Source organism: Streptococcus sp. ELY_137 (genome assembly GCF_058314515.1).
Genome location: NZ_JBZFUL010000003.1, coordinates 115,344 through 173,014 on the forward strand (window position 1 = coordinate 115,344; position 57,671 = coordinate 173,014).

The following is a 57,671-nucleotide window of genomic DNA, read 5'->3' on the forward strand; positions in this document are numbered from 1 at the left end:
TTGTGTACCTGTAATAGCACCAAAGGTAGCGATAGCCCCAACAACACCCCCGCGGTGTTCGTAAATATTTTTACCACCTGTAAATCCAATCAAAGTTGGAATTAGATACACCAACATAGGGCTGACGATTAGATTGAGCTGTGGATTTGGCAAATAGCCATCCGGAATAAACAAGGCTGTCAAAACACCCCAAGCAATTAAGGCTGGAATGTTTGGCATAACCATATTAGAAAGTGCAGTCCCTAACTTTTGGATTCTGACCTTCAAAGAATTACCTTCATTCATGGATAAATCCTCCTTTTTCTATAAGTCTATTATAAGAAAATTTTTTTTGCCATAACACTCAAATTTTGGCAAAAAAAAATTGTCAAAAATCCACAAAAAAGACCTAGCCCTCACAGAAAGGGCCAGATCCTTAAATAGTAACTTGCCTTTATTCCACCGTTACAGCTTTAGCAAGATTACGCGGTTTATCAACATCAAGACCGCGTTGCAAAGACGCATAGTAGGCAATCAGCTGCGTTGGGATAACCATAGAAATGCTAGCGAGATAAGGATGAACCTTATTGACAATGATATCATCGGTATCTGTATCTAATCCCTCTTCAACGATAGTCAAGACACTAGCTCCGCGTGCTGCAACCTCTTGAATGTTACCGCGCGTATGAGCTGCAATTTTTTCGTTAGAAGACATCAAGGCTAAGACTGGAACACCATCTTCGATCAAAGAAATCGTACCGTGTTTCAGCTCACCAGCTGCAAATCCTTCGCACTGGATATAGGAAATTTCCTTAAGTTTTAAAGAGGCTTCCATAGCCACATAGTAATCATTACCGCGGCCAATATAGAAAGCATTGCGGCTTGTTGGCAAAAGTTTAGAAACTTTTTCTGAAATCATATCTTTTTCAGACAAAGTTGACTCAATAGACTGAGCTACGATAGATAATTCGTGTACCAAATCAAATTCCAGAGCTTCCTTTTTGCCATTTGCTTCACCGACAGCTTTGGCTAAGAAAGCAAGTGCTGCGATTTGGGCTGTGTAAGCCTTGGTAGAGGCAACCGCAATCTCAGGCCCTGCATGAAGAAGCATAGTATACGTGGCTTCACGCGATAAAGTGGAGCCCGGTACATTTGTTATGGTTAGACTTGGGATACCAGCTGCATTAGCCTTAACCAAAACCTGACGGCTATCAGCTGTTTCACCTGACTGACTGAGCAAAACAAACATTGGTTTCTTACTCAGGAGCGGCATATTGTAACCCCATTCTGATGCGACACCTAGCTCTACGGGTGTATCTGTCAACTGTTCGAACATAGATTTAGCTGCAAAACCGGCATTGTAAGATGTTCCCGCTGCTAAAATATAGATGCGGTCAGCTTCTTGGACAGACTTAACAATCGCTGGATTAACCGTCATATTGCCATCAGCATCGGCATAAGTATTGATGAGCTTACGCATAACCGTAGGCTGCTCATCGATTTCCTTAAGCATGTAGAAAGGATAGGTCCCTTTACCAATATCTGACAAGTCTAACTCTGCTGTATAGCTAGCACGTTCCTGTACTTTGCCATCGTAATCTTGCACCTGAACACTGTCAGCTTTAACAATAACCAATTCCTTATCATGAATTTCCATGAATTGGTTAGTTTCACGAATCATAGCCATAGCATCGGAGCAGACCATATTGTAACCATCACCAAGGCCGATCAAAAGCGGTGATTTATTTTTAGCCACGTAGATTGTACCTGCATCTTGAGCATCCATAAGGGCGAAAGCATAAGATCCTTCAATGATAGAGAGAGCTTTTTTAAAAGCAGAAAGAAGGTCGAGGTCATCTTCCTCAACAAATTTTCCAATCAGGTGCACAGCAATTTCGGTGTCCGTCTGTCCCTTAAAATCATGATCAGCTAAATAAGTATTTTTAATCTCTAAATAGTTTTCAATCACACCGTTATGCACCAAAGTGAAACGTCCTGTTTGTGATTGATGAGGGTGAGCATTGACTTCGCTCGCAGGTCCATGGGTCGCCCAGCGAGTATGGCCAATACCGGCTCTACCAAGGGTATCACCGACCTTATCAGCTAATTCTGCAATACGGCCGACAGCCTTGATTAGATGGTTAGTCTGCCCATCTGTGACATAAACACCTGCCGAATCATATCCACGGTATTCTAATTTTTCCAGACCTTGAATTAAAATATCTGTCGCCTGACTATTTCCGACAACACCGACAATTCCACACATACACATCAGTCGGCAGCCAACGGGCTGCCTCTCCTTTTCTTATTTCGTTTTAAATTGGTATAGTTTACTCTTTGCTACCAACGACGATAAACACAGTATATTCAAATATTTTCGTTTTGTCAAGAGAAAAATTGGTATAGTTCAATTGTAAAAACCATAAAAAAAGCAGCCTGCTAGGCTACTCAACAGTCACAAAACCAAAATCACTTAGAGGCCAGACTCTAAAGGAAACTACCCCCTTAATTTGCTCTTTCTTGATAAAACCAAATTTGCGGCTGTCATTTTTATTTTGACGGTTATCATTCAAGATTAAATAAGCATCTTTAGGAATCTTAGTTACACTGGCCTTATGGCTAATAGTCTGGGTAGTAAAGTCATCAGTAAAATACTGACCAGGCTGTGCCTGTTTTACAAAAGCCGTTTTCTCATCCTTTAAATAGCTTTCATGATTAATCTTATGATTTATATAAAGGACATCGTCCATAGAGGTGACCTCTTGACCCGACTTAGCAACAATTCGACCTAAATATTCCTTGCCCTTGACCTTATAAACGACAAAATCCTTAACAAGAGGAGTTCTCCGTGTCGCAACTGTTACCAAATCTCCCTTTTTAAGATAGCTATTATCTGTCTCGCTTGTGATCTTAAAGGTCGAAAATACAAAGACACGTAGGAGAATAACAACTAAAATAGCTAATAATAGGATAATGATATTTCTAATCAGATCTCGTCTAACCATAGAAACTCCTTTCAATCCTTTACATTATACCATGTCTTATCTAAATAAGAAAGGTCAGCCGCCTAACAATTATATGTGGACAGGCACAAGACGATGACAATTTAAAAACATAAGTATTCCAAACTTTAATTTTATCTAGTAAAAATTATCCAAGTTAATGATTGATTTCTAAGCAGCTACAAAAATTAGATATCTCCATCCTCGTTTCAAATTATAATAAAAAGAGATAAGCCAGAGCTCACCTCTTAATTACTTTTTGCTACCTTATTTAACAGTGCGAACACGCATCGTGTTAGTACCACCTGTTCCAACAGGAACACCTGCAACAATGACGATGTCATCGCCCGACTCAACAAGACCAGACTTCACTGCTTCGCGCTCAGCAACTTCAAACATGTCATCAGTAGATGAAGGTTTATCTGTCACAACTGGAATGACACCCCAGTTAAGCATCAATGATTTTTGTGTTTTCTCATCAAAGGTCACCGCCAAAATATCAGCTTCTGGACGGTATTTGGAGATCAAACGAGCTGTGTTACCTGATTCTGTCAAAGCAACAACTAGTTTAATATTCATTGAGCTTGTTGCATCTTTAACAGCTGAAGCAACAACTTCTGTCTTAGTAGAGCGTTCAAACTTAGATGAATCCAGACGGCCGTACTCACTAAGAAGCGTTTGAGCATTCTTATCAATCGTAGCCATGGTACGAACAGATTCACGTGGATATTTACCGTTAGCTGACTCACCAGAAAGCATTGTCGCATCTGTACCATCAATAACAGCATTGAAAACGTCAGATACTTCTGAGCGAGTCGCACGTGGCTTATCAGTCATTGTTTCCAGCATATTTGTTGCTGTAACAACAATCTTACCAGCGGTATTGACCTTAGTGATGATCATCTTTTGGTAAACTGGAACCATTTCAAATGGGACTTCAATACCCATGTCACCACGCGCAATCATGATACCATCAGCAGCATCGATGATTTCATCGATATTGTCGATACCTTGTTGGTTTTCAATTTTCGCTAACAATTTCACGTTTCCATTTCCTGTTTCCTCACAGATGGCACGTACTTCGTTAACATCTTTCGCAGTACGTACAAATGAAATCGCGATAAAGTTAAGGCCTTGTTCCAAGCCAAAGCGAATGTCAGCGTTGTCACGCTCAGCAAGCGCTGGGAAAGGAATCTTAGTGTAAGGAATATTTACACCTTTTTGCTTAGCGATGATACCATCGTTTTCAACCTCAACCTCAAATTCACGAGTAGCAGCATCTTTACCCACGACACGAAGACCAAGTTTACCATCGTCAACAAGAATTTGCTTACCGACCTCAACATCATCAAAAATATCAAGGGCACCAGCAACATTCAAGGCAATAACATCTTTAGTCGATTGAATGCCCTGTTTAGTTGCGACACGAAGTTTATCACCTGTTTTATAAGAGTATTCTTTTGCGTCATCTGCAAACAATTCTGTACGGATTTCAGGTCCTTTCGTATCAAGCAGGAAACCAACCTTTTGACCAGCGATTTCTTCTGCTTTACGAACGACTTCCATACGTTCCCCTTGCTCTGCGTGGTCACCGTGCGAGAAGTTGAAGCGGAAAACATTAGCACCTTCATTGATCAGGTTAGCAATGTTTTGTGCTGAGGCTTCATGATCAAGGCTTTCACCCCAATAGCCATCATCACCGAATTTTTTACCACCACGGATCTCTACCGCAGGACCAAGTGTTGCAACGATTTTTACGCGTTTATTCATGATAAGTATGAACTCCCTCTATTTTTTATCCCTTTTGGGATAGGATTAACTAGGTTTAAAATAATAAATTAATAAGTCAGGTTACGAGCTAAATCAGCAAAGTCAAGACGTGCCTTATGCGGATTGTTAACAATAATATCTCCGTTATCAGCTAGACTGAATAAAGCTCCTTCTTCTGCTGTACCTAGAATTGGACTTTCAACCAATTCTTCATTGTGGATACCAACAGCCAGTCCACCTCGACCCGCTTTAAGCAAATCAACCGCATGGGCACCCATCCAAGAAGCAAGAACACGGTCACGAGCAGTTGGAGAACCACCGCGAACAATGTGTCCGAGATTAGTAGCACGCAAGTCGCTGATATCACCAGCTTCTTTCATCTTATCAGCAAACTCTTCAGCGCTCATAACACCTTCGGCTAAGACAATAATATGACGTCTCTTGCCTTTATTTTCATAACCGTCTTTGACCTTGGCTACGACCTCTTTGATATCGTACTTCTCTTCAGGAACGATAATTTGATCGGCACCGGCAGCAATTCCTGACCAGAGAGCGATATCACCGGCATTACGTCCCATAACCTCAACAACAAAGGTACGACCGTGGCTGTAGGATGTATCTCGGAGCTTGTCCAAAGCCTCAGTCGCAGTCGCAACTGCTGTGTCAAACCCAATTGTATAATCAGTGCCGACGATATCGTTATCAATAGTCCCTGGTAGACCAACTGCTGGAAAACCATGTTCTGTCAAGCGCATAGCGCCATGATAAGAACCGTCACCACCAACAACGACGACACCTTCGATACCATGTTTTTTTAATTGCTCAATTCCTTTTAACTGCCCTTCAAGAGTGGCAAATTCAGGGTAACGAGCTGACTGAAGAAAGGTCCCACCACGATTAATAATATTGGTAACACCGTGAACATCAAATTGGAAGATGTCACCTTCGACCATGCCAGCATAGCCGCGGTTGATTCCGAAGACTTCCATGCCTTCAGCAATTGCTTTACGAACAACTGCACGGACAGCAGCGTTCATACCAGGTGCGTCACCGCCACTGGTTAAAACAGCAATACGTTTCATTCTACCTGATACTCCTTTTTTATTTTTAACTCCCTAATTATAGCACATTCGATTTTAAAATGCTTCTATTTCAGAAGTTTTTTAATGATAAATCGTTTTCATAACAAAGCTTGTAAGCTCTTCTTGTAATTTTTCTGATTTGGCTACAAAGAGCTTTTGGCTCTGTAATGTCTGATTACTATCTTGATAATGCAGGACAACAGGAATCTGTCCTGGGTACGCTCGAAGAGTCTCTGCGACTTGTTGATCATGGTCATGGTTAGCCAACTGAATCCAAAATTTCTCAGCTACAGCTGGTGCTAGACTCTGTAAAATTAGCTGCAGGCGATTATCCCGTTCCTGTACTTTACCAGTCATGTAAAGGATGTCCCCTTCTTTGAGGTAAGTCTGCCATTGGGTAAAGCTCTCTGGAAAAACAGTCACATCCAACTTCTGCTTTGTATCTGTTAAGGTAACAAAAGCCATTTGCTCCCCCTTGGACTTAGTGCGAATAATTCGCACAGCCTCTATCTGTCCTAAAACCCGAGCCTGTGTATTGACAATCAATTCCTCAAACGGAATGAAGGTTCCTTGTAGTTCTTGGGCAAGAGTTATCAAAGGGTGGGGACTGATACCTACTCCCAGCCATTGCATCTCCATATTATATTTTTGACTCGCGCTATAGTCCTCAATATCGCTCCAGTTGTAGGAAGAATCAGCAAAAAGACTGCCGAGTTCGTTAACAAAGGTAAAGAGATGTTCTAAATTTTCCTCGATTTTACGGCGGTTGGGTTCAAATTGATCAAACAGTCCAATCTGAACTAAGGGAGCTATGAGATCTATTTTCTGGTAATTTTTTGGCAGCTTGGTTAGGAAATCTTCTACAGATACAAATGGGCGATTATCAATAATCCAATACCCTAAATCTCTCGGGAAACCTTTGAGATTTTTGAGTCCCATATAAATAGCACCATTTGAAATTTTATCGGTATAGGGAACTGTATTAATTGATAGCTTACCAACCTTAAAATCAGCCTGTAGCGCATCGGTTATATAGTCACTGCTGGAGTAATTGAGCATAACATCGTAAAAAATCGATGGATAATGCGCTTTGAAATAAGCCAATTGAAAGGCTAAAGCAGAATAGGCAAAAGCATGACTGCGATTGAAACCGTACCCTGCAAACTTGGCCATGCGTTCAAAAAGCTCTTTAGCTGTTTCACGGCTGCGACCTAGAGCTTTAGCCCCTTGCATAAAATCTACTTGCATTTTCTGCATCTCAGCAGCATTTTTCTTAGACATGGCTCGACGCAGCAAATCTGCTTTTCCCAGCGTAAATCCTGCGAAAATCTGAGCAATCTGCATAACCTGCTCTTGATAAAGCATGATACCGTAAGTGCCTTCTAAAATTGGAGCTACTAGTGGATCGATAAGATCAACCTCTTCTTGACCATATTTACGTTTGATAAAATTTTCGGTATAGTCGCTAGCCCCCGGACGATTAAGACTAGTCGTCGCTACTATTTCCTCAAACTTTGTCGGTTTAATTCGACGCAATAGGTTGATAGCCCCAGCTTGTTCAAACTGGAAAATGCCCTTGGTGCGCCCAGCAGCAAAGAGAGCTAGCGTTTGGGGATCCTCTAAGTCAATATTTTGGATACGGATGTGAATATCCTTTTCCTCAGCTAATTTCTCAGCCATACGCTGGACAAAAGTTAGGTTGCGTAGGCCCAGAAAATCCATCTTTAGGAGCCCGTTAGCTTCAACACTTCCAGCATCATATTGGGTGATCATCATATCCTCTCCAGCCTTTAAGGGAATATGTTCTGTCAGATCGTCGTCACTCATTACAATCCCTGCCGCGTGAATTGAGGTTTGACGGGGCTGACCTTCTATCCTCTTGGCAATGGCAAAAGCCTTCTGGTACTCCACCTTACTGTTAATAATCTGCCGGAAAGACATATTTTTTTCATAAACTGACGTGAGGTTGTCCCGAAATCCTATCTTACGCGTGATATTGGTCAATTCAAATTCTGCGGCACCAAAACGCTTAAAAACATCGCGAATAGCTTGCTTGGCTCCAAAGGTTGAAAAGGTAACAATCTGGGCTGAGTGACGGCTGCCATATCGATCACGGACATAGTGGAGGAATTCGCTGCGGTAGATATCCGGTAGATCAATATCAATATCGGGCATACTGTAACGTTCCTCATTTAGAAAGCGTTCAAAAAGGAGATTGTTTTTGACGGGGTCAATCCCTGTAATATCTAAAGCAAAGGCAACGAGACTGCCAGCCGCTGAACCGCGCCCCATTCCCATATAATAATGACGACTGCGTCCAAAGCGCAGCAAGTCCCAGACAATCAAGAAATAGTCATCGAAGCCCATCTTATGGATAATTCCTAATTCCTTATCCAGACGTTCTTGATAAACTGGAGCAGTTAGATTCTTGTCTTTTAAGCCTTGTTCGGAACGTTCGCGCAACTCCTCTGACGCTTTCTGGTTACGATTAAATCGAGGAAGCTTGAGTTCATGGTCAAAATGGTAACTGACGCCTGCTAAGAGCTCATCCAGATTTGTTAAACTTTCAGGAAAGCGCTCTTGAAACAATTCTTCCATGGTTTCACGAGGATAGAGTTGCTGTTGGGCTGCTGGCGGTGCCACATCTTTCAAGGGTAGATTATCGCGAATAGCATGCAAAACCTGCAAGGTTTCTCGATCGTCATCAGAAAAATAACGAACCGTGTGTAAGGGTAATAGCTTTTTGCCATAGGAACGCTTAGGGGTATCAAAGCTTACACCGATGTAATAGTCAAAGGGCAATTCTAATTGCTCCAGATCTTCTCTGTAAGGCAGTAATACAGCGAGGCCCGATAGGTAAGAAGAAAGATCTTCTACCTGCAGGCCATCACTCATTTTTAAAGTCGAGAGTTTTAATAAATTTTTATAGCCTTCAGTATCTAAAGCAAGCAGCTGTATACTCAGAGATTTTTCATCGCCTCTAGGAAAAAGTAATTCTAAACCAATAACTGCCTGCAGCCCCTGTTTTTGGGCTTCTATCGCAAAATGGTAGGCGCCATAAAGGTTATCTTGATCCATAATACCGAGGTGACTATATCCCATTTCCTTTGCCGTTTGAATATAGGTCTGTAAATCAACTAGACTGTCCATAAAACTATAAACTGTTTTAGTATCTAGGGGTGCAAACATGGAGCAATCCTTTCTTTGAAATAAACTTACTACTATTATACTATGAATAAAAGCTTTTTTCTTCCTCAAGCTTTAAATGGGGACTATACAAGTCTAGGTCATCATTACGACTTGAAATTTATCTCAAAATACTGTATCATTTATCTATCACAACTATAATATTGGGAAGGGAGAATTTGATGGCTTGGACATTTGATGAGAAATCACCTATCTATTTACAAATTGCAAAAATCATCAAAATCAAGATTATTAGTCAAGAAATCAAGCAAGGCGAACAACTGCCAACGGTTCGTGACTATGCTGAAGAAGCCGGTGTTAATCCAAACACTATGCAGCGGGCCTTCACGGAACTAGAACGCGAAGGAATGGTTTTTTCACGACGAACAGCAGGACGCTTTGTCACTGAAGATACTGCACTGATCGAAGAAAAGCGTTTGGAGTTAGCCAAAGACGAAATCGCCAATTTCGTTTCTAATATGGAAAACATTGGTTTTTCTGGTAAACAAATCTTAGATGAGACAGCTGACTATATGGCAAATAGTACGAAACAGTAAAGAATTAGAGGTTAGGCTGTTGTTGGCCTGCCTTTCACAGTGTTAAATGGATTAAAGATCTTAAAATAGGACATAGGCATATTTGCTTAGCAATGGAGACAAATAATGGAAAAATTATTACAACTACACCATGTCTCAAAATCTTACGGCAATCATCAGGCACTGAGGGATGTGAATTTAACCATCTCCAGCGGTAAAATCGTAGGACTTTTGGGACCAAACGGCAGCGGCAAGACGACCCTGATCAAACTGATCAACGGTTTATTGAAGCAATCCAGTGGCGATATCGTCATAGATGGTTTTCGTCCATCAGTGGAAACCAAAAAAATTATTGCTTACCTACCTGATACTAGCTATCTCAACGAAAATATGACAGTCAGTCAGGCATTAGACTTCTTTCAAGATTTTTATCGAGATTTTAATCGCGAAAAAGCCGAACATCTCTTGGTTGATCTTAATATTGAAGCCAGAGAAAAGCTCAAAAATCTCTCAAAAGGGAATAAAGAGAAGGTTCAGCTGATTCTAGTCATGAGTCGACAGGCTAAACTTTATATTCTAGACGAACCCATCGGCGGGGTAGACCCAGCAGCACGGGATTATATCCTGCGTACTATCATTAATAACTATTCGGAAGACGCATCTGTTATTATCTCCACCCACTTGATCGCCGATGTCGAACAGGTTTTAGATGATATTATCTTCCTTAAAGAAGGGCAAGTCATTCTTGATGGCAACAGTGATGACATTCGTTTTGAACACGGTAAATCTATCGATGCCCTCTTTAGAGACATGTTCCATAATTAGGAGGTTTTCATGTTTGGAAAATTAGTAAAATATGAATTTAAAGCTATTGGAAACTGGTATCTTGGTTTAAATGCCCTCATCCTCTTAGCAAGTCTGATCTTTGCACCTTACATTGCCTTTCTTGAGAGACATCAGGATATTGTAAAGGATAGCAACGTGCTTTTCATTTTATTTATATTTTTGAGCATGGCTCTTGTTATTATGATTATCACTCAGTCAATTGCTACTCTGATCTTAATTATCCGCCGCTTTTATTCAAATATGTTTGGCCGCGAAGGCTATCTGACTTTAACTCTACCAGTCAGTCAACACCAGCTTATTTCATCAAAATTGTTGGTTGCGATAGCTTTGACTTTAGGCAATTACATTGTCATTGCCCTAGGTGCTGGGATTTTGTGGCTATTTAATCAGCATGAGGTTGGCATTATTGTTAAGAGCATTTTAGCTGAACTGTCACAATCGGAAATAACAAATGGCGGTCTCTGGGTACTTTCGACCTTTATCAACCTCGTCACTAGTACTTTACTTATTTTTGCCTCTATTGCTATTGGACAGCTATTTCGCAATCACCGAATCCTAATGGCCTTTGTCAGCTATTTCGGTATCGAATTTAGTTTAAGCATCATAGGTACTTTGATCCGGACAGGTGTGGGAGTGCAAAATACATTTGAAAATTTCCGCACAACGATAGTGATTGGTATGATTGCTAATATTTTCTTAGCTATACTCTGGTACCTACTCACCCATTATATTACCACCCATAAACTTGATATCCAATAATTTTACCGATAAAAATATGTTTCTCTTAAAAGAGTTGGTTTGTTTTCTAGCTTATGTCTGAGCTCGTGAAAAAACGCTCCACCGGAGCTGACTCGCTTTCCTTATTTTTAAGCTCGTGAAAAAACGCTCCACCGGAGCTGACTCGCTTTCCTTATTTTTAAGCTCGTGAAAAAACGCTCCACCGGAGCTGACTCGCTTTCCTTATTTTTAGGCTCGTGAAAAAACGCTCCACCGGAGCTGACTCGCTTTCCTTATTTTTAGGCTCGTGAAAAAACGCTCCACCGGAGCGTTTTTTTCATCTAAGTTTGTCTGTAAATAGTATAAAAGCTTTTGAGATTAGATATAGGAAGGAAAATAAGCCTTCCCACACTTCTGCTATTCGGTTGAACCTAGTCCCGATTGTTCTTTTTCTGTTAATTTACCATTGGTAAAGTTAATAATCATCTGGCCTTGCTTCTGTCCTTTAGCCAATTTGAGATTGCTAGACCAAACAGCTTGAAGTTCTGTTTGATCCGATGAAGCAGCCTCAGACAAGCTGTCAGGTGCACCGTATTTTGCGACCATATCGGCATAAGCTAAACCATCTTTTAAATTATTATAGTCCTTAGCTGAAAAATTGGTTTCACGTTTATAGGAATAACCCTTAATAGAACGTACCAAGGCACTATCGTTGAAGAGTTTCACTTCAACGCTGACATCATCAAAAGTCCAAGTGTAGACCTCCAAGGTAATATTACCTGAGCTTGGTTTTTCCTGCTTGTGACTGGTCGGTTCGCCAAAATACTTTTTGAGCTGGGATAAATTAGTTCCTCCAGCAAAATCATTATCAGCCTTGCCAAGGCTTACCTTATCAAAATTTTTACGCACATTATCATGATTGTCACTGCTTTGTAAAGTACTAGAGGAAAGTGATAAAGACGATGAACTAGTCGTTTTCTTATCGTTGTCCTTGTGACAAGCCACCAATAAAATGGCTGCTAATAAGGCCATCAATCCTACTGCTACTTTTTTCATTATCAACACCCTTTCTCTTTCCCAACCAGTTTGATATGGAGCCGGTGGGAGTCGAACCCACGTCCAAACATCCGCCAACATATTTGTCTACAACCATAGGTTATGTCTTGATTTGACCAAGAGACGACACATAACTCAAGTCCTCACTTAGCGAGCCTATAGATCTCCTTTTAATCAGCTAGGCTATGATTAAACGTAGCTTGCTGCTAATGAAACCTTCTGACGAACACAAGCAATCCGCTAGAAGATTACGCGAGCTGGTGTTTAGGCAGCTACTGCGTAAGAATTTGTATTTTTTGCAGTTATATTTAACTGAGCGTTAACGGCGCCACCCGAGTTGCAAAATATATCGCACAATGCCTGTCGAATCCGTAACGACCCCTAAAAACATCACTTTGGCAATTATAACAAATCCGCTAAAAAATAGCAAAAATATATATTTTGGGGTATAATCAGACTATGTATAAGTTTGCCAAAAAGGCCATAGAGTGGCTGGGGATTGCTATCCTAATTATCAGTGCTATTTTAGTCATTTGGTTGTTTAAAGATGGGACGCTGAGTGATTTCGATGCATTTAAAAACTGGGTCTCTCAGTACAAGGTTCTCTCCCCACTGATTTTTATTTTAATTCAGATTATACAAGTAGTGCTCCCGATCATTCCCGGCGGGGTTACTACTATCGTTGGATTTGCTGTATTTGGTTTTTGGCAGGGACTCCTTTATAATTCTATAGGTATCATCATTGGCAGTATCATTCTTTTTTCTCTCGTCCAACACTTCGGTCGTAAATTTATCTTACTCTTCACTAAAGAAGAAACTTTTAAACGATACGAAGCCAAGCTGGAAAGTCCAGGTTATGAACGCCTTTTTATCCTATGTATGCTTTCGCCCGTTTCACCAGCGGATCTGATGGTCATGGTAACTGGCTTGACCAATATGTCTCTAAAAAAATTTTCTATTATCATGCTTATAACGAAGCCTATTTCTGTTATCGGCTATAATCTCATTTGGGAACTAGGAGGCAAATGGGCTTACTACCTCTTTGGCTTTACTAAAAAATAAAAGAATCGTGACCTTAGTTAACACGATTCTTTTATAATGGTCATTTATTTAGGCCATGGAGCGAACATAAGTATCCACAGCAAGCAAAGCATCAGCCACATTGGTAGCTGTAATAGTAAATGGCATCTGATGGATAGTTTCTGTATCAATTGTTGCTTGTTGGCCAACTCTAAGCAGATCCTCATAGGAGGCTTGTCCTAAATGCATCTCTTCTAGGGTTGTTGGCATGCCAATAGCTTGGTAAAAATGAATATATTTATTAATTTCTTCTTCCGATCGATTTTCCAAGAAAAGCTGTGTTAATGTTCCATAGGCAACTTTTTCCCCGTGAGTAAGATGATGAATATCACCTTCTAAAGCTGTAAAACCATTATGAATAGCATGCGCAGCAGCTAATCCACCGCTTTCAAATCCAAGTCCGCTAAGTAAAGTATTTGCCTCAACCACATTTTCAAGGGCCTTTGTGACCACTTGGGCCTCACAGCTCGCCAGTGCTTTAAGTCCGTCTGCAAATAATGTTTCCTCGCAAGCCTGAGCAATGGCTAGCCCAGCCAAAGTTTGACTTGCACCCGCCATGGTTTCACCATTTTTTTGCATGACTGCTCGCGCCTCTACCCAAGTAGCTAGCCCATCTGCAATCCCCGAAGCAAGCAACCTGACAGGCGATCTGCTGATTACTCTGGTATCTACTAGGACCAAGTCTGGATTTTTTGAGTAGAAAATATATTTTTCAAAGGCCCCTTCGTCTGTATAAATAACCGATAGCGCCGAAGTCGGAGCATCTGTGGAGGCAACCGTAGGAGCAATAATAACTGGTAAATCTAATAGATCTGCAATGGCCTTGGCGCTATCTATTGTCTTACCACCACCTAGACCAATGATTAGATTGCTCTGATCCTCTTTTGCAATAGCAACGACACGATTAATTTCATTTTCAGATGCTTCGCCATTAAAACTAACCCGAGTAGTCAAAATACCGCAGCCTCGCAAGTGAGACTCCCACTCCTCCCCAATAATTTCATAAACACGGTCATCACAGAGCAAAATTGGCCTATTTCCTAGTTCTAAAATGATTTTATCGTTCTCAAACAAAGCTTTTTCACCTTGAATATAACGAGATGGACTTGCAAAAATTTTCATAATGCCCTCCTTTTTTCTATTCTAAATATAGTTACGCCCTTGTGTTTCCTTCCAATCAGCTGTAAAATCATCAACCGCTTTTTGGATTGATGGGTTCTCCAAACCAGATTCATATACTGCTCCACTAGCTGTTACAGCGTGAGCACCGGCTGTTAATGCCTTATTCATCTGGGCAACATTTTTGAAACTAGCAGCCAAAATCTTAGTTGAGCTACCTTTATTTTGAATAGCTTGTGCCAGTTGGGTAATCACTATTTCAGAATCCGTATTAAGGTTCTCCATTCTATTATAATAAGGTGCCAGATAATCAGCGTCGGCTTCAATTGCTAAAAGTCCTTGAAAAAGGCTATAAATAGCTGTTGCTGTGATATTGAATCCCTGTTTTTTAAGCTCTTTCATCGCTGCTAATCCTGCAGCAGAGACAGGAATTTTAATATAAAGATTACCCCCCAACTCATTTCTGAGCTTATGAGCATCCTTAATAATGCCCTTGACATCAGCTGCTACAACCTGTGCATGAAAACTAGATTTTTCACCGATAATTTCACGAATTTTTCGAGCCTGTTCAAAGAAGTCAATATTGCCTTCTTTTTTGACAATTGAAGGATTTGACGTTACGCCAGCTAGAGGTAAAATAGCTGCCCATTTTTCAATTTCTTCTAAATTTACAGTATCAAGCATAAATTCCATTGAAATTCTCCTTTAAACGGTAGCCATAATATTAAATCATGTATCTTCGATAAGACCTTATAAAGCTAACTGATTTTGCAGCACATAAAAGGATAACAACCACCAATGAAGTGATACTGAAAGCGCCAAAAATTTGAAAAGCTAAAAAATATCTTACCCATAGACAGATTGCTACAGTCTCAAATAAAGCTATCCTAATCAAGGGTACCATAACACATAACTATTACAGTTTATTTGAGTTAGTATTTCAATTACATTTCGATGTTAAATCGCTTAGCAAGTTATCGCAATCGCTAACTATTCTTGATAATTATTAAGATAATTATGGATCTCTCCACTAACAAATTGATACCTAAAGAAAATCAAATACAGGGCTGCTTAATGGGCTAAAATAGTCTGGAATAAGCCCTGTTTTAGGTCACCACCTCTAGAAAACAACCAGAGAAGTGCTGGGGACCAAAATTAAAAATTATTGGGCTGGTTCCCACTCCCATCATAAGTACCACAACATATCATGAGATTTTCAAAGAGCGTAAATCTCATAAGAGGTTAAAAATTGCTTTATGAGGATATAAAAAACCCCCAGCTGTTAGCTGAAGGTTTTATCCATCCTGAGGGAATCGAACCCCCATCTCAAGAACCGGAATCTTACGTGATATCCATTACACTAAGGATGGCGACGCTTAATATTATACCACGACAAGACAAAAGTTGCCATAGGAAAATAACAATCCGATGGAAAACAATCGCGAACTCTCTAATTCCTGAAATCAGGGGATCTTAAGTTAACAAGTGAGGAAAAGAGAAATCAGTAGACAGAGTCCTGATTTTCCTCGTTTTTATAGTAAGTCAATAATCAATTTTAAATTCAAAACAGTCAGCAAGCTTGCAATCAAATAAGCCGTTATCATATTCCATCTAGCGTTGCTGTAGCCTCCCATCAGCTTTCGACTAGATGTGAAATAAATCAGAGGAAAGATCGAAAAAGGCAGAGCAAGAGACAAAAAAACTTGAGAGTAAACAATCAGCTGATCCAGCACCTTCTCTTGACCACCCCAAATCAGCGTTGCTAGCATTACAGGTAAAAGAGCCAATAAACGTGTCAATAACCTAATAGCCCACTGCGGTAGGCGAAGATTTAAAAAACCTTCCATAACAATTTGTCCGGTTAGAGTTCCTGTAATCGTTGAATTTTGCCCGCTCGCTAGGAGAGCTACGGCAAAAAGGGTGGACAAGAAACCACTGGCAACACTGCCAGCAATAGTTGGATCCGCAAGCGCATTGTACATCTGCGTAAAGGCACTAATCTTGCTGGCATGACCATAAAATAGGGAAGCCCCCAAAACCAAAAGTAAGGAATTAACAACAAAAGCTAAGCTCAGCTGAATATTAGAATCCCAAGTCATAAAGCGAATTGCCCGACGAATAGACATTGGATTATCATAATCAACCCGCCTTGTCTGCGAAATAGATGAGTGGAGATAGAGGTTGTGCGGCATTACTGTCGCCCCGATAATCCCTAAGGCCAAGGTCAGCTTGGTATGAGCACCGACCTGATGAACGTCAAAAATTGAAGGACTGGGGACAAAGCCTTTAAATATACCAGTGATGCTTGGATGCGAAATAAGCGTTAAATAAGCAAAAATAAGTAGAATGGTCAAAATCAAAGTCGATACAATCGCTTCGATCTTACGAAAACCCAGCTTCATCAATGACAGAAGCAAAAAGACATCCAAAATCGTTGCAAAAACGGCGACCATCAAGGGCCAGCCAAATAAAAGATGCAGGGCAATCCCAGAACCGATGACTTCTGCTAAATCAGTCGCCATTAGAGCTAACTCAATGATAACAAAAAGACCATAACGCAGCCATTTGGGCAGATAGGCCGCTGTCGCCTGAGCCAAGTCCTGACGTGTCACAATACCTAACTTTCCGGCCATCTGCTGCAACTGCATGGCCATCAAGGACGAAATCAAAACAATAGATAGAAGCAAATACTTATAGCTGGCTCCACCCACAACACTTGTGATCCAATTGCCAGGATCCATATAGCCGACTGCCACTAGAGCACCCGGACCAATGAAAGCACGTAAGCTTTGCCAAAAAGAAGCGCCTTCAGGAACATCGACACTTTGGTTAACCTCATCGAGTGAGCGTTTTTCCGCTGAGTTTGGACTATGATGCGTTTTCAAAAGAGAACCTCTTTTCTAACTATATTCAACTAGATTCATTATAGCACATATCAGCACAGCCAGCGATTTGGACAAATATCCCCTCCCATAAGAAAAACACAATAATTTGTAGGTATTAAAAAGAGCCTGAGACAAAGGTCCCAGTACCCTTTATAGCAATCGTTTTTTGCCATTTCACTCTTCGTTTCGTTAGCTGCACATAGTGTTAGACAGCAGCTCCGTCAGCTCCGAAGTAATACCAACGGCCATCTACTCTGACATAACGATTTTTAACACGTTCACCAGAAACTGCATCATAGTAGTATCTACGACCATTAATCGTAACCATAATACCCTTGGCTTGCTGACCTGTAGTTGGATCAAAATACAATTCTTGATTATTGATCTTCTGTTCTCCCTTAACAGCTACACCATTAGCATCATAATAGTACCATTGATTTGAGTTAGCGGCAGCTTCAGCAAAAGTATTTGTGACTAAAGATCCTGAGTCAGCATCATAGTGACGACGGCTGCCATCAGCAGCTACAACGCTGATTCCCTTAGCTTGTTTACCAGTCGCTTCATCAAAATAGAGCCTTTGACCATTGATACTTTGTACTCCTTTGACGACATGGCCATCAGCATCAGCATAGTACCAAGCATTGTCACCTGTCGTGAAGAACTCAGCAGTCTTTCGATCACCTGAATTAGCATCATAGTAAGCAATTTGACCGTCCTGATCCGTCACAAAATCACCCTTAACCTGGATGCCTGAATCTGGATGGAAGTAAAGTGTCTGACCATTAACAGCCACTTGCCCTTTGGCCTGTTTGCCAGTCGCTTCATCAAAGTAATACCAGTTACCATCCATATTGCGGAAGCCCTTGACAACATAGCCATTAGCATCAGCATAGTACCAGTCATCACCGATTGAGAAGAAGTCTTTGACTAATTTAGCACCTGAGTTAAGATCATAATAACGCTGTCTGCCATTAGCATCTGTAAGGAAGCCCTTAGTTTGAGCTCCTGTTGTCTCATCGAAATGAAGCACAGCGCCATTGATGGTCACTTCACCCTTAGCAGCTATACCATGCTCATCGAAATAATACCAGTTATTGTCAACCTTAGCAAAATCATTCTTAATCATATTACCAGAATTTTCTGCGAAATAGCGAATGTTACCATTTTCATCAGTGATCATCTTGCCCTTAGCTTGGTAACCGTCTTGATCGAAGTAATAGGTAGCACCCTCAATCGTTTTAAGACCTGTGGCCATCACATTGTTTGCATCGATGTAGCGATAAACTAGGTTGTTGGGATCTGCTGGATCTACAGATGAGTACCAATTTGGTCCAGTAAATAGCATACCTGTCTTACCGTAGTAATGACGATCGCCTTTCTCATCTTGATAGATCGTGTCACGCAACTGAACACCATTTGACAGGAAGAAGTAAGTCTTGCCATTATCTGCTTTATAAGCTCCTGTTACCATATAGCCATCTTTATCAAAGTAATAGTAATGACCGCCCTCATAAACGAAGGAGGATACCGCCTTATTGCCAGATGTAGAGCGGTAAGTCATACCTGTACCATCAAAGTAGAAACCAGTTTGTGCACTCGTATCTCCTGTCAGAGCGGCTGGCAAGAAGTCACCCTTGTCATTAACAGTAAAGTATTTGCCAGTTGCATCATCACTGAGGACATATCCAGCACCCTTTTTAAGAATGTTAGTTCCATTGAAATACTTAGCTTCCCAAGTCTTAATTTTTGTTGACGTATCAAGTTTTTGTCCATTAGAAATCATCGGAACTTCGAACATGCTTGGGTATTTAGCCTTGAGCTCATCTAAGAATTCACCACCGTACTGTGCTTGGTAATCCTTACCACTACTCTTAGTATTAGCGGCATATAATGAGTGATCAATCTCAGCGTCAACAACTTCTTTACCGTAACTATCAATACGTGTAGCTGTCACAATTTCTTCACCTGGTAATGAATAAACTTGGTCCGGTACCCAATCGGCAATTGCTTGGATCCCTGCAGCATGGAGAGCCTTAAGCGCATTGGCCAAATCTTCCTTAGAACCATATTTATTATTTTGGCTCATAGCTAGGTCATAGCGGTCATCAAAAGCATAGCCATTTTTAATAATGGAATCAATGAAGGTGCCATCATCTGTTGATACGTACTGCGGTGCCATTTCAAAGGAAGTCACACCCCAAGCCTTAAAGAGATCGGCATTTTCAGCAATTCGCTTATTGGTATATTCAGAATCATTAGTAGCAAAGTCTTGGAAATTTGAGAAACCTTCATAGATCAGCTGTGAATCCAGAGCTGCTGAGGTCTTGTAGGTTAAGTCATCTGAACTCTTAGCTTCTTCACTAGCTGCTACACGAATATCCTGATTAGCCTGTGCCCCAACCGGTACCCAAACAGCCAGATAGCCGCTCATATCAACTGTTGAATAACCTTTGATATCATCAGCTGTAAAGGTCAAGTTCCCATTTTCATCTGTATATTTAACCAGATTAGTATCAGCATCAGTCAAGTAAGATTTGACACCATCCTGCGTACCTAACAGCAGAGGGCGATAGGCCTGATTAGCATGGACTTGCCCCACATTAACGGTAACCGTATCGTTAGCTGCTAAGGACAGGTTAGGATTATTGCTCACCAAGGTTACCATACCCGACGTACGACTAAGATCTGTTCCCTGACTGTCATCAGCCGTCATAATATCTTGGCCGAAGCGGACAGATGTTAAAACTTCTTGGCCAGAGTCAGTCTTGGCAACATTCATAGCTTGACCACCAGATACGTAGGCAATACGAGCCCGCATCAAGGTATCAATAGCATCAAAGTAAGGCGATTTAGTAGCCATATACTGGCCATCATCTGTATACAAATCACCATAATAAACCCGAGGCACAGATTCCATATTGCTCAATAAGAGGGCATAGGCGGCTGGAATATTATAATGGGTATAGGTCTTTTCAACCTTGTTCATGTCTTCATTGTAAATTTTGAAGGCCTCTTTGAGCTGATCCAAGGTAAAGGTATAACCATCCGTTGTTGTATCAATTTCCTTAGCGATAATCTTGGCAATAATCGTTTGTACCTCACTGTCGTGAGCCCGTACAAAGGAATAATTAGCGATTGTATCGCCATAAGCCGAGTCGTTGCGGCGTTCCTTATTCAGCGTATCGGTAATCAAGCTTTCCAATCCCTGCCGCTGATCAAGCTGTCTTGTTAAGGTTGACAGAGCAGCTAGACGAGAATAGTTATCAATAGAGATAGCAGCGCCGTTCGTATCAATATTATATTGATTATCGTTATAACTCCATGCTTCAAGGATGGAAATATGTGCTAAAGCATCAGCTTCTGATTTATTGACGCCGTAATATTCTTGGAAGTAATTAGTATAGACCTGAAGGAGGTCGGCATTGACATTATCAACCGCATCAACCCGTACACCATCAAAGTTAGCTTGGTCATCACCCATGACAATCGAGCCCCAGTTCATCAAATAATGCAGCTGGTTGAGCATTTCTGCTTGAACTACTGGATTCGAATTATCCACATCATTGGACAGCAAGAATTCGTAACCACCAATTGGGTTACTGTCAGCAAAATAACGCTGCTGACCAGTTTGTGTAGTTGGAGTGCGATTGAGCAAACGATAATCCGAATTGGCCCATGGTGTTAAATCACTATTATTGTAGAGCAAAGCACCATGTTGCAGATGGTCATTGCGGTTAAGATTTTCCGAGTCAACATTCCACTTCGACTGCTGGGTGACGAAAGCCTTAATAGCCGAGCGAAGCCACTCTGTATTGTTCTCAGCTGTGATACGCTGCTCAATCTTCGTTTGAATAAGCTGAGCTGCTTTATTAAGGGCAACTTGCGAAGTTTCGTTCGTAAAGTTTTCATTATCTGAACCGAGGTAATCCGACATATAATTCAGATAAGCTACCTGCGTGTCCTTATCAGGCCACCAGCTCATCAGAACTGGACGTAAATCATCCGCTGTCGAAGCTTCCCAAGTTTGACCATTGCGCAAGATTGATTCTGGACGATACCAGCTGTTAGCTGTCAAATAGCCATCAACCAACTCAAAACTCTCAGCATTAGAATTGTAAGCCTTATTATGAGCTGTAAAATCATCAACCAAGTTGGTCAAGCCTTGTGAGAATGAGTAGGTTGATGTGCTGGAAAGCGCACCAGTATCAGCGTCAAAGTAAAGCATTTGACCATTGACTGTGATGGCAAAATTCTTCTTATAGCTGCCATCTGGCTGAACATAATAGTAATTCCCATCGATCTGCTTAACATTATCAAGAGACATAGCCGCCTCTTTTTCCTGATTAGTCAGGTCGGCTGCTTGAGCTGGGGCAGTTTCCACTGCAGCCACATCACGGCGCTCGACCCTAACTCCGTCGGAAGCCGGAACCTTCTCCTGCCCAGCAGCAGTCTGATTGGCAGCCTCTTGCCTTGGTGCTGTTTCCTGATCTGCTGTGGTTTCAGTCGTTTCCTCTGAAGACCGTGCACTACCCGCTGCAGGAACTTCGGTACTTTCTTCGGCAGGGGCACTAGATTCAGCTGGAAGTTCAGTATTGGCATCGTCAGAGGAAGCTGAATCTGAAGCTACAGCCCCTGTCTCCTGACTACCGTCATCTGCTGCAGCGACCTGTTCGCTAGCTGTCGCTTCATCTGCCGATACATGGCTATCACTGACAGAACCCATACCAATGATGCTAAGCAAACCAATAGTGGCCACGGCTATAGTTACCCACTGTTTTTTAACCTTGTGTAGTTTATAACGTAGTTTTTTTTCCATTAGGATTACTCCTTCAAGCCTTAGGCTTTAAATTATTTAGTTAAATGTACTGAGAACCAGTACTCCCTTAACCGCCAAACATGATAGCATTTTTACTTTACAAACCTACTATTTCTGATGTCATTTTCTTTGTTAATTATTTCAACTCAGTAACATTGCAATCCCTTGTCATTCATGGCATTTCCAAGACTTTGATTTCCATTTTCTGCAAAAAATAATGTATTTCTGAAAGCGTTTTTCTATAAAGTTTTTTCCTCAATCAGTTCAAAAAATCATTACAAGATATCGTAGACGATTACACCATAAAGAGTCGAGCACCGAGGCCAGTTCCAAAAAAAAGCTGAATATACTTGAAGTATTCTCGAGTTGGCTTTAAGCAGCAACACTCAAGCAATACCAGCGACCATTGATTAAATATTTTCCCTACCTACTAGCAGTCTTTAAAAAGAGACGAAAAAAGCCCCAAGTTTGAGGCTTCTTCCTAACTAATAAAGATTTTTTTCCACTTCTTGCTTAACATACTCCCACTCCTGCTGGGCTCTAGCCAATTTGCGCTGATAGTCTGCTAAACCTTGGTTAGCATATTGAACAAGATAGTTTTGCTTGACAGGCGGTAACTTAGGAATTGGTATTTCCAATAGCTGAGCTGTTGAAATATTAAGAATTCCCTTACCGTGGTCTGCAGTTGCCAAGAGTTCTTGACCCAGATCCGATTCTAAAAAGAGCTTCAAATAAAAACCACTAACCTCCCCAATCGGACGTAAAACTGTAATATTTGAAGAAGCAACGATAGGATAATCCTGCTCTTCAAACACAGCTACCTTTTTAACCGTCCCTTTAGAAGCTACCAAAACATCACCAGTTTCTAAAAGATACTTGGGCAACTTGTCCTTTGATTCTTGAAAGGTTTTAAGCTGACCGTAGTCAATACCAAATTCTGTCATGTCAGATAAATTGATGTAGCTAATCTCCCCTGGCTCTGCTTTACTAGAGACGGCCTTCCCTTTAAAAGCACGCACCACCTGACCAAGAGGCACTTTTACGATCTGATTGGCAAGATATCCTTCTATCAACGCCATATGCATTCTCTCCTTCTCCTCTTATTTATCCATATCTGGTCCTGTAGCCAATATGGAAATCGCAATATACCTGCTCTATCATACCCTAATTTCTTAAGAAAATCAAAAGAATATGCAAAAGAACCCCTATAAATGACCATTTGGGGGCTATTAAAGGGGTTTTAATTTATTTTTATAAAGCCTTGAGCGCTGCGATCGCTGCCTCATAGTCAGGCTCTGAATTAACGTTCTCCAAATACTCAGTATAGCGCACTGTATTGGTTTCATCCAAAACCAGCACAGCCCGTGCTAAAAGGTGCCATTCTTCCATTAGCAGCCCATAAGCCTTGGCAAAACTATTATCATAGTAATCCGACAGCATGATAACATCCTCCAAATCCTGCGCACCGCACCAACGCTCTTGGGCAAAGGGGAGATCTGCCGATACTGTAATCACAAGAGTATCAGGCCTTGCAGCCAAGTCTCGGTTAAACGTCCGCGTCTGAGTAGAACAAAGACCCGTATCAATTGAAGGAACGATACTGATGACCTTTTTCCCTTGAAAATCAGATAAATGCTTTTTAGTCAAATCTGTCGCTGTTAAGGTAAAATCATGTGCTATATCCCCTACTTGCAACTGTTTAGCTTTATCAACCTTTACAGGTTTTCCTAAAAATGTTGGCATATTGCTCCCTACTTTCTAGCCATCCATCAACGGCACCTACATGGTAACGCTTTTTTTAGGAGATTGCCAAGATTTTGACTATAAATTATTTGCCTTGAAAGGCTTGAAAGAGTTCAAGAATTTTATCGGCAATCGCTTGGTTATCAGCTTCAACTTGATCATCAGCGTAAGTCTTTAGATAAGTAAAACTACCGACTTGGACACCGTAGAGAGCCTCCTTGAACATCTCAATGTCATTTTTATCATTTCCAAAAGCTATGAAGGGCTCCTCATCAAGAATTTCCAAGATAGTCGAAGCCTTGCTAACTTGGTTAGGATTAAGATAAAGGCACTTTTCTTGTTCATGGTAAAAGAGCTCCAGTTTATCGGTGGACTTGATCTGATATGAGATATCAGCCACTAATTCTTCGTGATTACCCATATAGATAACCATTTTAATAGGATGTTCCAGCTCTTCCGCTGCTATCTTATCAGCTAGACTCAGGGGGTCAACCAAATTGATAAAAGGAATATGCTCCTCATTGCCCGTTGCATAATTAAAAGAATTATCAACAAAATATGGCAAATTGTAAGTACGGCAATAACTGAGAGCCTCACGATAGACTTCCGTATCCAAATTGTACTCTAGCACTAGCCGGCCTTGATTGTAGACCAGCCCTCCATTCAAGCCGATAACGCGCTCCTTGGCCAGCTCCTCACCTAGCATATCAACGGAATCCCGATACGACCTAGCTGACGCAAAAACGACAGTATGCCCAAAATCTTTGGCTTTACCAAGTACTGCTTTGATTTTACTATCTATACTAAACCCATCAAAAGACAGGGTACCGTCCAAATCAAAAATAAAATGCATCGCACATCTCCTATTCTTACGCACTTCCCTACGATTATAACAAAAAACTAGGCCGAAACCTAGATTTTATTGGACATTTATGACGCTACTGCTACTTTTTTGCGAATTTTTAAATAGAGAAAGAGGCAAACTAAGGATAGCACGAATACCGTCAAAATACTTCCCTCTACACCAAAAGCACCACCACTCAAATATGAAGCTCCTTTTAACTGCAACTGAATAATAGATGATGGCAAGGCAGCTGTGCCAGAAACTGGAATACCAAAAACAGAACCTTGAAAGCAATTCCACGCCGCATGAAGTCCAAAGACTCCCCAGATATTGCCCTTCCAAACGACATAGAGGCACATCATGAGACCAAATAATATGACCACTAAGAGAGAAAGGATGGTTACATGAGCATTTGGCAGATGTAATAAGCCAAACAGAAGCGAAGCTACCATGACGGCCGTAAACTTCCGATGGTGGCTAGCCACTGCTGGCATTAACCAGCCTCTAGTCAAGAGTTCCTCAGCTCCACTCTGAACTTGCCAAGCAAGTATATATAATAATAGGAATCCTAAGCTTTTAGCTGAGATATTAATTTTTTCCAACTCGACCATTCCAAAAAGGCTCAATAAAACCACCATAATACTAAAAAGCCCTGCACCGATCAACCAGCCCTTGGCTAGTTCTCTACCTTCCTTCCTCTTAAACAGACCCAGCGAGGAAATAGGGCGCTTCTCCACCCATTTTACCCAACCAAAGACAGCAAGATAAATACCCCAGAAGGCAAACAGTCCAATTAAGGTAGAAACATCTGTTGAAAATGGTAGGCTGGTTTGTATTTCTCCAGACAGATTAGGGACTGGAGAACCATTCCCCAGAAAATAAATCAAAATAACAGGTACTAGGCTAAAACCACCTATCAGAGTTCCTAAAAATAAGAGCATCAGGGCAATAAGGATCAATAATATAATTGATTTCGTTATCTTCCCCTTCGCTGTTTCGGTAAAAAGATCGGACTGCATCTTACAACCTCCTTTTTATCAGGTACTAAGTCGCTCAAATTATCCAACGGATAATTTGAAATTGGAATTAAGCTTGCAAAGCAAACATCAATGGGCGACTCAAAAGACAATAGAAAAGTTGACACAGTGGCTGAGGGTAAGACTAAGTCGGCTAAGCCAATAAGTCTTACCCCTGCACAGTAGGTACTTTAGCACCAATGAACCACTGCTGATTGAAGGTCCTTATTTAGGGCGTACTCGCATTTTCCGATATTCCTTAAAAGTCCCATTGGACCTTTTAATCCTTACAAGCGATAGCGGCGAGTGTGCTGAGCGCCATTAATCTTATTTCTAATTTCAAAAGGCTCTCTTTTTATTTTGTAATATTTAGCACCACTCATCTACTGCAGTTTGACCAGCAATACGGCCAAAAGTAAAAATGTCAGTCAAGGAGTTGCCACCCAAACGATTACCAGCATGAAGACCGCCAGCTACTTCTCCTGCTGCATAGAGGCCTGAGATAACACGACCTTGTCGGCTGATAACATGGGCTTGGGTATCAATTTTCAGACCACCCATGGTATGGTGAACTGCCGGTTTTCTAGGAGTTGCATAGAAGGGTGCTTTTTCACATTTAAGATCAAAGCTGCCTTTATTGAATTCAGGATCGTAACCGCTATCAACATAACGATTGTAATTCGTAATAGTTTCAACCAAAACTTTCGGATCAATAGCAATTTGCTCTGCTAACTCTTCTAGAGTATCGGCACGATAGAGCGTGCCTGCTGTCACCTGTGCTTCAATTTTTTCATCACTAGTGTTGTAAGCTGTTTGTTTGATATTATCGTCCGCAATCAGATAGAATAACCCACCATTATCAATAGCCGCTTGCGATAATTTATCACGACTGCCATATTCATCAACAAAGCGTTTGCCTTTCCTATTAACCATGATAAAGTTTGCAGGCGGTACCTGCAGGCCGGAAAAGAGAGCGCCAGTTTCCGGATCTGATACAGGCATCATCTGAGTAAAGCCCATGCCAACAAGATCAGCTCCAACACTTTGTCCAAGGATGATGCCATCTCCCGTAATAGCTGGTGAATTAGACGTTCTGATGTCATCATCAATTTCTGTCCAGTAAGTATTGTATTTTTGCAGCATCTTTGTGTTAGCACCGAACCCGCCAGAAGCTAGGACTACCGCCTTAGCATGGACTGTAATTTTTTGACCATTGCGACCAGTACCAATAATACCACGAACAATGCCATCCTCGACAATTAATTCTTTGACTGGGGTATCGGTCAGGATAGTTCCACCATTGTCTCGCACATATTTATCCAATACAGAGATATAAGCATAGCCCATGGGGACTTTCGGCTTGTGACCGCGGCGCCACAGGGCTCCAACCGGCATAGTGACTTCATTACGGTCAAACTCTAAACCGATATCCTCCAGCCATTTAACAGATTCGAGAGCCCGTTCTGTCAAAATTTTAACAAGGTCATAATCACCGTGAATTTCATTACCCTGCAGATCTATTCGCTTACCGCCAATGTAGGTTTGGATACGGTAGAGCAAATTTGAATCGAATAGATAATCTGGATTTTTAAGATAGCTTGCCAGTCCTAACTTCAAAGCACGGAAATCTTCCAGATACTCTGGGTCAATATCACCTTCATCAGTATCATAAAGATTTTTTAGATTTTGGGCTTCTCCAGGATGGGCTGAAAAGCTATTTTGCCACTCAGGCCAAGGCGCATTGATTGGGCCACCTGCACGGACAGTATTACCTCCCAATGCTGGGAATTTTTCAACAACAATAGCGGTCTTACCCTCTTGTAGAACAGCGGCTGCCGCCGCTAAACCTGCACCGCCGCCACCAACAACTGCAACATCAACTATATATTCTTTATCGTTCTTGTCTAAAGCAGATGGTGCCTTTGGACGTTTCCGCAATACATCGGGATTCCCCCCTGCCAATTTGACAGCACGGGCAACTCCATCCAAAACGCCATTGCTGGTTACCGAAGCACCAGAAACGGCATCTACATTAAGCGTCTGCCCTTCCAAAATTTCATTTGGAATACGAGTAAAAACGATGTCTGCAATTCCAGAAGATTCTCCAGAACTATCAATATCAATTTTTTCAATTTTCTCATCGGAGAGAGTGACAGCCATCGGCAACTTGCCATTATGTCCTTGCGTCGTTACTTGGTAGGTTCCCGGTTCAAAGCGAATTTCTTCTGGAAGATTAAGCTGATTAGCCACAGTTACGAAACGCAGAAAACGCCAAAAACAGCTATCTAAAAAATCCACCGTCCGCTCGTCTCTTAAGTTTCCTTCACTATCAAAAGCCTTGTGAGCAAATCCAAGCAAGAATTCACTTCCAGGCATAACTCTAGCATTAACACCAGGAGCGTCCAAAATTTGACGTAAATGCAACTGAGCCCGAGATGATCCTTGTTCCGTATAAGAAGCACCTACAATCATAACGGGTTTTCCATCAAGCGGATGAATATTAAAGGACAGCCATTCAAGCAAACTATTCAAACTTGACGGGATTGTATGGTTGTGCTCCGGTGTTGCAATAATAACTCCTTCAGCCTCAGAAATCTTTTGATTAAAACTTTGGATAAGAGGCGATTCCGTCTGATCATCTGTTTCATTAAACATCGGAATGTCTGTGATTTCTAAAATTTCAATGTCAGCTTGTCTTGCAAAATGCTTGACCATAAACTGCAATAGTTTCCGATTGTAAGAAGTTTTTGCATTGGTACCTGTGATAGCTACTAATTTCATAACATTTCTCCTACTCTTTGACATCCCAAACAAAAGCTCTTTTGCGTTCAGTATCAGTTTCCTTAACTAACTGGTTTGTTAAAGTGACAAAGCTCTGAAATTCATCAAAAACATCTTCCAACTCAGCTAGCTTTTCAGGATTGTTAAACTGACCGCCACCTAAAACCTGCTCAGAATTGCCTAAAAGGAATTCATTTCCTGGCATGACACGAGCCTTTAATTCCGGAGCATCAAGAATTTGGCGTAAATGCGCCTGTGCACGTGATGTTCCCAGAGTTCCAAGCGAAGCCCCTACAATCATCGTCGGTTTGTTAATCAAACTACGACTAGTATAAGCGATCCACTCCAAAACAGAAGAAAGGGGGGCTGGTACGGTGTGGTCGTACTCTGGAGTCGCAATAATCACTCCTTCAGCAGCTGCAATTTTTTGGTTGAAGACAGCAATGGAATCAGGAACTACCTTATTTTCCGGTTCATTAAAAGCTGGTAAATCCTTGATTTCCAGCACCTCAATATCAGCTTGGTCAGTAAAATACCTAGCCATAAATTGCAATAGCTTTCGATTGGTTGAACGATTTGAATTCGTTCCCACAATAGCAACCAGTTTCATATTGTTCCTCCTAGTAATCATTAAGATATTAAGCCACCCGAATAATCCAGTGGATAATTCGAAATTGGAAATTGAGCTTGCAAAGAAAAATAAGAAAGACATGACTTTTTAAACTACTGCTCCTGTCAGAGCTACCTTGCTTTTTTAAAACTTTTTCCAAGCTTAGTTTTGATCTTTTAACCTAATCTTACTCTTTGTTCCCCCTTTTTGCAAGCGCTTTTAAAACAATCAATAGGCCTTTAGACAGTACGGTCAGATTACTAGATAGAATACTTGAACAAAAATAGCAGTTTTAAACTTAGGAGCTGCCGCTAGCAAGACAGACAGTTTTCAGTTTATCTATAAAAACAAGAAAAAGCTACTAGAATCTCTCCTAGCAGCTTTAGGGATAATGCTATCAACCTAATGATAGAACCTTATTTTTTAAGGTTATAGAATGAGTTGATACCTTTGTATTGAGCAACTTCACCAAGTTGATCTTCAATACGAAGCAATTGGTTGTACTTAGCCATACGGTCAGTACGTGACAATGAACCTGTCTTGATTTGACCAGCGTTCGTTGCAACTGCGATATCAGCGATTGTTGAATCTTCTGTTTCACCTGAACGGTGTGATACAACAGCAGTGTAGCCAGCTTCTTTCGCCATTTCAATAGCTTCGAATGTTTCAGTCAAAGTACCGATTTGGTTAACCTTGATAAGGATTGAGTTAGCAGCACCTTCCTTGATACCACGCGCAAGGTAGTCAGTGTTTGTAACGAAGAAATCGTCACCAACCAATTGAACACGGCCACCGAGACGTTCCGTAAGAGCTTTCCAACCTTCCCAGTCATTTTCATCCATACCATCTTCGATAGTGATAATTGGGTATTTGTTTACCAGCTCTTCAAGATAGTCAATTTGCTCTGCAGCAGTACGTTTCGCACCAGTTTCGCCTTCGAATTTAGTGTAGTCGTAAACACCATTTTCGTAGAATTCAGAAGAAGCACAGTCAAAACCAAGCATAATTCCGTTTTCACCAGCTTCGTAACCAGCTGCTTCAATAGCCTTAAGGATAGTTTCTACACCATCTTCAATGCCGTCAAAGCGAGGGGCAAATCCACCTTCGTCACCAACAGCTGTCTCAAGACCACGTTCTTTAAGGATTTTCTTAAGAGCATGGAAGACTTCTGCACCCCAGCGAAGACCTTCTTTAAATGTTGGTGCGCCAACTGGCATAATCATGAATTCTTGGAAAGCGATTGGAGCGTCTGAGTGAGAACCACCGTTGATGATGTTCATCATTGGAGTTGGCAATACTTTCGTATTAAATCCACCAAGGTAGCTGTAAAGAGGCACTTCGAGGTAGTCAGCCGCAGCGCGTGCAGCAGCGATTGACACACCAAGGATAGCGTTTGCACCCAATTTACCTTTGTTTGGAGTACCATCAAGAGCAATCATAGCACGGTCGATAGCTTGTTGATCGCGCACATCGTAACCGATGATAGCTTCTGCAATGATGTTGTTTACGTTGTCAACAGCTTTTTGAGTTCCAAGTCCGCTGTAGCGAGATTTGTCACCGTCACGAAGCTCAACAGCTTCGTGTTCACCAGTAGAAGCTCCTGAAGGAACCATTCCACGTCCAAAAGCACCTGATTCAGTGTAAACTTCTACTTCAAGTGTTGGGTTACCGCGTGAGTCAAGGACTTCGCGTGCGTAAACATCAGTAATAATTGACATTACAATACTCTCCTTATGAGTTTAATTTTTTTACACCCTCATCATAACACAATCCTTGTTAATAAGCAAACAAGAACCAAACTCAGATTAATGATTTTGACATTATAAATAATATTATAAGTCGTGCTTTATCCCAGTTTCTTTTCCTATTTATCTCTTCCAACAATCTTGTGGTAAAATGGTGATAAGAGAGGTAACACTATGGACAATTTAGAAAAGAAATTGAGAACCGCGGCCTCCGGTGAAACTAGGCTAAATCCTGATGAAATGAGGCAGTACTTAGGAACATTCAGGGAGCGAATCTTACTGACAGTTGACAAAAATATGGGCAATCGCGATGATGTTAAGACAGCTTTCCCAAAGATTTTAGCCAGTCTCAACTCCCAATACAGTACGGTTAAAGTTAAGTCCTGCCCCAATCTTACCCAAAGCAACCAGCTGCTCTATATGAAGATGGCTCAAGAGGCTGGAGTTAGTTTTACTAATGTTAATGAGAAAGGGATACACCCTTTTGATCTTATCGTTCATACGGACAAAGCTGTCAATCAGGAGGAAACGGATATTTTTAAAGTCTTCTCCTCCTACTTTGAAACCAAGCAAGCAGCTCCAGACGCAAGTAAAGGGTTCTGGAAAAGGTTGTTTAAATAGGCTAGGAACTGTTATCAACAGATCAAGAAATTTTTAGATAAGCTGAACGAACTTCTCCTTGCCTTAATCACTTTCTATTCTGGTCAATCTTATTGCACCCTTATTTATGAATACAAGAAGGGACTATTATGACAATATTTAAGCACACTTACACGACAAATGAGCAGCACTCCGCCAAGGTCCTTGGCTCAGGATCTCTGAATGTTCTAGCAACACCAGCTCTCGTGGCATTTATGGAAAATGCTTCCTGCCTAGCAATTGCGCACCTTTTGCCTAAGGAGCAGACAACTGTAGGAACAGCTATTGATGTTCAGCATTTGGCTGCTAGCAAAATAGGTGACAAGGTCACGGTCTTTGTTAAACACTACCAGGTAAAGGATCGTCATTTTGAATTTGATATTGAAGCTTATGTAGAGGAAAAATTGATTGGCAAGTCCAAACATCAGCGCGTCGCTGTCGATGCCCAACAATTTTTAAACCATTTGAATCATTAAGGAAGATAAATATGACAACCGAGCACTACTTACATGAAATTAAAATTTTTGAGAATGGTACCATTGACACATTTGAATTTGGTCATGTTGTGATTAAGACTGAAATTGTCAGCTCTTCTCTTAACTACTACGGCCACGCGCACGGTGGCTATTTATTTGCCATGTGTGACCAAATCAGCGGCCTAGTCTCCATTTCGACAGGTTTTGATGCGGTGACTCTGCAATCAAGTATCAACTACCTAAAGTCAGGGAATTTAGGGGACAAGCTAACTATTGAAGGTAGCTGCATTCATAACGGCAGAACCACCAAGGTCATCGATGTCACCATTAGCAATCAAGACAAGGAACTCATGGCCAAGGCTAGCTTTACCATGTACGTAACTGGCCAGCATGAGGAAGAAACAATCCAGTAGGAAGTGTGTGATCAACCACGGTCAGCGTGGTAATAAAACAATCGAGTGGCTATCTGACTCATTAAAAAAGCGCCTGTCAAGCGCTCCTATTAATCTTCAAAAAATTTCGAAAATCTTTTTGGATAAATGCAATATCGGGGTGGCTCCTTGCCACCTCATTTTTTTCCTTACCCAGCCAGATAATTTTTGCAGGATCTTGTTGCAGAACGAGGCCTGCCAAAGGGTAGACTTCCAAGGTTGACCCAATAACAAGGATGAGATCACTGAACTGAGTCCAACGAGCTGCCAAGGCTAAATTGTCAGGATCAATGGCATCTCCGTAGAGGACAATTTCCGTGTCGACATGATCTGCTAGAATAGCTATAGGATCACTGGTTAGCAGGGCGTGGACATGTCTTATGATAGCTTGATCATCCCGCAAATCAATTTCTTGAAAACAGCTTTGGCAAATCCCTCTGTCAGCCTTGCCATGAAATTCAATAATATCCTTTGAACCAGCCTGACGGTGAAGGCCATCAATATTTTGTGTCAGGACAGGGACTGCCTGCTTAGCTATCCAACGATGAACCTTGTTGGGCTCCAGTCTTTGTAAAAATTGTTGCTTATGCCACTGCCAGAATTCTCTAGGATAAGCTTGGAAAAAGGGACGTGATAAAATTTCACGGGCCTGAAAATAACGCTCATGGAGGTTCATTCCCTTCATGGCGGTATAGTCAGGAACCCCCGATAGGGTCGAGACACCTGCACCAGTGACAATAAGGGGGTTCTGAGCTGATTGGATGCGTTTTTCGAGGTCTTTTTGGTTCATAGCTGCCTCCTATCTTTTAGTTTTATTATACTACGAAATGAAAGTCTTAGCGTTTTCAGGCCACAGTCACACTTAAAGGGCTATGGAATCTATCTCAGATATTGCCAATGGATAGCTTTAAAAAAGAGTTTGATACCTAAACTCTAGCTACGAGTACAGGAAAAACGAACAAAGATAGAATTTTAATCACTTGAAATTTATCATTGTTCGTTTTTATATGGTATACCTTATAAAATAAGAGCTGATTATTTCTAATAAGAATATTTTTGCTTCAGGCTCAGTGACACGCTACCAATCATTCTTGAGGCCTATCACAAATCGCGGTTGTAAAAGGCTGCTCTTTGTCTAAATACTCTCTCTTCCCCGTTTCTCATCTCCATTAGTTCCTGCCCTTTAAGTTGGAGCTGCTGGCAAAACTCATTGAGATTGCTTTCTAATTCAGCGATATAGGACTTAACCTTCTTGTCTTCGGACAGCCGTTTCTGAGCATCCAGCAGAATATCTTGGTGAGCTTCAAAGGTCTGTCTCGCTTCCATTTGTATATCGGACAGCTGCTGATCAGCTCCACTGTAGGCGTTCATACGTCCCGCGTATGCTTCTGCTAATTCATCAAAACTCATGTTAGACATCTCTCTTACCTCCTTATCAAATTCATTAACGACTAACAGGATTGGTAAAGTTAGGTTCGGGTAAACTGGCTACCTGATTCTTAGCAGCATCGGCTGCCTGTCCCTGAAGAGCTGCCTCCAAACTAGACCTGACTTTAGAAGCAATCTTGGATTTCATCTTTGTTCCCAGAGCTTTTAAATCAGCTTTTAGCTCCTCACCAATCTCTTGGATCTCTGCCTTGGTTGTTAGAACCAAGGCTTTTATCATGATACGTTCTTGTTCTTTTTGAAACTCTTCCTGCGCTTTAGCTAAATCGGCCATCTCTTCTTCTAAGCTTGCCATCTTTCCTCCTATAGCAGTTTGATCTGTTGAGCGTCTTCTCTATCAGTCTCTTCAATACGGTCAGCCGCAGTCGTCAAATTTTCTGATAACTGTGTGACCTTAGAGGCAAACTGGTGGGCTTGAGTCTCATTCTCCGCTTCAACCCCAGACTGCCAGACTTGCCCAAGGGAGAGCTCCGATAACAGGGCTTCAACTTCTCCAGCGGGCAGTGTCTTAGCAATCTCAAGAGCCTGAGTACGCGTGCGCTCGATAATCTTCTCAATCTTTTCTTTAGCTTCTTCCTGTTTCTTCGTTACCTTTTTCTCCTGAGCCTGGACATCTTCTTTGATTTCACTGGCCAGAGAGGTCAAAAGCTCCTTCTTTAGGAGGATTTTCTCAGAGCCGGAAGCAGAGCCAAGGCGCTTGGTCAAGACACTGACGCTGGCATTTTTCATCTTGCTCTTATCTACTGAAAGGTTTTGGTTAGCTTTGCCTTTCTTAGCTTTGACCTTGCGCTTCTTCTTAAAAGAACCATAGGTATCGTTGTACTCATCTAGGTAGTCCTGAGTGCTCTTAAAGGGATTATGGTCATGCTTGGCTTGATACTTGGCGACCTTTTTGGCCTGCTCCTTAGTCATGCCAGAACAGAATTGGTGGTGCTTGACGTACCAATTCACATCAGGACCATTGCCTTTGATATGAGCATATGCAAAATCATGGTCACTTATGGGATTGAGGTCATGTTTACCTTCAACAACCACCTTTTTCCCGTAAGGAATTTTTCCACCTTTATTGAGCCAAGTTAGATCCTTACCAGAATCAGTATAGATAGTGGCATGTTTATCCAAATACTTTTTATCTTCCTCGGTAATATCTCCATTATCATAAGCTGCTTGAGCTCCCCAGTCCGCAAAATTGGTGACTTTATCCACTTTATGGTCGGCAGCTACTTTAGCAACAGCAGGACCAGACTGACTGTAGCCAGACATGTTAGTGATTTCTCCGCCGTGGTTATCAACCTTCTTTTCGGTATCATTATAAAACTTTTCAACATCATCATACTGGGGTGTCATTCCACCAAAAGCTTGAATCGCATTACCTGTTGAGTCATTGATTCCAGGCTGGGTACCATAGACAGCTATTGAGGTTTGTTCGTAATCTACCGAACCATCTTTGTTTACTGGAGCTACTGCAACAGCTTGGGTGGTGCCATCCGTAGAATTAACTACTTCATAATACTCAGGATTTTTCTTCGTTCCAAGATTTATCCTTGTCCCTGGTTCTGCAGATGCATTATCTTGTACCTTTCCCTGTAAATCTTGCATTGTTTCATCGGTTAATGCCATTTGGTATAATCTCCTTCCTTAATTTCAGTATTATAAACGATCTTAGCTAGAGGACTTCCTTCTTTATCTTGTTCCACCCCATCTAATTGATTATCTTTAGTCAAAGCATCTATATTATCATCAATTTCTTTTACGCTTGTAAACTTGGCCTTAGCTGGAAGCTCTTCATACTCTTGAACTTCAATTTTTGAACCATTATCCGACTCTAGTTCAATAATTTCCTCATTCGTAGCACCATCAAAATCTAACCAAATACCTTCGCCAAGACCATATCCTCCATAATTAATCCTATTAATTGTTGTCCCTAATAATGCCTTATTTCCTTTATTATCATATATTATAGGCACAATATGAGCATTCTGCATCCCACCTCGTCTGATAAAAATAGGAGAAAACTCAATCTTTTTCACACCTGAATAATGCTCTGTAATATAGGTTGCAATCTGTTCCTCGTACAACCTAAATCCATGTTGATAAAGCTCCCTTGCTTTTTGCTTTTCCATATAATATCGTCCTCCTATTATTCCAATAATTAAAACAATCACACCAATAAAACCACCCAACACAAGCCATAAAGCCTTGTGTCTTGTTTTACCTCTTGCCATAAAACACCGCCTTTACGTTATTTTACAAATGAACTAAGGGGTAGTTCCCTTATAGAATAACATAAAGTCAAAAGATCATTAACCCCTCATAATCTGCCCAAGCTCCTCAATCCGCAAAATTTGTAAAGGGATCTCTAAAAGCCAAAATTTTATCATTTAAAATAATGTTCTATCAGTATTCTTGAGTGATTATGATATCTAAAACGTGAATTTTCAGAAATACTTATAATTTTTTCGATGGCAGGCCATCTCGATAGAATAGAAACGAATTCCTCTCTTACTGAAAGTAATTCGTTTTAATTATAGTCAACACAATAAGTGTGTTATCTTACACCTATCATAGTTGTTAGGAGGTGTAAGCATGATTTCATATCGGCCATTTTATGAAACCTTATTTAAAAAATCAATGACCAAATATGAATTGATTGTCAAATATGGAATCAGTGCTAACACCATCCACAGAATGAAAAAGGGTGAAGCCATTACGACCAAAACCCTAGATAATTTATGTTTAGCCCTTGAGGCACCTGTTGAAGACATCATTGAGTATATACCTGATTAGAATTTATAAAAGCAGGCAGATTTTCCCTACTTTGGGTATAAATCTGCCTGCTTTTTATATTCATATTAATTTGCTGACTTTTATCTTCCTTTATCATTTTGAAAAAGGAAGGTGATCCTGGCTAAAGATTACCTGATCTTCAGTCAGACCCGTTAGATTTAGAAATTTTGTCTTAAACTCTTCTAGAGAGTCCTCAGAATGACCATACCACTCCTCACCGCTGGTAATATACCATTTGGCAGGGGATTCTATTTCCGTGATCCCTTGAGGGATATGAGATTTATCTTTAAAAGTAATCAGGTAAACTATTTCAAAAGCAGCTGCTATAAATTTATTTCGCAAAGCTTTTAAAGATTCTAACACGACAGGTACCTGCTTTCTAAAGGATACCAATGCTGAATGACTTGCAATCGGTTTGCTTGGGCTCGACCAAACTAACACTGCGCTTATCTTCAAAATAATCAGACTCATCCAAGGAAGTCGACAGACCACTCCATGGTTCAAGAGCGACGAAAGGACTTTGATTGACAGTAGACCAAAGTACCAGATAGGGGAAATCTGAAAAATCTAGTTGAATACCCTTGTGATGCTTATGGGAACGTAGAGTGACACTTCGGGATTTAAGACGATCCAGTGTCAGGGCATCGCGGGCAAAGAGACGATAATCCAAGTCAAGCTTTTTCTGATGATTTAAAAAGGGGAGTCGGTCATTGAGATCTAGCAGTCCCGTATCTGGAAATGAACGCGGAATTGTGCAAGTTTCTTCCTCTTCAAATTCAAGATAATAATCGTCATATCTGTCAGTTTCCAGCAGGGGACAGTTGAAGCCTGGATGACCGCCAATAAAGTAGGGTAAAGTCTTATCTTTTTCCTCATTGGTTACTAGGTAGGTCGTACGGATCCTTTTTCCCGATAAACTGTACTTAATTTTCAAATGAAAATGATAAGGATAGGCTCTCAGCATTTTTTCTGTCGGCCTTATCGAAAAGGTAACAGTGTCCTCAGAAATCTCATCTACCGTGAAATATTCCTTACGAACCAATCCATGTCTAGGGATATTGCCTGTAAAATGCGGGCGGTTTGCTGGTTTGTAAACCGTCCAATTCATCCGTAAGCTGCCGCAGATAGGGAAGAGTACCGGAGCTTGAGAACTCCAATATTCAGGATCCCCCTGCCATAAATATTCAAGCCCATCCTTGTCCTTGATTGATGTCAGAGCAGCGCCAAACTCTGATAATTGGACGGCCAATTCGTCATTTTTTAATGTAATCGTCATTATTGTCCTCACTTAGCTTATATTTTCAATCAAAACAAGACAAGAGCCCCAATTAAACACTGTGACTCTTGTCTGGCTACGGTCTTTTCTGAAATTGAGAAAAGGGTTTAGTTATATTATTAGGTGGAGATTTCAATTAATAATGGAGAATATTTGAAAGTTACAAGACAGAAAACCAATAAGATCTACTGATTAATCAACTTGTTGGGTTTTAGCTAACTTTTTATACCAGTGCGCACTCTTTTTAGGGTAGCGCTCCTGCGTATCAAAATCAACATAGAAAAGACCGTAGCGTTTCTCATAGCCATTGGACCATGAGAAAACATCCATCAAGGACCAGATGAAGTAGCCTTTGACATTGGCACCATCAGCAATGGCATCAGCAAGAACCTCTAGGTGCTTTTTGACGTAGTCAATGCGAGCGTCATCATAAACAGTATGGTCGATAAATTCATCTTTGTAGCCAAGACCATTTTCAGTGATATAGATCTTTTTATAATTAGGATAATCTTTTTTCACGCGCATGATCTGGTCATACAGGCCCTGCGGGTAAATAATCCAGTCCCAATCTGTTTTTGGAATATGGGTTGGCGCTTCTCTGCGCCCGACACCTTTAATTTGGTATTTAGAACTGCCTTTTTCGCCCTTACCATTATGGATAATTTCCGTTTCGCCATCAAAAGCCTGCATCCAATCACTCATATAGTAGTTGATGCCCAAGAAGTCATTCAAATCCTTGGCAGCTTTAAGAGCTGCAAAATCGTCATCGCGCAGATCCAGTTTTCCGCCGTTGACAGCTAAGATATGGTTGACCCCTTCCATGGTTTTATCCGAGTATTCTCCCAAATAAGTGGCATCAAGGATAAATTTATTGTGGATGATATCTTCCAGTTCTGCAGCACGCACATCAGCTGGGTTAGACGGATCGTAAGGATACTTGGTCGGCAGGGCGTGAACCACACCAATTTCACCAGAGTAGCCGCCATCTTTAAAAGCTTTCACTGCACGGGCATGGGAAACCATCATATTATGATGGGACTGGAAAACCTTAGCTAAGTCATACTTAATACCCGGCGGAAATTTTCCTACCAGATACTGGCCATCGCCAATCGGTCCGATTTCATTGAAGGTTGTCCAGTAGTTAACCTCAGGAAACTCTTTAAAACAGAACTCTGCGTAATCAACAAAGTGATCCATATTTTCCCGATTGAGGAAGTCTCCATTAGCATGGAGGGCTGCAGGGGTATCAAAATGATGCAGAGTCACAAAGGGTTCAACATGACGCTTGTGGCATTCGGCAAAGAGCTTGTGATAGAACTCAATTCCCTTAGGATTAACGTCTCCAAAGCCTGTCGGAAAAATCCGCGACCAAGCAATAGAAATGCGGATACCGTTGACGCCAAATTCTTCGGCCAATTTCAAGTCAACAGGATACTTGTGGTAAAAATCGCTGGCAGGTTCTGCTGTGTACCAATAATTATCTTCCAGATATTTGTCCCAAGCAACAGGACCCTTACCTTCTCCTTTGGTGACCCCTTCTGCTTGATAAGCAGCAGTTGCACCACCAAAGATAAAGTCTTTCGGTAATGTTTTAGTCATTTTATGACCTCTCAATCTTTAAATTGCTCTTCAACAAAGGCCAGAGCTCCCTGACCATCACGTGTCAGCTTGATGTATTGAGCTCCCTCAGTCTTAGCTAATTTAATACCAAGTTTGTCTGTTTCAGCCTTCATATCATCGTAGTTAGAAGCCACTTGCGGTGCCAGAATAACTAACTGATACTGCGGCAGGATTTCACGGTGAGCACCGTAGCTGCCGGCAGCTGCTTTAACAGGTGCTCCATATTCTGCTGCTGCCTTATTGAGAGCATTAGCTAAGAGACCGCTGGTCCCACCACCAGCACATAAAACTAAGACATTTGTTTGTTCGGTGATTGTACTATCTGCCGCTTCTTCAGTAGCACCGGCATTTTCAAGAATAGCATCTGCTTTTTTAGTGTCAAAGTTAGCGGCAACTTTTTCTTTGAGGGCAGCAGAAGTTGACTGACCTGAGGCTTCTTCTGCCAAGATTTGTTCATCATAGACCTTAACAAATGGATAGTAGATGGCAACATCAACCACAATTAGAAGGGCGGCAAGGATAAAGGATAGAATTTGGAAATTCGTTCCCAAAACCAAACCAAGAGGCGCTGGTGTTACCCAAGGCAGATTGGAAGTGAAACTGTTCATTCCCAAAGTATCCACAAAGAATTTAAAGAGCCAAACATTGACAATCGGTGTTAAAATGAAAGGAATAAAGAAAACTGGATTGAGAACAAGCGGTGCCCCAAACAAGATTGGTTCATTAACGCCAAAGAAAGTAGGTACGACAGAAGCCTGTCCGATAGCCTTGTTACGTTTTGACTTAGTCAACCACATGAACATGAAAGGAACAACAAGTGTCGCACCTGTACCACCCATGGTAACGATAAACATCTGTGTGCCTGAAGTCAGGATCTTATCCGCATGCTCACCAGCACGCAAGAGGTTGAGGTTGACTTCTGCATTAGCATAAGTGATGGCTGCAATAGCCGGTTCAACAATAGAAGGACCATGAATACCAACAAACCAGAAGAAGGCAAAAGCTCCAAAGATAAAGGTAATTCCGACATAACCATCCGCAGCTGAGAACAAAGGTGCCAAGAGAGTTCCGATTGATTCGGCAACATTAACACCCAGGAACTGCTGAACAAGCAGCTGAAGAGCATAAAGAACAACAACTGACAAGGTGAATGGAATCAAATCTTTAAAGACTTGGGAAATATTAGGCGGTACCTCCTCAGGCATATGAATGGTCACATTATTTTTGACACAGACCTTGTAAATGTTAACCGTGATAAAGGCTGCGATAAAAGCTGTCAGCAACCCCTTTGTTCCCATAAAAGCACTGAGGAAGCCGCCTTCTTTTGCTGGTTCTGCTGCCATGATAAGAAATCCAACCATAGATGCCAGCATCGTTGAGATGAAGTTCATCTGATTGGTATCTTCTAGCTGACGGTTCATAGAATCTGTCAAAGCCTTAGCTGTTGTCCCTGCAACAAAGAAACCAAGAATACCCATAGAATAGTTATAGGGCGTCATTAAAAGATTTTCAATCTCTTTACTCCAATGAAAGCCCCAAGAATTTGGAACGTAGGCAATCAGGATAAAGATACTGGAAAATAAGATAACAGGCATACCAGCAATAAAGCCGTCACGAATAGCACGCAGATAGATATTCCGGGAAATCTTTTCAAAGAAAGGTTTTCCTTTCTCAATCTGAGCAATCAATGTGTTCATAATTAACTCCCTCTTCTATACAGTTCAATTAGGTGCTTCATCAAATCTTTCAGCAGGATGGTTGTCATCAAATGATCTTGACCATGCATCAATGTGACACTTAGCTCAATAGCATCGCCTTGCGCTTCTTTCGTTAAAAGACTTGTCTGAGCATTATGCGCATCGGCAATACAGCTTTCTGCCGCTGATACTAGTTCATCAGCCCTAGAATAGTCTCCCAGCTGGGCTGCATTCAAAGCTTCAAGTAATTTTGAACGCGCATCTCCAGCGTAGGCCACAATTTCAAACCCCAGTAGAGTTGCTTCTTCTCTGTTCATGGTGATTCCTCCTTTTTAAAAACATTAAACTTTTGTTTTCCATGATGTTGCTGTCTCTTGCAGCACTTTATTGAGTTCATCAATATTGTGGAACCCTGTTGTCCGCAGCCATTCACGAGCAGCCTCTTCTCCCTTTTCGATGTAATCTTTGACACTGCCTGCCCAAGTAGCGCGGCCGCAAAGAACACCGTTAAAGTTTGCTCCCGATTCATGAGCAAAAACAAGCGTATCTTGGAACAATTTAGCAGATACACCAGCGCTCAGGTAAATATAGGGAAGGTTAGTTGCTTGGTCCTGCTGTTTAAAGAAAGCTGCCGCCTCTGCTTTGCTATAGATAACTTCTCCATCACCAAAACCTTCAACATAATTCATATTAACAGGAACTTCAACCTTAAGCACATCAATGTTAAAGCGTGGATTAGAGAAAACCTTCATTGCTTCAATAACCTTATGAGGTTTAACTTTAGCATACTCAGGACTCTTTGCATCGGCAATCTTTTCATCGTAGGCTAGAATCTCTAAGAAAAATGGGATATCTTCTGCCACACATTCAGAACCAACGCGTTCAATATAGGCTTGTTTTTGCTGATTAAGCTCATCAGAACTGTCTACATCATAATAAAGCAAGAACTTAACAGCATCTGCCCCTTGTTCTTTGATACGCTTAGCGGACCAGACATCCAAGCAGTCTGGCAAACGTTTGGTACTTGAGGTATCGTAACCTGTTTTTTCATAAGCCAGCAAGAGACCTGCATTTTCCGCAAGAGCCTTCGTTGCAGGCAGGCCGTACTCTGGATCCAAGAGCATTGATGACGCATAAGGAGTCAATTCTTCCGCAACCAAGACTTTTAACTCTTCCATTTGCGCAACAGTAGGTTCCTCATCCTGATGCTCAGCCATCAAACGTTTCAAGGCACCGCGTTGGTCAAAGGCTAAAGCTGAGATGATTCCCTTATCATCGCTTAATTTCTCCATATACTTACGTTTTTGTTCTGTCAATACCATTTTTACTCCTCTTATATTCTAGATTAAGCTTACGGTCTATAATTCTTTATTAATACCCAAAGGAAAATCAAAATCCAACTGAGTGATAGTCTGTGGACAATGCCCGATTACAGTGAAGTCAACAGTACATTATTCTGATTTTTAAAGAGTATAAGCATTAGTCGTGGTACTCTCCGCGATCCCACTTGTCCAAAAATTCTTTAAAAAAATTTGGATCAGCCTGATTAGCATTTGAGCTTTCCAGATGAGAAATTTTTGCAATCAATTTTTTATTTTCGTCGGTTTCTTTGTAGTCAGCCTTGATAAAAGCCTCAATAATATCATTCATTAGAAGACCACCGGTAATTTTTCCACCGAAACTGATAATATTAGCGTTAAGTTCTTCTTTAGCATAAAGGGCAGAGGTCATATCACGAACCAATGCAGAACGTACCCCTGGTACTTTATTAGCTGCGTTAGAAATACCAACACCAGTACCACAGATACAAACGCCAAGATCAGCTTGACCGCTGACAACAGCTTCGCCGACCTTTTTCCCAAAGATAGGATAGTGGGTTCGAACATGGTCATAGGTTCCAAAATCAAGTACCTCATACCCTTTTGATTTTAAAAATTCTGAGACAGCCATTTTTTCATCTGTGACGATATGATCACAACCGATAGCAATTTTCATTTTTAGATCCTCCAGTTCAAGTTACTTCTCTTAGCACATCTTATTAAGCATATCCACACGAATTTGGTGGCGGCCGCCATCGTAGTGGCCTTCGACAAAACCTTTAACAATATTCTTAGCTAACTCATCACCGACAATTTCAGCTCCCATAGTAATTATGCGGGCATTATTGTGAGCACGTGTCATATAAGCCGAGCGCTCATCCGATACTTCTGCTGCAATCATCCCTTTAACTTTGGTTGCTACCATGAAGGGACCAGCTCCGTAAGCATCAATTACTATACCTAAATTGTCATCTGTTTCATTAACCTTGCTAGCAACTGCTAAGGTTACGTCAATAAAATCCTCTTGAGCTCCATCGTTAACATCAAGGACATCAAGATTTTTTTCTTGCAGATAAACCTTGATAAGCTCTTTTAGTCTTCCTCCTGCCTTATCGGCACCAAGTACAATAGCCATCTTCGTTCTCCTTTGTTTGTTTTTGTTTGTTACATGGTAATAATAAACCATTGCAAACATTTTGTCAAGAAAAAACTGATTATTTTTGTTTGTTTTAAAAACAACTCTGTAATCCCTTACTTTATTGGTTTTATAGCTATTTTAACGAGATATTTTTGCAGATCTTTTTGAAATAATTTTGTTCTTTTTTGTTTATAAATGTGATATTTAGATTTCGTTATGCTATAATAGCTTCAAAAGAAATGAACAGGAGTTATATGAATGATAAAAAAAGAGCGTTTAAACTGGATACTGGGACAGTTGTCCCAACAAACTATCATCACAGTTAACGATATTATGGAAGCTTTAGGAGTTTCTGATATGACTGTCCGCCGCGACCTGGCAGAACTCGAAAAAGAGCACCGCCTTATCAGAATCCACGGCGGTGCCCAAAGTATCAATAATCTAAATCGACAGGAAAAAACAAACCTAGAAAAGCAATCTGTACAAGTGACAGAAAAAAAACAGATTGCCACATTCACTGCCAAGCGAATCCAAGATGGGGAAACAATCTTTATCGGACCTGGAACGACGCTGGAGTTTCTAGCACAAGAACTAGTAGATCGCAATTTGCGTATTATTACTAATAGTCTGCCCATTTTTGATATCTTAAAAGATAGTTCCAATATTGATCTTTTACTGATTGGTGGCGAATATCGACCGGTTACAGGAGCCTTTGTAGGCTCCCTTGCCAGCACCAATGTTACCTCACTGACCTTCTCCAAAGCTTTTATCAGTGCCAACGCCATCTACAGAGATGCTGTAGCAACCTACAGCGAATCAGAAGGTACCATCCAAGAGCTGGCTCTCAATAAAGCCATAGAAAAGTTTCTGCTGGTTGACCACCAGAAATTTAATTCTTACGATTTCTTTGTTTTTTATAAGACCAGTAATTTTGATTATGTCATCACTGATGGAAAACTAAGCGACAATATAAAGACCGAATATGAGAAAATAACTCATGTTTTAAAAGCCAATGAAGAGTAGCTTAGTTGAGCAAACAAAAGCCAGCTCCAGCAGCTTGGGCTTCCTTTGGGAAAGCCAAAAATCCATTTAAAACCACAAGCAAAAAGGCCATTAGGGTTGAACCTAGTGGCCTTTTCATATCTAAAAATGCGAGCGAGTCGGTGTTTTATGGTCAAAGAAAACCAAGGATAGACAAGATAACAACCTCTTTCCATGTCATTATTTGGATTGCCATAATCTGACTCCTTTAGCCTACTAGCACTCAAGTATTTCTTCAAGTTTAGCTAGACAATAAGACGTTGGACTTTTGGTGCCTAGCCTGCATACTATCATCAGTTGCAAAAACTTTTAGGTTAATGGTTGAGCTTCAGGCAGAAGGCATCCCAGGGCCTGAGCCTCCTATTGGTTAAAACACCTTGGATATCTGTATTTGCAATGATGATCTCTTCAAAAGAGCCGGTCCAATCAAAATCTTGCTCCTGATTTGATAGATTGGCTACAACAAGGTAACTATCTTGATCTAAGACACGCTTATAGGCAAAGACCTTATCCACTGTTTCCAGAAGTTCAAAGTTGGCATCGATTAGCCAGTCATTATCCTTACGGAGTTGAATTAATTTCTGATAAGTATAAAAGATTGATTCTGGATCTGCCAAAGCTGCTTCAACATTAATAGTTTGGTAATTGGGATTAACTGGCAGCCAAGTGTTAGGAGTATCTGAAAAGCCGGCTTGTTCCGAGCTGGTCCATTGCATTGGGGTTCTGGCATTATCCCGTCCAATCATCCGAATGCTGTCCATAATCGCTGCCATATTCTGACCTTCTTCCAAGGCCTCTTGAGCAAAATTGATCGATTCAATATCATTGATTTCTTCAAGGTCAGTAAAAGGATAATTGGTCATACCGATTTCTTCCCCCTGATAGATGTAAGGGGTACCTCGCATCAAATGTAGGAGAATGGCTAGGGCCTTAGCAGATTTTTCCCGATAAATACCAATATCACCCCAGATGGAGAGAATCCTTGGAAGATCATGGTTATTCCAAAATAAGGAATTCCAACCCTGCCCCAGTTCAAGCTCAGTCTGCCACTTATTAAAAATCTCTTTAAGGGCAGGAACATTGAGCTCCCTCTCATAATCCCATTTAGGTGCTCCCAACTTATGTTGCAAACCGATATGTTCAAATTGAAAGACCATGGAAAGCTCATGATGTTCGGGATTGGAGTACTGTTTGGCAATTTCAGGACTGGCTCCCCAAGTTTCCCCAACTGTCATCAGATTATGGGCGCCAAAGCTAGCTCGATTCATTTCCTTTAGATAATCATGAAGATTGGGACCGTTGGTCGAAATACCTTGATCAGGGATTTTCCCAATCATGTCAATAACATCCATACGAAAACCACCAATACCCTTGTCAATCCAAAAATTCATCATAGCGTAAACTTGCTGGCGGAGCTGGTCATTTTCCCAATTCAAATCAGGCTGTTTCTTACTGAAAAAGTGGAGATAGTATTGACCTGATTTTTCATCATATTGCCAGGCGGAGCCGCCAAAGATAGACTGCAAATCATTAGGTTGATCCCGCCAGATATAGAAGTCCCGCTCTGGGCTACTAGGATTTTCTTTAGCTTCAATAAACCAAGCATGCTCGTCAGACGTATGATTGACCACCAAATCCATGATAATCCTGATTCCTCGTTGCTTAGCCTGATCCAAGAGCTCTTCCATATCTGCCATATCGCCAAAAATATCGGCAATAGCTTCATAATTTGAAATATCATAACCATTGTCATCCATTGGACTCTGATAGACTGGCGATAACCAGATAGCTGTAATCCCCAATTTTTGAAGGTAATCCAATTTGCTGATAATACCTTGTAAATCACCAATACCATCACTATTTGAGTCTTTAAAAGATTTGGGATAAATCTGATAGACCGTTGCCTCATGCCACCAATGCTTTTCCATAGCACTTCCTCACTTTTGTTTAGAAATCGTTTTCACACAAAGTTATTATACTTTTTAGGATAGATAAACCATAAAATCCTCAAAAAGTTTGAGGTTTTATAGTCGAATTAAAATTGCTCTAAATTGCTAATACTCTTTAAAAATCAATACCACTTTGTTGACCTCACCTTGCTGTACTTCAGTACAGTCTATGGCTCATCGTCTAGTCTGATTGTCTTTGAGCATAAAAGCCCAATAGACTCCTAGTGATTAGGATACTGTTACTATTTTTATCAACTAGCTAAATGCTTAGTAACTATAGGATAAAACTTAACGGATGACTTTTTCAGTCTCTTTATCAAAGAAATGCCCCTTAGCCACATTGAAGGCTAACTTAACTTCTTGACCTGGCTCATGAAAGTCACGAGCTTCGACCCGTGATGAAAATTCATAAGTCCCATGTTTAAGATAGAGCATGGTCTCAGCTCCTAGTAACTCAGAAACCTGAACTTCAGCTGTCACAATAGCGTTCGAGTAGGTATCAAGGGCGATATGATTGGCGGAAATATCTTCTGGGCGAATACCAAAAATAAGCTTTTTATCCAAATAACCTTTAGCTTCTAAGAGTTTAGCCTGGCCTTGAGGAAGGGCAACCTCAAACCCTGCTTCCCCAACTAGACAGTCTTTCTTAGTCGTAACTTCAAAGAAGTTCATGGCAGGACTGCCGATAAAGCCTGCCACGAATTTATTAGCAGGTTGGTTGTAAAGTTCTTGAGGGGTCCCGATTTGCTCAACGCGGCCAATGGTTCCTGAACCATCTTCATTCTTAGTCGAACTCATGATAACAATCCGATCGGCTAGGGTCATAGCCTCGGTTTGATCATGGGTAACATAGATGGTTGTGGAACCAATCCGACGATGCAGCTTGGCAATTTCGGCTCTCATGGAAACTCGCAATTTGGCATCCAAATTGGACAGGGGCTCATCCATTAGGAAAACTTTGGCATCACGAACGATAGCTCGTCCCATAGCAACCCGTTGACGTTGACCACCAGAGAGGTCAGCTGGTTTTCTTTCAAGGAACTCGGTTAATCCAAGAATTTGAGCGGCCTCTTTAACCCGCTGATCAATATCTTCCTTGGAATACTTCCGTAGTTTTAAACCAAAGGCCATATTATCATAGACTGTCATGTGGGGATAAAGGGCATAGTTTTGAAAAACCATGGCGATATCACGGTCCTTGGGAGCTAAATCATTGACGACTTTGCCATCAATTTTAAGCTCCCCCTTACTGATATCTTCTAAGCCAGCCACCATCCGTAAAGTTGTCGACTTGCCACAGCCAGAAGGACCAACAAAGACGATGAATTCCTTATCTTTGATGGAGAGGTCAAAATCTTCTACAGAATAGTGACTACTATTGGGGTATTTTTTATAAATGTGGTTTAAATTTAATTCTACCATAAGCTTCTTCTGTTAACTCCTTCTCATTCAAATGTAATGGTTTGACCATTCTCAGTGACCTGATAGGTTAAATCTTGCAAATTAATAACAGCTTGGGCTAAAGCACTCTTATCCTGATTAGAACGCTTAATAACGATGGTGTGGTCGTCTAGAACTTCCGCTTCAAGGCTGCCGTCTAAGTCGAAAGCTTGAGAGTTGTTGCGATAGCTAAACAGTTTGATCAAAGCTTTGACAACTGGCCGTTCAACTTCTTGTACAATCTCCTCACTACTATAATAATGGCGATTGATATTGCGACCTTCCTTGGTTTTTTCCAAAAGTTCCAGATCGTTCTTTCCAGCCAAAAGTCCAACATAATAAACTTGCGGAATCCCTGGTGCAAAAGCTTGAATGAGACGGGCTAAGAAATACTTCTTGTCATCATCACCAAGGGCTGAATAGTAAGTCGAGTTGATTTGATAAATATCAAGGTTATTATATTCTGCCGTTGAATATTTGCGATTGACGTTGGCTCCAACCTTGTAGAGTTGATCGGAAGTGTAACCAATTTCCTCGTCTGTCAAGATATCTTTAACATCTACAACTCCGATGCCATCATGGGTATCCAGCGTAGTAAATTGTTTCATAGGACTTTTAGCCAGCCAATCTGCCAAACGTTGCACCCTACCGCTATAGAGAGAGTAGAGGGTTACCATTGGAAGGGCGAAATCATAAACGAAATAGTCATGCTCAGCAATTTTGAACTGGATGGAATAGTGCTCATGTATTTCCGGCAGGATATCTGCTCCTGCTTTCTTGGCGATTGTCTGTACCTTGGTTAGAAGATCCCAAATTTCTGGTTCAACAAAGAAATCATTAGTGTCCAACTTTTTCACAGCGTAGGCAAAGGCATCTAGGCGAATGAGGTCACAACCATTGACTGCTAGATGGTCGATGGTCTTTTTGATAAAGTCCATAGTCACTTCTTTGGTAACATCTAGATCAATCTGCTCTTCTCCAAAAGTATTCCAGAGATGTTCTTTGGTTCCATCGGCGAAGACAATCTCCTGCATAGGAGCTTTGTCTTTACGTTTATAAATTAAATCAATATCTGCTTGGGTTGGACGGTTTTCCGGCCAGAATTTTTCCCAGCGCAGAAATAAATCCGCATAGTCAGAAGCATCTTTTTTCTCTTGAAAATCCTTATAATACTTAGATTGACGGGAGATATGATTAATCATAAAATCAAACATCAAGTAGTATTTAGCACCTAAACGTTTGACATCATCCCAGTCACCAAAAGCAGAATCCACCTTATCGTAATCAACTGGAGCGAATCCCCTATCTCCCGTCGAGGGGAAGAAAGGCAGGAGATGGACGCCTCCAATTGCATCTCCAAAATAGGTGCCGATATTTTCATCCAGCTCTTTTAGGTTCCTACCTAAACTATCTGAGTAGGTAATTAGCATCGTTTTATTTGTTAGTGTCATCGCAACCTCTTTTCTAACTCACTTAGCTTTTAGTTATCATTTGACAGCACCATTGCTCATTCCTGAAATGATATGCTTTTGGAAGATCAGGTAGACGATGGTGATAGTGATAATGCCAACAATATAGGACGCAAAGCTTGGCCCATAGTCATTGAAATATTGACCGGTATAATTGTATTGGAAGAGAGGCAAGGTCCAAAGTTTGGAATCCTTGTTCAAAATCAAGAGGGGTAACATGAAGTCATTCCAGAACCAGAGAGCATTGATAATGAGGGTCGTCGCATGCATAGGTTTTAGCATAGGAAAGATAACTTTGAAATAAGTCGTAAACCTATCTGCCCCATCAATTTCTGCCGCTTCATCCAGACTATCTGGAACGCTCATCTTGATATACCCAACATAGAGAAAAAGAGTCTGAGGGATAGCATAGGTCAGGTAGAGGATAATCAACCCCCACATATTAGCTAAACCAAGCCGATTCATCATCACAGTAATAGGAATCATAATGACTTGAAAGGGCACGAAAATTCCAAGAATCAAAAGGCTATACATGATAGCAAAGGCCTTCTTCCGAGACATATTGCGGGCAATGGAGTAAGCTGCCGCTGGAACGAAAAGCATAACAACAGCGACCGAAACAACGGTGATAATGGTGGAATTCCAGAAGTAACTACCAATACCATCATTTAAGAGTCTTTGATAGTTATTTAAGGTGAAAGGATTTGGCCAGGAGAAAAAATTCTCCATAATATCCTTAGTGGTTTTAAAAGAGCTAAAAACGGTAACCAGTAAAGGTATTAAAATAAGAAAACCGCCAGCACTGAGAAGGACATATTTCCAAAAATTATCAAGAGTTTTATGTTTTTTCATTTTCATAGACCTCCTCTTAAATTTCAAACTTTTTAGACAGTCTAATTTGCAAAATAGAAATGATACCGATAATGACAAAGAGAACAAGGGCAATAGCATTGGCATAGCCATAAGAATTATTCTTAAAGGCATAGTTATAGACCAAGAGTCCTAGAGAGGTCGTAGAGTCATTTGGTCCACCGCCAGTCAGGGCAAAAATTTGGTCAAAGGCAGTTAGACCTGCTTTCAGAGCCATAATAAAGACAATTGAGATGCTTGGAAGGAGGTAGGGAAGCTCTACACTCCAAAAAATCTGGCGACTGCTTGCTCCATCAATTTCAGCTGCTTCAATAATCTCAGATGGAATACTTTGCAGACCCGATAGAAAAATAATAATTGGCATGGCTAATCCTTGCCATAAGAGGACAAAGATAACGGAGAAAATAGCACCTGCATTAGTCCCTAATAAACTGACCTTCAAAAAGTCAATATGCAGGGCAGAACCGATAGCAGGCAGACCGTAATTAAAAACTTGTTTAAAAATCAAGGAAACGGTCAACCCAGACAGAACTGCTGGAAAGAAGAACCAAGCCCTAAAGAAGGTCTGTCCTTTGATTTTTGAATTGAGAGCCCTAGCAATGAAAATCCCCAAAGCAATCTCACCAACGATGAGACAAACAGTCAGAATCAGGGTGAATCCAATAGCGGACAGAAACTTGTTATCTGTGGCCAAAATCTTATAGTTGTTGAGACCAACAAAATGGAAATTGTAGGTTAAGCCCGTCCAGTCAGTCAAACTATAAAAAGCTCCCTGAATCATAGGCAGATAGAAGAAAATAGCCTGTAAAAGTAAGGGAATAATCAGAAATGACCAGCCCCAATATTTGTTGAAAAATTTTCTAAACTGCATGACTTTCCTCCTATTCCGTCGCCTTCATGGGATTAAAGAAGGCATTCAAATCATCAACATAACCTTGCTTATTACCAGTTGTCAGATAGTTGCTGGTCAAGGTGAAGAAATCGTTCTCGCTGGTCCAATCTTGAGCTAACCAAACCAAGTGACGATTGGTAAAGGCTAACTTATTAAGGTTGGCTAACTCGGAATCAGGTTTTTCTTTGACACCCTTAACCGCAATTGGCGAGCCGTCAATGTCATAGTATTTCTGCATAGCCTTAGCTGTTGTCATATAGGCCACAAACTTATTAGCTGCATTCTTGTGCTTACTTTTAGAGGAGATAGAGAGAGCCAAGTCACCTGCGCCAATAGTTAGAGAATCTCCTTTCTTTTCACCTGGAAACGCAAAGGTACCAATTTCAAAATTCGGATCCTGCTGTTTAATAACGGTCAAGGCCCAAGAACCATTTGGCGTCATTAAGGCATCTCCTTTAGCGAAGCTAACTAAGGCATCATTGTAGCTGGCACCTTGCCAATTGGTTTGGAGAGCTCCTTTCTTACGCAGTAAGTCTAAGCGTTCGATATCCTTTTTCATTAGAGGATCGCTGGCTTTAATCGAATCAGTTTTTGAAAAACGTAAGTAATTGTTGACCGCTTTACTGCTACCAGCTGAGGTTGCAAAAGCCAATTGATTATACCCATTGAGTGTCCAACCTTCAGAACCAGCAATGGCAAATGGGGTTTGCTTGTTTTTGATGATGGTATCAACTAAGCTTTCAAATTCATTCCAAGTCTCTGGAACCTTTAAACCAAGTTTGGCAAAAGCTGTCTTATTATAGTAGATACCATAAACATTAGCGGAGAGAGGAACATTGTAAACTTTTTTCTTGATAGCATACTTCTGGGCATAGTTATTTTTAATATTATTAACATAGGACTTATGGGTCATATCTTCAAAATAACCCGCCTTTGCCCACTCTTGGAAATCAACATTTTGTGGGTAGATATTAATGACATCGGGGACGTCACCTGAGAGCATCCGTGATTTCAAGACATCACCAGGATTTGGTACATCGACAACCTTGACATGAATCTTAGGATTTTCCTTTTCAAAATCTTTAGCGATTTCCTTCAAGGTCTTGGACATTTCCTTTTTCTGATTGAAATATTCAATCGTTACTTTTCCACTGGGCGAGGAATCCTTGTGACAGGCTGTTAAAAATACAGCCGCCAGAACTATCATTCCTAAGCCTAGAATGAATTTTACTTGTTTAAACCATTTCATCAATTAGCCTCCATTCTTCCAAAATTCTATTAGGGCTAGAAGACAGGCGATTAAGTCTGTCTAAGTTTCTTTTACAAAATAAAGTTGCTTACTGAGGTAGTCGCCTTGAGGAAGAACCATGGTCAAACCAGCATACATAAGTTCAGCACCCGAATAAGACTTATCCTCATCTACCAATTTATAAGTTGCGTCCGGATCCAATCCTTTTAGCTTGAGGGTTGTTTCCATGGTCTCAATCGTGGACAAAATACGGACATAAGTAAGAACCACCTGCTTGTCATCATTAAACTGGACAGCCATCTCATTAGCCCCTCTGATTGGATTAAGAAGGCGGTAAAGCCTCCCTTTTTGAACGGTTGGACGGATAGCCTTATATCGCTTAACTTGATCAGCAATTTCTTCCTTTTCTAAGTCAGAAAGCTTGGTTAAATCCAACTCATAGCCGAGATTACCCATCATAGCGACATGTCCTCGTGTTTTAAGCGGCGTAACCCTTCCCATTTGGTGATTGGGAACAGCTGACACATGAGCTCCCATAGAGATTGTTGGGTAAAGATAAGAAGATCCATACTGAATAGACAAGCGAGAAATAGCATCTGTATTATCGCTGGCCCAAACTTGTGGGAAATATCGCATCATTCCAAGGTCATTGCGGCCACCACCGCCCGAGCAGCTCTCAAAGAGAACTTGCGGGTGCTTCTTTGTCAGATAATCAATAACCTCGTACAGTCCCAATATGTAGGCATGGGATTGCATTTGTGTCTCCAGATAGGTATCACCATTACCAACATTGGTGATATTACGATTGTAATCCCACTTGATATAGTCGATTGCATGCCGACGCAAGATATCATCAAAAGTTAGCTTAATATACTCTACTACTTCAGGGTTTGCAAAGTTTAGAACAAGCTGGTTGCGAGAATAGGTGTGGCTGCGTCCAGCTGCCTGAATGACCCAGTCAGGATACTTCCTATAAAGATCACTATCTTCGGAAATCATCTCAGGTTCAACCCAGAGGCCAAATCTCAAGCCTTTGGCATGGATGTCAGCAATCAACTGGTTTAAGCTGCCCCCTAATTTTTCTTCATTTACCCACCAGTCACCCAGAGCCCGATTATCATCAAAGCGATGGCCGAACCATCCATCATCTAGTACGAAAAGCTCCATCCCTAACTGACTGGCCTCATCTGCTAACTGAAGCAATTTGTCTTTTTGAAAATCAAAATAGGTTGCCTCCCAGTTATTGATGAGAATAGGACGCTCAACATCTGCGAATTGCTGGGGAATGATGTGGGATTGAACAAAGGACTGGCTCTCTTGGCTAAGAGCCGTCAATCCTTGATCGCTATAGCTAATCAGGGCTACAGGGGTATCAAAAGTCTCACCTGGCTTTAGCTCCCAAGCAAAATTCTCATCATTGATACCTATTCCCAAACGGATTTCATTGAGCTGATTCTGCTGAACAAAAGCTTGGAAGTTTCCACTATAGAGGAGTTGCAAGGCTAAAGATTCACCATAATAGTCATTAGCTTCTTGTTCACACAAAATTAGAGCAGGTGTCTGCGAATGGCCAGAAGCCCCCCGATTGGAACTGATGGAAAAAGTTCCCTGTTCAACCGCTTGCCTTCTAACCGTTTTTTCTCTAGCATAGGCTCCTTGGAGACTGATTACATCATAAGGAGCAGCTGGCAAATCACACATGGCCGATAAGATACGGTGAAGGATAACTTTTTCTTTAGAAAAATTTTCAATCCGAATAAAAGTCGATAAGGTGTCTCGCCCAGAATAAGTTGTATAGTAAAGTTTGACCCTTGTTTGGGAAAGGTCATCAACCAAGCTTAATTCCAAGGTTTCAGCCCCCTCAGCTGAATACGGGTTCGGTAAGCCACTGGCCACCACTACACCTTCTATGACCCTAGCCTCGGTAAATTTGAACTGATTCAAAGCATTATTACCATGCTGCAGGACTACGGCTGGCTGCCTAAAATCACCAAAACCGTGAGTCCCTAGAATCTGTCGCTGAGTGTCATAGCTATAGGTTCTGACATTTGGATCGGGATTTCCAGAAAAGGCATGATCGCGTTCATGAACCCTATTAGAAAAATGATATTGGGAGATTTTCCTTCCCAGATGCCTTAACAGTAAATCAGAATTCTTTTGTTCAATAATCATTGAAGAAGTCTGCGCTTCTATATAAAATAGATTACCTTCAATCTTAATTCCCATAGACATACCCTTCCTAAGTAATCTACTTGCTTACTTCTCTATTATAATCGTTGTAAGCGTTTTATTATATAGTCCTATGTTTCCTTTATATGGTATAATGTTGCCTAAAGACAAGGAGGCTAAAATGAATGTTTTAAATACCTACAATGAATTCGACAGCAACCACATTGACCTCAATATTGACCACTATGGTGCTGAAGCTTGTGATTTTGGCTATTCTTTTGGACCGAGTACCCGTGATAACTATGTCCTTCATTTTATCATTAGCGGTCAGGGAAACCTTCGGATAGACGGAAAATCTGTATCTCTAGGAACAGGAGACTTATTTTTGTTACCTAAAAATCGTGTTAGCTTTTACCAAGCTGATAGAAAAGAGCCTTGGACTTATCTTTGGATAGGCTTTAGTGGATCTAGAGCAGACTCCCTCCTCCAACAAACTTCTCTCATGACCGACTATTATGCCCACTCTTCATTAGATTCGGCTATCTTGAAACAATTATTGGAACTTTTTGATAGCGATGATCGTTCTTTAACAACGATCAATGAATTACGGCTTTTGGCTCAGCTCTACCAATTGTTGGCCAGCCTGTTGGAAGAGTTTCCCCCGATTAACCAAGATGTCGGTCAACAGATTGAAAATTATAATCGGCAGGTTTTGAAAATTATCCATAGTCAGTACGATCAACCGCTGAAAGTTTCTGAAATAGCCAAAAAATTGAATCTCAATCGGAGCTATCTCTACAAAATCTTTAAAGAACGAACTGGCTACTCCATCAAAGAATATTTACTAAAAGTACGTATGGAAAAAGGAGCCAGTCTCCTAAAAAAGACTAACCTAACCATAACAGAGATTGCTCACTCTGTTGGTTTCACCGATGTTTTAGCTTTTAGCAAAGTCTTTAAAAAATACTTCAAGAAAAATCCTAGCTGCTTCCGCAAGGAGCAACTGAAAAAATTAGCTAACCCTTCTAAAGAGTGAATTAAAAAAACTTTACACCTTTCCAGTTTAAAAATAGTAGTTGACTACTTGAAGTTCGCGAATTTCCTAGTAAATTTCTTCATGAATTTTTTGAATAAAATCACAAAAAAACTCCTAGTCGTTAACGTATAGCCAGACTAGGAGTTTTTACTGCTTTATGCATTTCTATCATCATAACCCTTTGGGTGGCTGGAATGCCAAGCCCAAGCAGTTTGAATAATTTTTTCAATATTATCAAATTCAGGTGCCCAGCCGAGAACCTCTCTGGCCTTGGTCGAATCTGCAACCAAAGTATCAGGATCTCCTGGCCGGCGGTCAGCCTTTTCAGCTGGAATTTCCTTACCTGTGACCTTGCGGGCAGCTTCTAAAATTTGCAAGTTAGAGAAGCCTGTCGCCGAACCTAGATTAAAGGCGGTAGAGGGATTGCCTCGACGCAAATAATCTAGAGCCAGTAAGTGGGCCGATGCCAGGTCAAAAGGATGAACATAGTCACGCACATTAGTGCCATCTGGAGTATCATAGTCATCCCCAAAAATCATGATTTTTTCTCGTACCCCTTGAGCTACCTGAAGAATGATTGGCAGCAAGTGGGTTTCAGGTCCATGATCCTCACCAATAGAACCATCTGGCTTAGCTCCAGCCACATTAAAATAACGCAAAGGCACGAACTTAATCCCATAAGCCTGATCGGACCATTTCATAATGGTCTCCATCATCAACTTACTTTCGCCATAAGGATTAATAGGTCTTTGTGGCGTTGTTTCTTTAATAGGAATTTCTTCCGGAATGCCATAAGTCGCTGCGGTTGACGAGAAAACGATATGCTTGATGTCAAACTCATTCATAACTGCCAAAAGTTTAATCATCCCGGCTGTATTGTTATCAAAATACTTGAGAGGATTCTCCATAGACTCAGCCACCAGAGAAAAAGCCGCGAAATGGATAACAGCATTAAGGTCAGGATTTTCCCTAAAAACCTGCCGCATGAAATTTTGATCTGCTAAATCTCCTTGATAAAACTTGGCGGATGGATGAACAGCAGCCCGGTGACCAGTCACCAAGTTATCCACCACTACAACATCTTCCTGCCCCTTTTGAACCAAATAATCCACCATGTGAGAGCCGATATAACCAGCTCCTCCAAGAACTAAAATTGCCATGTTACAAGATACGCTAGGGCTTGAGCCCTCCCTTTCATCATTTGATTCATTTGCTTAGTCTATGCCAATGGTTTCAAGAAAGCGTCTAAATGCCAGTTGACCATCTTTATTTCGTTTATAGACACCCGCATCTTCCAGCACGCGAACAAAAACTTGGCCGACTGCATGCTGCACAACCTGATGCACATTACCAACGCTAACATTAGCAGAGTTTTTTAACTCATCCGCCCAAGCCTTGTGATAGTCAGCAATCTCATTATACTGATTTATCAGGTAGTTTTCAACCTCAATTAATTCCGCTTTTAGACGAGGAGGGAGAATAGCCAACCCCATGACTTCGATTAGGCCAATGTTTTCCTTTTTGATATGCTGAACATCGGCATGAGGATGGTAAACACCATCTGGATACTGGTTTGATGTATGGTTATCGCGGAGAACTATATCCAACTCGAACTGGCTATTGCGTTTTCTGGCAATCGGAGTTACCGTATGGTGAGAACCTTCTTGACTAAAAGCGACTACATCCACTTCGGGATCACTATAGTGTCGCCAAGCTTGGAGAATCTCTTCTGCTAAGGCTACAAGACGGCTTTTATTCTTCCCCGTCAAACGAATGACCGACATAGGCCATTTGACAATTCCAGCTTTAATATCAGGGAAATCTTTAAAATAAAAAGTATAATCAAGTTCTGCCTTCTCCATAGGGAAAACATGACGTCCCCCCTGATAGTGGTTATGGGTCAGTATAGATCCC

The 57,671-nt window shown here is 41.1% G+C and carries 49 protein-coding genes, 1 tRNA gene, 1 other RNA gene and 1 pseudogene (2 of these 52 cut by a window edge); 10 read left to right on the forward strand and 42 right to left on the reverse strand.

What is annotated here, in order from left to right; genetic code table 11:
* The 6 genes and pseudogenes from AC4HAO_RS03645 to AC4HAO_RS03670 form a co-directional block, all read right to left on the reverse strand.
* Nucleotides 1–285 (reverse strand): annotated as a pseudogene (locus tag AC4HAO_RS03645) (PTS mannitol transporter subunit IIBC); its annotated part reaches 1,225 nt to the left of the window's first position; the annotation flags it as partial.
* A gap of 148 nt (nucleotides 286–433) precedes the next feature.
* Nucleotides 434–2,245 carry a glutamine--fructose-6-phosphate transaminase (isomerizing) gene (gene glmS / locus AC4HAO_RS03650; RefSeq protein ID WP_491134617.1) on the reverse strand — a complete coding sequence of 604 codons (1,812 nt, stop codon included), beginning with the start codon at nucleotides 2,243–2,245 and terminating at the stop codon, nucleotides 434–436.
* Between the two features lie 178 nt (nucleotides 2,246–2,423).
* A complete protein-coding gene (gene lepB / locus AC4HAO_RS03655; RefSeq protein ID WP_491094011.1) occupies nucleotides 2,424–2,984 on the reverse strand; it encodes a signal peptidase I in 561 nt (186 codons plus the stop codon).
* Between the two features lie 264 nt (nucleotides 2,985–3,248).
* A complete protein-coding gene (gene pyk / locus AC4HAO_RS03660; RefSeq protein ID WP_447452135.1) occupies nucleotides 3,249–4,751 on the reverse strand; it encodes a pyruvate kinase in 1,503 nt (500 codons plus the stop codon).
* Between the two features lie 68 nt (nucleotides 4,752–4,819).
* On the reverse strand, nucleotides 4,820–5,833 hold the full coding sequence (gene pfkA / locus AC4HAO_RS03665) for a 6-phosphofructokinase (RefSeq protein ID WP_491094010.1): 1,014 nt from the start codon (nucleotides 5,831–5,833) through the stop codon (nucleotides 4,820–4,822).
* Between the two features lie 81 nt (nucleotides 5,834–5,914).
* Nucleotides 5,915–9,022 carry a DNA polymerase III subunit alpha gene (locus AC4HAO_RS03670; RefSeq protein ID WP_491134618.1) on the reverse strand — a complete coding sequence of 1,036 codons (3,108 nt, stop codon included), beginning with the start codon at nucleotides 9,020–9,022 and terminating at the stop codon, nucleotides 5,915–5,917.
* Between the two features lie 179 nt (nucleotides 9,023–9,201).
* Between AC4HAO_RS03670 and AC4HAO_RS03675 the strand changes: the two genes are divergently transcribed.
* From AC4HAO_RS03675 to AC4HAO_RS03685, 3 genes are all read left to right on the forward strand, one after another.
* Nucleotides 9,202–9,576, forward strand: coding sequence for a GntR family transcriptional regulator (locus AC4HAO_RS03675; RefSeq protein ID WP_491094008.1), 375 nt, complete (start codon nucleotides 9,202–9,204; stop codon nucleotides 9,574–9,576).
* 105 nt (nucleotides 9,577–9,681) lie between these two features.
* Nucleotides 9,682–10,380 (forward strand): ABC transporter ATP-binding protein, encoded by a 699-nt coding sequence (locus tag AC4HAO_RS03680; RefSeq protein ID WP_447452139.1) that lies wholly within the window; start codon nucleotides 9,682–9,684, stop codon nucleotides 10,378–10,380.
* Between the two features lie 9 nt (nucleotides 10,381–10,389).
* Nucleotides 10,390–11,160, forward strand: a complete 771-nt coding sequence (locus AC4HAO_RS03685; RefSeq protein WP_491094007.1) for a hypothetical protein — start codon at nucleotides 10,390–10,392, stop codon at nucleotides 11,158–11,160.
* Nucleotides 11,161–11,535: 375 nt separating this feature from the next.
* Here AC4HAO_RS03685 and AC4HAO_RS03690 read toward each other — a convergent pair whose 3' ends face one another.
* The gene (locus AC4HAO_RS03690; RefSeq protein ID WP_447452141.1) at nucleotides 11,536–12,174 is read right to left on the reverse strand and encodes a DUF3862 domain-containing protein; all 639 of its coding nucleotides are present in this window, start codon (nucleotides 12,172–12,174) and stop codon (nucleotides 11,536–11,538) included.
* A 33-nt stretch (nucleotides 12,175–12,207) separates the two neighbouring features.
* Nucleotides 12,208–12,556, reverse strand: a transfer-messenger RNA (tmRNA) gene (ssrA, locus tag AC4HAO_RS03695).
* Between the two features lie 77 nt (nucleotides 12,557–12,633).
* Here ssrA and AC4HAO_RS03700 point away from each other — a divergent pair.
* Nucleotides 12,634–13,236 carry a TVP38/TMEM64 family protein gene (locus AC4HAO_RS03700; protein WP_447452142.1) on the forward strand — a complete coding sequence of 201 codons (603 nt, stop codon included), beginning with the start codon at nucleotides 12,634–12,636 and terminating at the stop codon, nucleotides 13,234–13,236.
* 48 nt (nucleotides 13,237–13,284) lie between these two features.
* Here AC4HAO_RS03700 and AC4HAO_RS03705 read toward each other — a convergent pair whose 3' ends face one another.
* The 12 genes from AC4HAO_RS03705 to eno all read right to left on the reverse strand — a co-directional run bounded on the left by AC4HAO_RS03705 (nucleotide 13,285) and on the right by eno (nucleotide 30,786).
* The gene (locus AC4HAO_RS03705; protein WP_491134619.1) at nucleotides 13,285–14,376 is read right to left on the reverse strand and encodes a glycerol dehydrogenase; all 1,092 of its coding nucleotides are present in this window, start codon (nucleotides 14,374–14,376) and stop codon (nucleotides 13,285–13,287) included.
* Nucleotides 14,377–14,397: 21 nt separating this feature from the next.
* Complete coding sequence (locus AC4HAO_RS03710) at nucleotides 14,398–15,066, reverse strand: fructose-6-phosphate aldolase (RefSeq protein WP_491134620.1); 669 nt, start codon at nucleotides 15,064–15,066, stop codon at nucleotides 14,398–14,400.
* Between the two features lie 605 nt (nucleotides 15,067–15,671).
* Nucleotides 15,672–15,743: transfer RNA gene (locus AC4HAO_RS03715), tRNA-Arg, on the reverse strand.
* Between the two features lie 162 nt (nucleotides 15,744–15,905).
* Nucleotides 15,906–17,258: an Nramp family divalent metal transporter gene (locus tag AC4HAO_RS03720; RefSeq protein ID WP_491134621.1), complete on the reverse strand. Its 1,353-nt coding sequence runs from the start codon at nucleotides 17,256–17,258 to the stop codon at nucleotides 15,906–15,908.
* A 205-nt stretch (nucleotides 17,259–17,463) separates the two neighbouring features.
* Complete coding sequence (locus AC4HAO_RS03725) at nucleotides 17,464–22,074, reverse strand: glycoside hydrolase family 70 protein (protein WP_491134622.1); 4,611 nt, start codon at nucleotides 22,072–22,074, stop codon at nucleotides 17,464–17,466.
* A 485-nt stretch (nucleotides 22,075–22,559) separates the two neighbouring features.
* Entirely contained in the window at nucleotides 22,560–23,153 is a 594-nt protein-coding gene (locus AC4HAO_RS03730; RefSeq protein WP_491134623.1) for a restriction endonuclease subunit S, read from the reverse strand.
* 172 nt (nucleotides 23,154–23,325) lie between these two features.
* Nucleotides 23,326–23,817 carry a thiol peroxidase gene (tpx, locus tag AC4HAO_RS03735; protein WP_491093834.1) on the reverse strand — a complete coding sequence of 164 codons (492 nt, stop codon included), beginning with the start codon at nucleotides 23,815–23,817 and terminating at the stop codon, nucleotides 23,326–23,328.
* Between the two features lie 85 nt (nucleotides 23,818–23,902).
* On the reverse strand, nucleotides 23,903–24,670 hold the full coding sequence (locus AC4HAO_RS03740) for an HAD-IIB family hydrolase (protein WP_491134624.1): 768 nt from the start codon (nucleotides 24,668–24,670) through the stop codon (nucleotides 23,903–23,905).
* Nucleotides 24,671–24,747: 77 nt separating this feature from the next.
* Nucleotides 24,748–25,680 carry a CPBP family intramembrane glutamic endopeptidase gene (locus AC4HAO_RS03745; protein WP_491134625.1) on the reverse strand — a complete coding sequence of 311 codons (933 nt, stop codon included), beginning with the start codon at nucleotides 25,678–25,680 and terminating at the stop codon, nucleotides 24,748–24,750.
* 366 nt (nucleotides 25,681–26,046) lie between these two features.
* Nucleotides 26,047–28,458 carry a flavocytochrome c gene (locus tag AC4HAO_RS03750; RefSeq protein ID WP_491134626.1) on the reverse strand — a complete coding sequence of 804 codons (2,412 nt, stop codon included), beginning with the start codon at nucleotides 28,456–28,458 and terminating at the stop codon, nucleotides 26,047–26,049.
* A 10-nt stretch (nucleotides 28,459–28,468) separates the two neighbouring features.
* On the reverse strand, nucleotides 28,469–29,068 hold the full coding sequence (locus AC4HAO_RS03755) for an NADPH-dependent FMN reductase (protein WP_491093830.1): 600 nt from the start codon (nucleotides 29,066–29,068) through the stop codon (nucleotides 28,469–28,471).
* A 416-nt stretch (nucleotides 29,069–29,484) separates the two neighbouring features.
* Nucleotides 29,485–30,786 (reverse strand): surface-displayed alpha-enolase, encoded by a 1,302-nt coding sequence (gene eno, locus AC4HAO_RS03760; protein WP_447452153.1) that lies wholly within the window; start codon nucleotides 30,784–30,786, stop codon nucleotides 29,485–29,487.
* A gap of 201 nt (nucleotides 30,787–30,987) precedes the next feature.
* On the opposite strand from eno, the gene AC4HAO_RS03765 reads away from it, so the two are divergent.
* The 3 genes from AC4HAO_RS03765 (at nucleotide 30,988) to AC4HAO_RS03775 (ending at nucleotide 32,341) form a co-directional block, all read left to right on the forward strand.
* Nucleotides 30,988–31,434: a DUF1694 domain-containing protein gene (locus tag AC4HAO_RS03765; protein ID WP_491134627.1), complete on the forward strand. Its 447-nt coding sequence runs from the start codon at nucleotides 30,988–30,990 to the stop codon at nucleotides 31,432–31,434.
* A 128-nt stretch (nucleotides 31,435–31,562) separates the two neighbouring features.
* On the forward strand, nucleotides 31,563–31,928 hold the full coding sequence (locus AC4HAO_RS03770; protein WP_491134628.1) for a thioesterase family protein: 366 nt from the start codon (nucleotides 31,563–31,565) through the stop codon (nucleotides 31,926–31,928).
* An 11-nt stretch (nucleotides 31,929–31,939) separates the two neighbouring features.
* Nucleotides 31,940–32,341, forward strand: a complete 402-nt coding sequence (locus AC4HAO_RS03775) for a PaaI family thioesterase (protein WP_491093827.1) — start codon at nucleotides 31,940–31,942, stop codon at nucleotides 32,339–32,341.
* 76 nt (nucleotides 32,342–32,417) lie between these two features.
* On the opposite strand, the gene AC4HAO_RS03780 is transcribed toward AC4HAO_RS03775, so the two are convergent.
* From AC4HAO_RS03780 to AC4HAO_RS03800, 5 genes are all read right to left on the reverse strand, one after another.
* On the reverse strand, nucleotides 32,418–33,149 hold the full coding sequence (locus tag AC4HAO_RS03780; protein ID WP_491134629.1) for a Sir2 family NAD-dependent protein deacetylase: 732 nt from the start codon (nucleotides 33,147–33,149) through the stop codon (nucleotides 32,418–32,420).
* Between the two features lie 311 nt (nucleotides 33,150–33,460).
* On the reverse strand, nucleotides 33,461–33,778 hold the full coding sequence (locus AC4HAO_RS03785; protein WP_491134630.1) for a hypothetical protein: 318 nt from the start codon (nucleotides 33,776–33,778) through the stop codon (nucleotides 33,461–33,463).
* A gap of 25 nt (nucleotides 33,779–33,803) precedes the next feature.
* The gene (locus AC4HAO_RS03790; RefSeq protein ID WP_491134631.1) at nucleotides 33,804–34,100 is read right to left on the reverse strand and encodes a hypothetical protein; all 297 of its coding nucleotides are present in this window, start codon (nucleotides 34,098–34,100) and stop codon (nucleotides 33,804–33,806) included.
* A gap of 8 nt (nucleotides 34,101–34,108) precedes the next feature.
* Entirely contained in the window at nucleotides 34,109–35,425 is a 1,317-nt protein-coding gene (locus AC4HAO_RS03795) for a hypothetical protein (protein ID WP_491134632.1), read from the reverse strand.
* Nucleotides 35,416–36,030: a hypothetical protein gene (locus AC4HAO_RS03800; RefSeq protein ID WP_491134633.1), complete on the reverse strand. Its 615-nt coding sequence runs from the start codon at nucleotides 36,028–36,030 to the stop codon at nucleotides 35,416–35,418. The genes AC4HAO_RS03795 and AC4HAO_RS03800 overlap by 10 nt, the downstream gene beginning before the upstream one ends.
* Nucleotides 36,031–36,391: 361 nt before the next feature.
* Here AC4HAO_RS03800 and AC4HAO_RS03805 point away from each other — a divergent pair, with 361 nt between their 5' ends.
* Complete coding sequence (locus AC4HAO_RS03805; RefSeq protein ID WP_491134634.1) at nucleotides 36,392–36,592, forward strand: helix-turn-helix domain-containing protein; 201 nt, start codon at nucleotides 36,392–36,394, stop codon at nucleotides 36,590–36,592.
* A gap of 93 nt (nucleotides 36,593–36,685) precedes the next feature.
* Here AC4HAO_RS03805 and AC4HAO_RS03810 read toward each other — a convergent pair whose 3' ends face one another.
* The 8 genes from AC4HAO_RS03810 to lacA all read right to left on the reverse strand — a co-directional run bounded on the left by AC4HAO_RS03810 (nucleotide 36,686) and on the right by lacA (nucleotide 43,639).
* Entirely contained in the window at nucleotides 36,686–36,955 is a 270-nt protein-coding gene (locus tag AC4HAO_RS03810; RefSeq protein WP_491134635.1) for a DUF3884 family protein, read from the reverse strand.
* Nucleotides 36,956–36,971: 16 nt separating this feature from the next.
* Nucleotides 36,972–37,868 (reverse strand): aldose 1-epimerase family protein, encoded by an 897-nt coding sequence (locus tag AC4HAO_RS03815; protein WP_491134636.1) that lies wholly within the window; start codon nucleotides 37,866–37,868, stop codon nucleotides 36,972–36,974.
* 192 nt (nucleotides 37,869–38,060) lie between these two features.
* Complete coding sequence (gene lacG / locus AC4HAO_RS03820; RefSeq protein ID WP_491134637.1) at nucleotides 38,061–39,467, reverse strand: 6-phospho-beta-galactosidase; 1,407 nt, start codon at nucleotides 39,465–39,467, stop codon at nucleotides 38,061–38,063.
* Between the two features lie 11 nt (nucleotides 39,468–39,478).
* Nucleotides 39,479–41,185 carry a lactose-specific PTS transporter subunit EIIC gene (locus AC4HAO_RS03825; protein WP_491093816.1) on the reverse strand — a complete coding sequence of 569 codons (1,707 nt, stop codon included), beginning with the start codon at nucleotides 41,183–41,185 and terminating at the stop codon, nucleotides 39,479–39,481.
* 2 nt (nucleotides 41,186–41,187) lie between these two features.
* Nucleotides 41,188–41,502, reverse strand: a complete 315-nt coding sequence (gene lacF / locus AC4HAO_RS03830; RefSeq protein ID WP_491134638.1) for a PTS lactose transporter subunit IIA — start codon at nucleotides 41,500–41,502, stop codon at nucleotides 41,188–41,190.
* A gap of 24 nt (nucleotides 41,503–41,526) precedes the next feature.
* Entirely contained in the window at nucleotides 41,527–42,507 is a 981-nt protein-coding gene (gene lacD / locus AC4HAO_RS03835; protein WP_491093814.1) for a tagatose-bisphosphate aldolase, read from the reverse strand.
* A 157-nt stretch (nucleotides 42,508–42,664) separates the two neighbouring features.
* Complete coding sequence (gene lacB, locus AC4HAO_RS03840) at nucleotides 42,665–43,180, reverse strand: galactose-6-phosphate isomerase subunit LacB (RefSeq protein WP_447452171.1); 516 nt, start codon at nucleotides 43,178–43,180, stop codon at nucleotides 42,665–42,667.
* 30 nt (nucleotides 43,181–43,210) lie between these two features.
* Nucleotides 43,211–43,639, reverse strand: coding sequence for a galactose-6-phosphate isomerase subunit LacA (gene lacA / locus AC4HAO_RS03845; RefSeq protein ID WP_491134639.1), 429 nt, complete (start codon nucleotides 43,637–43,639; stop codon nucleotides 43,211–43,213).
* Between the two features lie 261 nt (nucleotides 43,640–43,900).
* Here lacA and AC4HAO_RS03850 point away from each other — a divergent pair, with 261 nt between their 5' ends.
* A complete protein-coding gene (locus AC4HAO_RS03850) occupies nucleotides 43,901–44,665 on the forward strand; it encodes a DeoR/GlpR family DNA-binding transcription regulator (RefSeq protein WP_447452173.1) in 765 nt (254 codons plus the stop codon).
* 332 nt (nucleotides 44,666–44,997) lie between these two features.
* Here AC4HAO_RS03850 and dexB read toward each other — a convergent pair whose 3' ends face one another.
* From dexB to AC4HAO_RS03885, 7 genes are all read right to left on the reverse strand, one after another.
* Nucleotides 44,998–46,611, reverse strand: coding sequence for a glucan 1,6-alpha-glucosidase DexB (gene dexB / locus AC4HAO_RS03855; protein WP_491134640.1), 1,614 nt, complete (start codon nucleotides 46,609–46,611; stop codon nucleotides 44,998–45,000).
* Nucleotides 46,612–46,920: 309 nt separating this feature from the next.
* Nucleotides 46,921–48,054, reverse strand: a complete 1,134-nt coding sequence (locus tag AC4HAO_RS03860) for an ABC transporter ATP-binding protein (RefSeq protein ID WP_491134641.1) — start codon at nucleotides 48,052–48,054, stop codon at nucleotides 46,921–46,923.
* Nucleotides 48,055–48,077: 23 nt separating this feature from the next.
* Entirely contained in the window at nucleotides 48,078–49,523 is a 1,446-nt protein-coding gene (gene gtfA, locus AC4HAO_RS03865) for a sucrose phosphorylase (RefSeq protein ID WP_491134642.1), read from the reverse strand.
* 36 nt (nucleotides 49,524–49,559) lie between these two features.
* Nucleotides 49,560–50,393 carry a carbohydrate ABC transporter permease gene (locus tag AC4HAO_RS03870; protein WP_491134643.1) on the reverse strand — a complete coding sequence of 278 codons (834 nt, stop codon included), beginning with the start codon at nucleotides 50,391–50,393 and terminating at the stop codon, nucleotides 49,560–49,562.
* A gap of 16 nt (nucleotides 50,394–50,409) precedes the next feature.
* Nucleotides 50,410–51,282 carry a carbohydrate ABC transporter permease gene (locus AC4HAO_RS03875; RefSeq protein ID WP_447452178.1) on the reverse strand — a complete coding sequence of 291 codons (873 nt, stop codon included), beginning with the start codon at nucleotides 51,280–51,282 and terminating at the stop codon, nucleotides 50,410–50,412.
* Between the two features lie 10 nt (nucleotides 51,283–51,292).
* Nucleotides 51,293–52,552 (reverse strand): extracellular solute-binding protein, encoded by a 1,260-nt coding sequence (locus AC4HAO_RS03880; protein WP_491134644.1) that lies wholly within the window; start codon nucleotides 52,550–52,552, stop codon nucleotides 51,293–51,295.
* A 60-nt stretch (nucleotides 52,553–52,612) separates the two neighbouring features.
* Entirely contained in the window at nucleotides 52,613–54,778 is a 2,166-nt protein-coding gene (locus AC4HAO_RS03885; RefSeq protein ID WP_491134645.1) for an alpha-galactosidase, read from the reverse strand.
* A 124-nt stretch (nucleotides 54,779–54,902) separates the two neighbouring features.
* Between AC4HAO_RS03885 and AC4HAO_RS03890 the strand changes: the two genes are divergently transcribed.
* Nucleotides 54,903–55,757: an AraC family transcriptional regulator gene (locus AC4HAO_RS03890; protein ID WP_491134646.1), complete on the forward strand. Its 855-nt coding sequence runs from the start codon at nucleotides 54,903–54,905 to the stop codon at nucleotides 55,755–55,757.
* A 155-nt stretch (nucleotides 55,758–55,912) separates the two neighbouring features.
* On the opposite strand, the gene galE is transcribed toward AC4HAO_RS03890, so the two are convergent.
* Both galE and galT read right to left on the reverse strand, forming a co-directional pair.
* Entirely contained in the window at nucleotides 55,913–56,917 is a 1,005-nt protein-coding gene (galE, locus tag AC4HAO_RS03895; RefSeq protein ID WP_491134647.1) for a UDP-glucose 4-epimerase GalE, read from the reverse strand.
* Between the two features lie 54 nt (nucleotides 56,918–56,971).
* Nucleotides 56,972–57,671: the 3' portion of a UDP-glucose--hexose-1-phosphate uridylyltransferase gene (gene galT / locus AC4HAO_RS03900; RefSeq protein ID WP_491134648.1), read on the reverse strand. It continues 773 nt past the right edge of the window; 700 of the gene's 1,473 nt are visible here — the last part of the coding sequence; the start codon falls outside the window, past its right edge — the gene reads right to left on this strand; it ends in the stop codon at nucleotides 56,972–56,974.

What these genes read in the sequence shown, in the direction of transcription:
- AC4HAO_RS03730 (WP_491134623.1), bottom strand. Translation starts at nt 23,153, where the DNA reads ATGGCGTTGATAGAAGGATATCTTGCCAATCAGATCGTAAAAGTGCCT.
- dexB (WP_491134640.1), bottom strand. Translation starts at nt 46,611, where the DNA reads ATGGAAAAGCATTGGTGGCATGAGGCAACGGTCTATCAGATTTATCCC.
- AC4HAO_RS03740 (WP_491134624.1), bottom strand. Translation starts at nt 24,670, where the DNA reads ATGCATTTTATTTTTGATTTGGACGGTACCCTGTCTTTTGATGGGTTT.
- AC4HAO_RS03670 (WP_491134618.1), bottom strand. Translation starts at nt 9,022, where the DNA reads ATGTTTGCACCCCTAGATACTAAAACAGTTTATAGTTTTATGGACAGT.
- pyk (WP_447452135.1), bottom strand. Translation starts at nt 4,751, where the DNA reads ATGAATAAACGCGTAAAAATCGTTGCAACACTTGGTCCTGCGGTAGAG.
- AC4HAO_RS03680 (WP_447452139.1), top strand. Translation starts at nt 9,682, where the DNA reads ATGGAAAAATTATTACAACTACACCATGTCTCAAAATCTTACGGCAAT.
- lacA (WP_491134639.1), bottom strand. Translation starts at nt 43,639, where the DNA reads ATGGCTATTGTACTTGGTGCCGATAAGGCAGGAGGAAGACTAAAAGAG.
- AC4HAO_RS03790 (WP_491134631.1), bottom strand. Translation starts at nt 34,100, where the DNA reads ATGGCAAGCTTAGAAGAAGAGATGGCCGATTTAGCTAAAGCGCAGGAA.
- tpx (WP_491093834.1), bottom strand. Translation starts at nt 23,817, where the DNA reads ATGCCAACATTTTTAGGAAAACCTGTAAAGGTTGATAAAGCTAAACAG.
- AC4HAO_RS03815 (WP_491134636.1), bottom strand. Translation starts at nt 37,868, where the DNA reads ATGACGATTACATTAAAAAATGACGAATTGGCCGTCCAATTATCAGAG.
- AC4HAO_RS03780 (WP_491134629.1), bottom strand. Translation starts at nt 33,149, where the DNA reads ATGAACCAAAAAGACCTCGAAAAACGCATCCAATCAGCTCAGAACCCC.
- AC4HAO_RS03690 (WP_447452141.1), bottom strand. Translation starts at nt 12,174, where the DNA reads ATGAAAAAAGTAGCAGTAGGATTGATGGCCTTATTAGCAGCCATTTTA.
- AC4HAO_RS03765 (WP_491134627.1), top strand. Translation starts at nt 30,988, where the DNA reads ATGGACAATTTAGAAAAGAAATTGAGAACCGCGGCCTCCGGTGAAACT.
- AC4HAO_RS03890 (WP_491134646.1), top strand. Translation starts at nt 54,903, where the DNA reads ATGAATGTTTTAAATACCTACAATGAATTCGACAGCAACCACATTGAC.
- glmS (WP_491134617.1), bottom strand. Translation starts at nt 2,245, where the DNA reads ATGTGTGGAATTGTCGGTGTTGTCGGAAATAGTCAGGCGACAGATATT.
- AC4HAO_RS03750 (WP_491134626.1), bottom strand. Translation starts at nt 28,458, where the DNA reads ATGAAATTAGTAGCTATCACAGGTACCAATGCAAAAACTTCTTACAAT.
- AC4HAO_RS03805 (WP_491134634.1), top strand. Translation starts at nt 36,392, where the DNA reads ATGATTTCATATCGGCCATTTTATGAAACCTTATTTAAAAAATCAATG.
- AC4HAO_RS03795 (WP_491134632.1), bottom strand. Translation starts at nt 35,425, where the DNA reads ATGGCATTAACCGATGAAACAATGCAAGATTTACAGGGAAAGGTACAA.
- lacB (WP_447452171.1), bottom strand. Translation starts at nt 43,180, where the DNA reads ATGAAAATTGCTATCGGTTGTGATCATATCGTCACAGATGAAAAAATG.
- AC4HAO_RS03825 (WP_491093816.1), bottom strand. Translation starts at nt 41,185, where the DNA reads ATGAACACATTGATTGCTCAGATTGAGAAAGGAAAACCTTTCTTTGAA.
- AC4HAO_RS03710 (WP_491134620.1), bottom strand. Translation starts at nt 15,066, where the DNA reads ATGGAATTTATGCTTGATACTGTAAATTTAGAAGAAATTGAAAAATGG.
- gtfA (WP_491134642.1), bottom strand. Translation starts at nt 49,523, where the DNA reads ATGACACTAACAAATAAAACGATGCTAATTACCTACTCAGATAGTTTA.
- AC4HAO_RS03770 (WP_491134628.1), top strand. Translation starts at nt 31,563, where the DNA reads ATGACAATATTTAAGCACACTTACACGACAAATGAGCAGCACTCCGCC.
- AC4HAO_RS03860 (WP_491134641.1), bottom strand. Translation starts at nt 48,054, where the DNA reads ATGGTAGAATTAAATTTAAACCACATTTATAAAAAATACCCCAATAGT.
- AC4HAO_RS03870 (WP_491134643.1), bottom strand. Translation starts at nt 50,393, where the DNA reads ATGAAAAAACATAAAACTCTTGATAATTTTTGGAAATATGTCCTTCTC.
- lacF (WP_491134638.1), bottom strand. Translation starts at nt 41,502, where the DNA reads ATGAACAGAGAAGAAGCAACTCTACTGGGGTTTGAAATTGTGGCCTAC.
- AC4HAO_RS03875 (WP_447452178.1), bottom strand. Translation starts at nt 51,282, where the DNA reads ATGCAGTTTAGAAAATTTTTCAACAAATATTGGGGCTGGTCATTTCTG.
- AC4HAO_RS03700 (WP_447452142.1), top strand. Translation starts at nt 12,634, where the DNA reads ATGTATAAGTTTGCCAAAAAGGCCATAGAGTGGCTGGGGATTGCTATC.
- eno (WP_447452153.1), bottom strand. Translation starts at nt 30,786, where the DNA reads ATGTCAATTATTACTGATGTTTACGCACGCGAAGTCCTTGACTCACGC.
- galE (WP_491134647.1), bottom strand. Translation starts at nt 56,917, where the DNA reads ATGGCAATTTTAGTTCTTGGAGGAGCTGGTTATATCGGCTCTCACATG.
- lacD (WP_491093814.1), bottom strand. Translation starts at nt 42,507, where the DNA reads ATGGTATTGACAGAACAAAAACGTAAGTATATGGAGAAATTAAGCGAT.
- AC4HAO_RS03800 (WP_491134633.1), bottom strand. Translation starts at nt 36,030, where the DNA reads ATGGCAAGAGGTAAAACAAGACACAAGGCTTTATGGCTTGTGTTGGGT.
- AC4HAO_RS03725 (WP_491134622.1), bottom strand. Translation starts at nt 22,074, where the DNA reads ATGGAAAAAAAACTACGTTATAAACTACACAAGGTTAAAAAACAGTGG.
- lepB (WP_491094011.1), bottom strand. Translation starts at nt 2,984, where the DNA reads ATGGTTAGACGAGATCTGATTAGAAATATCATTATCCTATTATTAGCT.
- AC4HAO_RS03885 (WP_491134645.1), bottom strand. Translation starts at nt 54,778, where the DNA reads ATGGGAATTAAGATTGAAGGTAATCTATTTTATATAGAAGCGCAGACT.
- AC4HAO_RS03705 (WP_491134619.1), bottom strand. Translation starts at nt 14,376, where the DNA reads ATGAAAATTTTTGCAAGTCCATCTCGTTATATTCAAGGTGAAAAAGCT.
- AC4HAO_RS03775 (WP_491093827.1), top strand. Translation starts at nt 31,940, where the DNA reads ATGACAACCGAGCACTACTTACATGAAATTAAAATTTTTGAGAATGGT.
- AC4HAO_RS03755 (WP_491093830.1), bottom strand. Translation starts at nt 29,068, where the DNA reads ATGAAACTGGTTGCTATTGTGGGAACGAATTCAAATCGTTCAACCAAT.
- pfkA (WP_491094010.1), bottom strand. Translation starts at nt 5,833, where the DNA reads ATGAAACGTATTGCTGTTTTAACCAGTGGCGGTGACGCACCTGGTATG.
- AC4HAO_RS03850 (WP_447452173.1), top strand. Translation starts at nt 43,901, where the DNA reads ATGATAAAAAAAGAGCGTTTAAACTGGATACTGGGACAGTTGTCCCAA.
- AC4HAO_RS03785 (WP_491134630.1), bottom strand. Translation starts at nt 33,778, where the DNA reads ATGTCTAACATGAGTTTTGATGAATTAGCAGAAGCATACGCGGGACGT.
- AC4HAO_RS03675 (WP_491094008.1), top strand. Translation starts at nt 9,202, where the DNA reads ATGGCTTGGACATTTGATGAGAAATCACCTATCTATTTACAAATTGCA.
- AC4HAO_RS03745 (WP_491134625.1), bottom strand. Translation starts at nt 25,680, where the DNA reads ATGCAGTCCGATCTTTTTACCGAAACAGCGAAGGGGAAGATAACGAAA.
- AC4HAO_RS03880 (WP_491134644.1), bottom strand. Translation starts at nt 52,552, where the DNA reads ATGAAATGGTTTAAACAAGTAAAATTCATTCTAGGCTTAGGAATGATA.
- lacG (WP_491134637.1), bottom strand. Translation starts at nt 39,467, where the DNA reads ATGACTAAAACATTACCGAAAGACTTTATCTTTGGTGGTGCAACTGCT.
- AC4HAO_RS03685 (WP_491094007.1), top strand. Translation starts at nt 10,390, where the DNA reads ATGTTTGGAAAATTAGTAAAATATGAATTTAAAGCTATTGGAAACTGG.